Origin of the sequence: Bifidobacterium primatium (assembly GCF_002802875.1) — a bacterium.
GTDB classification, from domain to species: Bacteria; Actinomycetota; Actinomycetes; order Actinomycetales; family Bifidobacteriaceae; genus Galliscardovia; species Galliscardovia primatium.
Window position 1 is genome coordinate 1010571 of sequence record NZ_PEBI01000001.1, and the last position, 45422, is coordinate 1055992.

The window sequence follows — 45422 nt, forward strand, 5'->3', positions numbered from 1 at the left end:
TCTGGTCCATGTAGTCCATGTACAGTTCCTCGCGGTCCGGCCAGAATATGGCGTTCTCCAGTGCGGCCGCCAGCTCCATGCTGTGCTTCTCCGACATCGTGATCGTCAGACTGAACTGGTGCATGATCTGCGCCATGTGCACGCTCCACGGCACCCTGAACAGCGGAAAGTCATGGGCGTTGCAGTACCGGATGACCTCGGGGCTGATCTGCCGGATGAACGGGCCGACGTTGACCACCAGGCCGCTGGCGCCGTTCTCGTCGCATTTGCGGACCACGGAGATCAGATCCTCTTGGCTTTCCAGGCCGATGCCGGTGGTGAACGCTATCTCCTGGCCCTCGAGGAATCCCGCAATCTCCTCGTTCTCCACCATGTGCACCCAGCGGACCGGGCGTTCCAGCCCGTTCTGGCCGGCGAGCAGCGTGACCTCGTGGTCCTTCGCCTGCTCGAACAGTTCCTTGAGTCGTACGGTCATGGCCGTCATGCTACGACGGTCACGATACGACGATGTTATCGGGCATCATGCGCATTCGCCGTTGCGCGGCAAGGAGTCGGAGGCTTAGGACACTTCGGGACGAGGCGTTGCGGCGCCGCTCCGTCAGACGATGACCGACAGACCGGAGACGATGAGCAGGCCGTACGTCATCTTCAGGAACGTGGCCTGGCACATGCGATGCTGCAGCCAGTTGCCCAATGCAATCGCGCCGGCCAACGCCGGCAATCCGATGCCGGTCAGCAGCATCGTATGCGCGGTCACCGCGCCGATGGCCACCTGCTCGACGCCGATGAGCACGCCGAGCGCCACCCATACGCATGAGACGGTCGCCCGGAACTCGTCCTTGTCATGCAGCACGGCGGCGGCATAGAACACCAGCAGCGCCCCGCCCGCCAGAAACATGCCGTGGACCATGCCCGCGGCCAGCAGAATCACCACCTGCATCGTACGGGACGGGTTGTGCTTCGCCGGGCACAGCAGGTTCTTCAACGCTATGGCGATGATGAACACGCCATAGCCCTGCAGCATCGGAATCTGCGGCAGCATGCGGTACAGCACGATGCCTCCGGCCATGCCGACCACCATGAACCCCAGCATCTTCCACAGATGATGCCATTGGATGTGCCGACGGTCGTGCGCGCCGATCCACAGGCAGGAGATCACCATGATGGCGTTCAGCACCACCTTCGCCTCCTCGGCGCCGATGAGACGAATCGAGAACGGCATGGCCAGCAGCGTCCCCGCGAATCCGGTGATCGCCTGGATGACGTTGGACAGGAACAGCACCACAAGAAAGACGGCATCCCTGAGAAATACACCCATCTTTTACTCCCGACTTATCGTTTTCGATATGCATGAGGTCGCGGCGCCGCGTCGTTCTGTCGGAATCGATGGTGTGTATCACGCCGTTCGGAGACAGAATACCCGAGTCATGTAACGGGCATGATGCGGGTGACGGGCGGGAACCGCCCGATGGGTGAATTGCCGACGGCGTAAATCCCGAAGCAGGCGTAGAGTACTTGCGTCGGTCAATCAGATGATCGGCGCACAGTCCGCGGACGACGATACAAACAACGATTCAACAGCGCGAAACGCACGATATGAAACGTACGATGTGAACCGTTACACACGAGCAAAGGTACCGCCGGCGGGCCATCAGGAGGACGAGCGACGAACGGAAACAGGTGAAGCATGGCGGAGGAACAACATCCCGAAGAACACGAGGAACGGCGCAACGACGTCGCCGTCGCAGATACGGTCGGTTCGAAGAAGACCGACGAACGGAAGGCCAGACAAGGCGGTTCCGCAGGCCGTGTCCTGACCCGCGAGGAATCGTTCCGAAACGGCCATCTCACCCGCGTGGCGTTGATCTCGCTGTCGATTCTCACGCTCATCACGTTCGTCGGCAACTTCACGCAGCTGCAGCTGAGCTCCGCGCTGCCGGCCATCGTCGACGAATTCCACATCAGCGTGACGACCGGACAATGGCTCACCTCCGTGTTCCAGCTCGTCATGGGCGTTATGGTGCCGCTGACCGCGTTCCTCACGCGACGTTTCTCCACGAGGCAGATCGTCATCACGTCGATGGCCGTGTTCACGCTCGGCTCGGCGATCTCATGGCTCGGACCGACCTTCGTGCTGGTGCTGCTCGGCCGTATCCTCGAAGCCGTCGGCACGGGCGTGATGTGGCCGGTACTGCAGATCACCGTGTTCTCCATCTACCCGCTCTCCCGCCGCGGCATGGCCATGGGCACGGTCGGCCTCGCCATGAGCGTCGCGCCCGCCATCGGACCGACGCTCGGCGGCTGGCAGGTCGACGCCGGCGGCTGGCGTTCGATATTCCTCACGCTCACCATCATCGGCGTCGTCTGCCTGGTGGCGTCGGTACTCGGCCTGCACAACTTCGGCGAGCACGATCCGACCGTCAAGGCCGACTTCTTCTCCGTGATTCTTTCGATCTTCGGATTCGGCGGCCTCATGTTCGGCTTCACCAACATCGAATCCTTCCCCATCACGCATCCGATGACATGGCTGCCGATGACCATCGGCGTGTTCGGCATCATCTGGTTCGTGACCCGTCAGCTGCGCCGAGACAAGCCGCTGCTCAACCTGCGTGTGCTGAAGAACCGCGGCTTCATGGTCGGCACGATCACCGCGTCGGTCGCGTTCTTCGCGTTCAGCTCCATCCTCGTGATCATGCCGCTGTACATCCAGAACGACCGCGGCTATTCGGCGCTCATGAGCGGCGTCATCATGCTGCCCGGCGCCATCGGCATGGCCATCACGCAGTTCTTCGGCGGCCGCGCGCTCGACACGTTCGGCGCCCGCCCGGTCGTGCTTTCCGGCAGCATCATCCTGACGCTGGGTACGCTGGCGATGAGCCTCATCTCCGCCGACTCGTGGATCTGGTGGGTGTCGATCTGCCAGTTCATCCGTCAGATCGGCATGGGATTCGTGCTCATGCCGGTCACCACATGGTCTCTCAACTGCCTCGAGCCGGAGGACGTTTCGGCCGGATCGTCGGTGACGAACACGGCCCGGCAGATCGCCGGCGCCATGGGCGCGCCCGTGCTGGTCATCCTCATGGAGGTCATCGCCGACGCGCGGCAGGCGGCGCTCGGCGGCGGACAGGCCGCCGCGGTCGCCGCAAGCATCTTCGGCATCCAATGGGTGCTGCGCATCAGCGGCGCATTGTGCTTCATCATGGTCCTGTTCTCCGTCTTCGGCGTGCGAGGACAGGGCGCCGGCTCCGCCCACGCGCTCGGACGCGGCGCGATGAAGAAAATCCGTGGTCTGAACCACCGCTGATGGTCGGAGCAGGCCGGTTTCAGCCGGTTCTTTGGTAAATCCGGTTGTAAAGGGACTGATTTCGGGGTCTTCATGACCGGAATCACCAAGTCAGGAAGTTGGTGATCGGTTCGACCAGGTTTCGTGACCGGAATGACCAAGTCAGGAAGTTGGTGATCGGTTCGACCAGGTTTCGTGACCGGAATGACCAAGGTACAAGGACTGTACAAGGCCTATAAAAAGAGAAACCCCGGCGGGTTGGAACGCCGGGGTAGAGAGAGGAAGAGAGAAGAAGGGTTCAGTTATCAGATTCGAAGAGAGGAATCTCATCAGCGTTTCCGTTGACAGTTCCTATATAACAGCACGACTCTTGGCATAACGCTGTGAAATCCTTGGATTTCTCTGTATGAATCGTGGCGATTGTGTAACATCGTCCGATTCGGGAATCGTCGCCATGATGTCTCCGAAGCGCCGCATTCGCGGAAAATCATGGCCAACAATACGTTCATCGGCGGCGGAACGATATACCGTTATAACGTTTGCTATGACGCAGACGACCGTCCACGTTGCAGACCTCCGGCCGTGCTGCCGAACCTCGCAGTTGAGGGGCGCGGGGCGGAATGGTGACGCGTCGGCGGACACGACCGCAATCGACGAACGAACGACAGCGAAGAAGGCGAATGTATGGAGAAGATTATCGACCCGGTGGTGTTTCTGTGCATCATTCTGCTGGGATACGCGTTCAAACGCATCGGATGGTGCAAGACCGACGACTACCGCATCATGCAGAAGATCGTCTTCAACCTGCTGCTGCCCGCAGCCGTGGTCAACTCGTTCATCAGCAACGAGCATGACATGAGCCTGCTGTGGGTGGCGCTGTTCGGCTTCCTCGCCGCGTTGGTCCCCATCCTCGTCATCTACGCGTGCACCGGCAGGACGCCGCTCGGCAACCGCGCGTACTACATGCTCAACGGTTCGGGATTCAACATCGGCTGCTTCGCACTGCCGGTCGTGCAGGCGCTTATGGGACCGTCCGCCGCCGTGGCGCTGGTCATGTTCGATATCGGCAACTCGGTGATGATGTCCGCCGGCATGAACGCCGTGACCACGCAGCTGCTGCGCATCGACGACACACACCCGCTCTCCCCCGAGGAACAGGCGAAGCCGCTCGGGCCGAAGCCTCCGCGCAAGATCCTCGACAAGGACGCCAGGCGGCTCCAGCGGCGCGCCAACCTTCGCCGTATCGCCCGCAACTTCTACAGTTCCGCCGCGTTCATGACGTACATGCTCATGCTCGTGCTGATGGTCACGCATCTTTCGATCCCGCCGGTCGTCGGCCATATCCTGCAGCCGCTGTCGAACGCCAACGCGTTCTGCGCCATGTTCATGGTCGGCATGCTCATGGACCTGCCGAACGGCATGAAGGAGATCAAGCCGCTGGCCACCGTGATCGCCTGGCGTTGGGCGTTCGCGTTCATCCTCTCCGCCGCCGCGTGGTTCCTGCTGCCGGTCGACCCGTGGGTGCGCAAGGCCGTGATCTTCGTGTGCTTCGCACCGGTTGGCGTGTTCTCCACGCTGTTCACCGACCGCGTGCTCGGCAACGCCAAACTCGCCGGCCTGTGCCTGGCGTCGACGGGCGTGCTCGGCCTGATCGCCATGACCGTCGCCAATATCGTCATCCCCGCATGACGATGCGCCGAGGGGCATCACGCATGTCGTTCGGAGGGCGCGTCCTCCCGGAGGCGTGTCGTGCGATAGTCGTGCGATAACCCCGCCAAGATTCGTCCTGGTTCGGCGTGTCGTCGGTCTAAGGAATTTCAGAAAGTTGCATCCCCTGTGCATCCTTAGACCTGTTGAAATTTGATGAAATGAGATGAAAATACGCAGAAAATGCGATAATGAAAAACGCCTGAAACCGTTGAGATTTCAAGCGTTTTGAGTAGTGGAGCATACCGGGTTCGAACCGGTGACCCTCTGCTTGCAAAGCAGATGCGCTACCAGCTGCGCCAATGCCCCGCTTCAGACTATTTTAGCCTTGCATAGAGAGAAAAAAAGCGGCTCGAAAAGCCGCTGTGTTCTTCTCTGTGTGGGCCCGGGAGGACTTGAACCTCCGACCTCATCCTTATCAGGGATGCGCTCTAACCACCTGAGCTACGGGCCCAACTCGTTGCGTTTTCTCAAACGCACAAGTGTTTATACTAGCGAGGGGTTCGTAATCTGTCTAATCGGCGTGTCGCGATTGGCCTCGGCTATGAATACCGCTATGAACGCCGCTATGAACGTCACGGTTATCGGCCCGTCGCGGAATGATTATGGGCATGAACGAACCAGCGCGCACTCCCCCATCAGACGGTCGCCGAAGGAGCGGCGTCTCGCAGCGCCGCGCGTCATCCCGCCGTCGTGCGCAGACCCTGTCGGTGGAGGTGCTGGACATCGAGGGGCTGGAAGTCACCGTGACGCGCAAGACCGTCAAGAACATGTATCTGCGCATCAAACCGCCGGACGGTCGTATCGAAATCACCGCGCCGCAGAAACTCAGCCGTGCGGCCATCGCCCGGTTCGTGCGCTCCCGTCGCGATTGGATAGAATCGCAGCGTCGCAGCGTCGTCAACGCCGAAGAGCGGTCGCCTCTCAAGCAGCCGTGGAGCGAGGAGCGCAAGCGCGAGGCCAAGCGCATTCTCAACGAGCGTATCTCCCGGATGCTGCTGTATTGGGTGCCCATCGTCGGCAAGATTCCGACGGATATCTCGCTGCGTCGCATGAGCACGCGATGGGGGTCATGCACGCCGGCCACCGGACGCATACGCATCAATCTCGAATTGGCGTTCCTGCCGGAGGCATATCTTGAGTACGTGCTCGTCCATGAGCTGACGCATCTGTGGGAGCGGGGCCACGGTGTGGGGTTCCAACGTCGCATGACGCAGTATCTGCCCGAATGGAAGCGTCTGCGTCGCGAACTGAACCAGTTGGTATAGGAAAAACGGCTCCCCTATCAAGAGGAGCCGTAGGGCAATATCAATATTTCCCGGCGCCTACGCGATGTGGCTGCGGAGGAACCACTGGAAGAGCTCCAGCGCCTGCACGTGGTCCTGGATGATGTTGGAGCTGACGACGTCGAGCTCGTCCAGCTCGGCTATGGCCTTGCGGTCGTCGGTGATGAACACGTCGTAGTAGTCGATCAGCGCCTTGATGTAGTCCTCGGTGGAGGCGCGGCCCTTGAGGTCGAGTCCCTTCCACGAGCGGTTGCGCACGATGGCGTCCGGCGTGCCGTCGGGTGCGCCGCCCAGCGTTGCGATGCGTTCGGCGGTCTCGTCGGCCTGGGCGAGCACGACCTCGACCTGCGGGTCGAGCATTTCGTGTACGGCGATGAAGTTCGGTCCCTGCACATTCCAATGCGCATGCTTGAGTACGAGTGCCGCCTCCTGCTCCTGGCTGAGACGATTCTGCAGAATGGCGATGGTCTTCTCGGCCTGCTCGTCGCTGAGCCCCGGAACGGTGAATTTCAGAGTCATGGTATTCACACTTTCTTGTTGGTATGGCTGATTATCAGTTGATCGTCAACCGGTCGTCATGCAGACGATGACTCCATTTTCCCTTTCGCACTCGACAGTGCGGCATCTGATACTGCATTCGGGTTTTGACGCGTTGCCGGCAAGTCCCCTACTCTAAGACTTGGAAGACGCAAGGAGCAGATATGTCCGACATGTACACGTTAAGTGAGCTGTCTCAAAAGACCGGGATCTCGCAGGCGGCTTTGAGCAAGAGGATTCTCCGGGGGAAGCTGGCCGCCCAGAAGGACGACAAGGGCCATTGGGTCGTGGCTGCGGAAGAGGCCGAAAAACTGCGTCACGGCAGGCGAGGCAGGGCGGCATCCTCGACGGTTTCCCCGGCGTCGGGGGAATCCTATAGTCGTTCCGCTTCGCGGGAGACGGAGGACCGGACCATGGAGCCCTCTTCCACGGGCGCCGTGAGTGCCGTTGCTTCCGTGGGTGCTGTGAACGCCGCGACCTCCGAGAATCTGCATGCCAGGACGACGGTGACGACCGCCGAGATCAATGACCTCAGGAACCGTCTTGCCCGCAAACGCGCCGAGATCGAACGGCTGGAAGCCACCCTTGCCGGCTTGAGGGAGTCCGCATCATTGCTGGAGCAGCTGCTGGCGGCCAAGACCGAGCTGATGAACAGGCGTCGGCGCATATAGGCGTTTGCATGGACGTCCACGCAGACAACGTTGTCTTGATATTGTCCTAGGTATTTGTCGGACATTAGGACATGAATATAGTCCTACCCTAATTATGTCTTCTTTTCTTTGTCTTACTTGGACTTTGCGGCGTACTGTCCATGCATAGATCCCGCCGGTTTTTGTTTCGGGGCAGGGGCGGGATTCAATAAGCCGCTGGCGCCAAGGCTTTGTAGCGCCGCATTGCGGCTTTGCCATGTTCGCCGGCCGCCTCGTGCTTATCCGCGATAAGTCAGGACATAAGACATCGCACCTCGTTGTACTGGGACATTGATGTTTATATAGGACAAGACATTAGTAATTGTCTTGTCCTACAGTGTCTTAATCTGATTGTCCTATTGTCCTGATTGTCGTAATGTCGTAGATTGTCGTACTTCGGATGGTCGTGGATAAACGATGATGGCCCGCCGCCGCATCATCATGGGATGTGCGGCGGCGGGCCATCATCGATTCGTGGTCGAACGGGCTGTAATCAGCCGATTATTCGTGCTCGACGGCCTCGCCGTCATTCACATTGCGGCTATTGCGGCCGGACGAGTCCGTATGCGCGTCGCCGGCCGTGCTGCCGTCGGTATCGCGCTCGCCGCTTTCGGCCGGCGGATTCGCGCCGCTGCGACGCACCTCTATCGTCTGGATGCGACGGCCGTCCACCTCGGTGATGACCATATCGTATCCGTCGTCGGAATGCAGCACGGCTCCGACCTTGCCCATCTCGCCGGTCTTGGCGAGGAAATATCCGGCGACGGTTTCGTATGGGCCGTCCTCGAGCTCGATGCCGGTGAGCTCGTCGAAGTCCTCGATGGTCATGCCGCCGTCGATGCGCGCCACGCCGCCCACGAACGCGGATCCGGGCTTCGCGCCGCCGGGTTCGGTGGGCAGATCGTATTCGTCGCGGATGTCGCCGACGAGTTCCTCGGTCATGTCCTCCAGCGTCACGATGCCGTCGGTGCCGCCGTATTCGTCGATGACGATGGCCAGATGGATGCCGCGCTTGCGCAGCAGCGACAGGCTGGGCAGCAGCTTCGACGTGCCGGGCAGCGAGATGCCCTCGCGGGTCACGTCGGCGACCGTCTTGGCCTGCTTGTTGCGGATGTCGAGCAGGTCGCGCACATGCACGAATCCGAGCACGTCGTCGAAGTCCTTGCCGATGACCGGATATCGCGAATACGGCTTGTCCCGCACGAAGTCGGCGGCCTCCTCGATGGCCATGTCGCCGTCGATGAACACGACGTCGGCACGCGGCCTCATGACCTCCGCGACGATGGTTTCGGAGGCGTCGAACACGTCGTCGAGAATCACGCGTTCGTCCTTGCTCAGATTCGTGTTCGACGAGACGAGCACACGCAGCTCGTCGTCGCTGACCTCGGATTCCGTCTCGTTCGGGTCGAAGCCGAGCAGACGCACGATGCCGTTCGTGTTCTTGCCGATCAGCCAGATGATGGGGCGGCAGATGGTGGCGAACACGTCGATCGCCGGCACGACGGCGCGGGCGATCGCCTCGGTCTTCTGCATGGCGATGCGCTTGGGCACCATCTCCGAGATGACGATGGAGCAATAGGAGATGACGAGCGTCAGTCCGATGGTGATGAGCGGATTGGCCACGAACGTGGGCACGCCCCAGCCCTCGACCAGCGGAATCAGGAACGGAGCGATCGACGAGGCGCCGAACGATGCGGACAGGAAGCCGGAAAGCGTGACGCCGATCTGCACGGTGGAGAGGAACGTGTTCGGGTCGCGGGCGATCTTCGCCACGCGTGCGCCGCGGGCATCCTCCTGTTCCATCTGCTCGATCTGCGAGCCGCGCAGGCTCACCAATGCCAGTTCGGTGCCGGAGAACATGGCGCCGATGATCAGAAAGACGAAAATCAGCAGGATATTCAAACCAAGTGACATGGCTCCACCCTATCCGAGCCCCTTTACGACTGACTGCTGTCTGCCGCAAGGCGGTCCCGTCCCTCTCGGGAGCCGCAACACCAGGCCGTCTAGAACGACAGCACCTCCACCTTGCCGTCGGAGATCTTGTACCTCGCGCCGACGATGGCGACCTCGCCGGAACGCACGGCGCCGCGAATCACCGGCGAATCGGTGACGAGCGCCTCGATGGTCTGCGCCACATGGATGCGTTCCACGTCCTCGGCCGTCGCCTCGTCGTCGGCGGCGAACGCGATTCTGGCGGAGGCGCCGACCTCGCGCATGAGAATGGAACGGAAGCCTTCGTCCTCGGTGTTCTCGTCGCCGGCGAGCACCTTCATTGCGGCGGCCACGGCGCCGCAGTTCTCGTGGCCCATGACGACGATCAGACAGACGTGCAGATGCTGGATGGCGTATTCCAACGATTCGAGCACGGCGTCGTCGACGACCTCGCCGGCCGTGCGGATGTCGAACAGGTCGCCAAGCCCCTGGTCGAAGACGATTTCCGGCGGCACACGCGAATCCGAGCAGGAAAGCACGGCCGCATCGGGATGCTGGCCGCCGACGAGCGATTCGCGCGTGGTGCGGTCCTGATGCGGTCGCTGCGCCTCGCCCTCCGCAAACCGACGATTGCCTTCGATAAGACGACTCCATGTCGCCGCGATTCGAGTCTGTGCGTCCATGTCGTTCCCCTTCCGTCTATTGATATGCAAAAGACCGACGTTAAAGAACGTCGGTCTTAAGCCCTCATAGGTTGGCGCGAATGGAGCGCCTGCTAATGGGAGTCATTCCCTAGAAAGTCGTTGCGCACCGCCTTGAATGTAGGGAACGTTAGCGGTACCCCTGATTAGCGATTCCGATTTTAGTCGATATGATGGCATATGTCGAAAAGGCTTCTTAGCGGTGGCCGGATTGACCGCCTGACAACCGTCAGGTGTCGTTGCCGTGTCGTGAGCGCGGCGCGGCCTTCATGGGTAAAGGACATTATCATGTCTCGAATGGATGAGGAGCCGCGTGACGGCTCTATGATTCAACTCCTGACGGTGCTGGTCATCGTCATGTCTGCCAAGATTGATTCGATTGCGGCCGATGCCATCTGCGTGGGACTCGCGACCTACGCGATGTGGGAGCATCATCTGAGCTGCCGCAACTAGTGGCACACTCAGTCCGTCCGGCTCGTTCGGGCCGGACGGGTCTTCTTTCGCATGTTTGAGATTCGCGGTTGAAAGGGTTCTGGCGGATTCAAGTTTCGTATCCTCGATTGAGAACAATCTCAATTGAGGATATCTTGGTTATTGTTCTCCTGATTTGTTGTTGGTGCGTCTTTGCGAGCGCTTCCCCATCATGCCGTTTCCCTTACTTTTCAACGCTTCTTATGTAATGTGCCTTCTGAGAACAACCCGCGACACGCGCAAGTTGATGATTTTTAGATGTTGTATATATGATGTCGGTATCAAGTTTGAGAACGATATCAAACTTGATACGGACGGGAGATGCAATAGCGCATCCTGCCGCTGCTTATGTGCTGCACTGCGACGTGTATCGCATAATATTCCCCAATAGCAAGGTTTTCCATAAGCTCTCTCACTTCTGTGGAGTACGGACTGCTGAACGGCTCGGTGTTCCACCGCAGTGAAACGGAGGTCGTTGCACGTATAATTGATATCGTTCTCAGTTAATAGGAGGGTGTGATTATGGGTCGAGCGGTTACCATCGATGATGTTGCGAAGCTGGCCGGCGTCTCGCGAGCCACTGCGGCCCGCGTCATGGGCGGTTACGGAAGCGCATCCAAGAAATCCCGCGCAAGCGTGGAGGAGGCCGCCCGCATTCTCAATTACATTCCCAACATGGCGGCGAAGGGGTTGCGGGGCAAGGGCATGAAGACTCTGGCCATCATCCTCCCCAGCATTCGTAACAACTTTTGCAATCGTCTGATTCACGCGGTGGAAAGCGAAGCCAGTGCATTCGGCTATGACGTCATCATCTGCAATACGCATGAGAACGTCGAGGCCGAACTGCGGCATATGCGCTCCATGAGCTCCCGTCAGGTCGAAGGTGTGATCGTGATGTCGTCGGCGCGCAACGTATCGCAGATCGATACGCAATATCTCGATTTGTATCGGGGCGATATGCCGATGGTGTTCGTCGATCGCACGATCGTCGGACTGGACAGCGACGTCATCTGCAGCGACAACGTGGAGGCCTCAAGCAAGGCCGTGCGCAAACTGCTGGAACTGGGGCACCAATCCATCGGCGTGATGACCGTGAACCGTTCCGTCTCGGTGATGGAACGCGTCGACGGATATCGGCGGGTGCTTGAACAGTATGACGCCCGATGCGACGAGAATCTGATTCGATTCATCCAGCCTCCCGTGGACGATGATTCGGCACAGGGGCTCGCCCGTCTGGCCTGTGAGTCGGCTTCCGAATTGCTGGATCGTGGCTGTACGGCGCTGTATGTCATGTACAACGACCTGTGCGCTGGTGTCCTTCAGGAGCTGCATGAACGTGGACTCGTTCTGGGAGACGATATTTCACTGATCTCTTGGGATGATGACATGCTCAACGTTTTGATGGGCATCACCACCGTCGATCAGCAGGTCGAGCTTATGGGCAAGGAGGCGGTGCGCAGGCTGCTGTCCGGAGGTGGAAACCAATCTGATCGCGAGGAGCGCGAGGCGACGGTGTCCGTGTTTCCGGCGCGTTTGGTTGACCGGTCTTCGTGCGGCCGTTGCAAGGTCGACTGACGGTGCAGGGCGCAACGATATCAGTGACGATATGGAAATAAGGAGGCGATGTCGCCGAACATACAATAACAACATTGCGACGGCCGGGTGCCGGCCAAACGACTGGCATTTCGACAGTCAACAAAACCAACGAAAACGCCTCCCGCGGCAAGCGAAGTTTGCGGCTTCACGGCTTGCCTCGGAAAGCGAATGCAACAAAATCAACTTCTCTGACAAAGCGATTTCACACAAGGAGCATACCAAATGGATCTGATCATGGGCATGAACAGCGGATCGTCGTTCGATGGCATCGATGTGATCCTCGCCGAGATCGAGCGTGACGAAGACGGCTTCCCCAAGCCCCCGAAGTTCCTCAAGGGCGGTTCGTATGACTGGCCCGAGGACGTGGTCCCGCTGGTGCGCGGCGCATTCGACAACAAGGTCGACATGGTCGGCCTCAACCGTCTGAACTACATCTGCGGCGCCGTGTTCGCCGAAAAGGGCAAGCAGTTCATGGAGGAGAACGACATCAATCCTCTGGACGTCAAGGTGCTCGGCCTCGATACGCAGACCATCTACCAGGAGCAGCCCGAGCATGACCGCATTGCCGCCATGAGCGACGTGGAGAAGACCGATTGGGTGCATCGTTGGCTGAACGGTCCCTACCCTGCCGGAACTCAGATGGGCGACACCTCGGTGATCGCCAACCTGCTCAACATCGATACGGTGACGCACTTCCGTCCCGCCGATCACGTCTGGGGTGGTGCGGCTGCCCCGCTGATGCCGTACCTGGACTGGATTCTCTTCCGCAATTCCGACAAACCCACCATGACGCTGAATATCGGCGGCATCGCCAACCTGCATGTGGCCATGAAGGACAAGTCCAAGATGTTCGGCTTCGATACCGGCCCCGGCAACACCATTTCCAACTCCCTGTGCCGCAAGCTGATCGGCAAGGAATACGACAAGGACGCCGAGCTTGCCATGGCGGGCAACGTCGATGCCGAAATGCTGGACTTCTTCATGCACCATCCGTTCTTCGACCGTCCGGTGCCGCGCTCCGGCTGGATCGCCGATTACGACGACGCCTACATCGATGAGGTGCTCGAACGCTTCGGTCATCTGTCGGTCAACGACATCCTGGCCACGGCCTGCGCCTTCACCGGCGCCGCGGTGGCGAAGAGCATGACCGATAATGTGCCGGCCGACATCATCGCCCAGACCGATACGCTGTACGCCTCCGGCGGTGGTGTGCGCAACCCGAGGATCATGAAGGAGATTCAGGAGCGCATCCCCTCCAACATCCGCTTGACCACGTCCGCCGAACTTGGCATTCCACCGGAGTACAAGGAAGCAGTGAAGTTCGCGACGATCGCCTACTCCACCATCAACTGCATGCCGGGCAATATTCCTGCCGCCGGTCATGCATCGCAGTACTCGATTCTCGGCAAGATCGCCCTTGCCCCGCGTCACATCGCGGGCGGCGCCTCGCTGTGATCAAAGCGGCGTCGTCGATGCCGATTGATTAATTCATATGATTCATCATTCCATATGAATCATTTTCAGATTATCGTCATGGTTCCCGTATCTTCATCTTCCCTATCGATGCATCGGGGCCATGACGATTCTTTATCGTCATAATTGCCGCGCGAACGTATGCATCGTTGCAGCGTTCGCGCACCGTCTACATCGTTCGTACGCCGGAACGCGAAGCATCGTCGGCGTGCATCGTCATTGGAGATTGCCATGCTTTCTATAGGAAAAGCGTCCTGGACCGAGCAGCCGGACGGATACCTGGACCGAACCCCCATTCTGCAGTTCGTGCTCACCTCGTTGATGTTCGCGATCTGGGGTGCAGCATCAAGCCTGAACGACATCCTCATCACACAGTTCAAGGCGGTATTCGATCTCAGCGACCTGGCCACCGCGTTCGTGCAAAGCGCCTTCTACGGCGGATACTTCATCATGGCCGTTCCCGTGTCGCTCTTCCTGAAGAAGACGAGCTACAAGGTCGGCATCATGGCCGGTCTTGCCGTGTTCGGCGTCGGATGCTTCCTGTTCTTCCCCGCTTCCAACATCGTCACCTATGAGCTGTTTCTGTTCGCCATCTTCATCGAGGCGATTGGTCTGAGCTGCATCGAAACGTCCTCCGACACGTATGCGACGGTCATGGGGCCGAAGCGACTGGGCACGCTCCGACTGAACGTGGCGCAGATGTTCAATGCCATGGGTCTGATCATCGGCATCCTGATGGGCAAGTATCTCGTGTTCCAGGATTCGAACCTCAAGGAGGAGATGGCCGGCATGTCCCCCGAACAGGCTCGTGCCTATGGTGCCGAACAACTCGGACGTACATTGGAGCCTTACAAGTGGTTCCTGGTGATGCTTGCGGTGCTGCTGGTGCTGTTCGCACTGACCAAGTTCCCCCGCTGCCGTGTGCACAACGACGAAGGCAAGGTGCAGTCCGCTCCGCTACGGGAGACCCTGTCCCATCTGGTGCGCAACCGGCGATATATGACGGGCATCGGAGCACAGTTCCTGTTCGTGGGAGCGCAGATCGGCATCTGGTCGTTCACCATCCGGCTTGCTTTGGAGCTGAATCCGGGACTGAGCGACCGCGACTCCTCGAACTTCATGATCATCAGCTATGCCGCGTTCTTCGTTGGGCGTCTGGTGGCCAGTTCCTTGCTGACACGGTTCCGTGAAACCCGTGTTCTGGCCGCGTACATGCTGCTGGGAGCCGGCTTCATCTGCGCGGGTCTCTTCACCCAGGGCACGCTGGCGGTGTGGCTCATCGTCTGTGCGAGCTTCTTCCTCGGTCCCGGCTGGCCTACGACCTACGCGCATATTCTGGGAACGGTGAAGGACCGTCGCTATACCGAAACGGCCGGAGCAATCATCGTGATGGCTCTTATCGGCGGCGCCGTGATGCCGGCCGTGCAGGGTGCCATCTCCGACGCCTTCGGCATGCATACGTCCTTTCTGCTGCCGGCCGTCGAACTGGCGATTGTGGGAGTGTACTTCCTCCTTGAAATGAAGCATGACAGGCTCACCCCACAACAGCAGCGCGAGTTGGAAAGGGAAATGGAACGCGGGGCAGGCGGCGAGACCGGATACGTTACCGCCGAATGATTTGCATTGCCGCAGATCCGGATCAGCCCCCGTAATCCACAGCAGAAACGGGAAGACCCCGTGGACCATGTATATGGCATGGTCCACGGGGTCTTCGATATGAGGTCGGCCGGAGAAACAGAGTCCGGCCGACCGGCCGAACGGAATCAGCCCGTGTTCTGCAGGCCGGCGGCGACACCGGACACGGTGCAGAGGATGAGATAGATGAAGTCGGCGGTCTGGGACTCGCTCAACTCGTTCTTCTCGTCACGACGGCGGACCGAGCGCAGCGCACGCACCTGCGTGACCGACAGGGCGTTCACGTACGGCGAGCGGATGCGGATGGCCTGGCCGAGCACGTGACGGTGCTGCAGCGGCCACTCGTCGCCCACGATCTTCAGGACCCACTTGCGGGTGAGCTCCATCTCGTGCAGCACCTTGTCGCGCAGATCGTCGCGGTCGCCGAGAGCCAGGTACAGCTTGGCGATGCGCTCATCGGTCTTGGCGAGCGACATCTCGATGTTGTCGATGAAGGTGCTGAACAGCGGCCACTCCTCGTACGCTGCACGCAGCGTCTTGAGGTCGCCGAACTGCTCGCAGGCGGAACCGAGGCCGTACCAGGCGGCGAGGTTGATTCGCGCCTGGGCCCAGGAGAACACCCACGGGATCGTACGCAGGTCGTCGAGCGACTTCGCGCCGAGGCCGCGCTTGGCCGGACGGGAGCCGATCGGCAGCAGGCCGACCTCGGTGAGCGGCGTGACGATGGAGAACCACGGGGCGAAGTCCGGCGTGTTCAGCAGGTCGAGGAATCGGGCGTGCGACGCGTCATCCAGCTGCTGGGTCATGTCGGCGTACTTCGCGGTCATCTCCGTGTTCGTCTTCTCGACGCTCGGGGCGGACTGCAGCAGCGTCGCCGAGGCAACGGACTCGATGTGGCGCACGGCCAGGATCGGGTTGCCGTAGCGGGCGAAGATGACCTCGCCCTGCTCGGTGAGCTTGAAGCGGCAGTTCACGGAGCCACGCGGCTGGGCCAGCACGGCGCGGTTGGCGGGGCCACCGCCACGGCCGACGGCGCCGCCACGGCCGTGGAACAGCGTCAGGTCGATGTCGTTGGCCTCTGCCCATGCGACCACGCGGGCCTCGGCCTCATGCAGGGCCAGCGTAGCGGTGGTCGGACCGGCGTCCTTCGACGAATCGGAGTAGCCGAGCATGACCTCCATCTTGCGGTTCGTGGCCTTCAGACGGGCCTGAACCTCCGGGATGCGCAGCATGCCGTCAAGCACGCCGACGCAGTTCTGCAGATCCTCGAGCTGCTCGAACAGCGGGATCACGTCGATGGTCGGCACGTCCTCCGGATGGGCGAACGCCAGACGGTTCAGCTCGTACACGTCCTTGATGTTCTGCGCGGACTTGGTGAACGAGATGATGTAGCGGCGGGCGGCCTTCAGACCGTTGCGGCGCTGGATGGAGCCGAGCGCACGGAAGGTGTCGAGCACCTCGCGGGTCATCGGCTGCAGTTCGCCGCGCTCGCCGTGCAGGCCATGCTCGCGGATGTCGTCCAGGGCACGGGAGTGCACGACGGAGTGCTGACGGAACTCCATCTCGACCATGTGGAAGCCGAACGTCTCGGCCTGCCAGATCAGCGTCTGCATCGGGCCATAGGCGGCACGCGGGGCGCCGGCGTCGGCCAGGGACTTCTGCACGGTCTTCAGGTCGGCGATGTAGTCCTCGCAGGAGTGGTACATCAGATCGTGGTCGCGGTCGATGGTCGCGCGCAGACGGTCGGCGATCACCAGCATGACCGCACGATGCGGCTCCTTGGTGGAGATCAGCTCGGCCTTCGCGGTCAGACGCTCGCTCATCTCGCGCTGGTGGCTCCACAGGTCCAGCAGGCCGGCGCACGGCTTGGTGTCCTTGGATTCCAGCGTCAGGTTGCGGCCGACCTCGCGGGTGGCCTCCTCGAGCTTCGCGATCACATGATCGGAGAACTTGCGGGCCACCTGACGGCTCACCTTGGCGGTGACGTTCGGGTTGCCGTCGCGGTCGGAGCCGATCCAGCTGCCCGGGTGGAAGAACGCGGGGCACACCGGCGGGACCTTGCCCGCGTTGTCGCCCAGCACCCAGTCGTCGAAGCGGCGGTACACCTTGGGGACGGTGTCGAAAAGCGTGTTGTCGAAGATGTCGAGGATCGTGTCGGCCTCTTCGACCGGCGTCGGCTTCTTCAGGGCGATCGGCGAGGTGCGGAACATCGCGTCGATCTCGTTGAGCATCTTGCGCTCGTTCTCCGCCAGATCGGAGCCGCCCAGCGCGGGGCGCTCCTCCAAAAGCTCTGCAATGCGGCGGATCTTGCCCTCGACGGCCTTGCGGCGCGCCTCGGTCGGATGCGCGGTGAACACCGGATGGAACTCCAGCTTGTCCAGCAGCTTCTGAGCCTGGGCCGGACCGACTTCGGAGATGATGCGCTTGTAGGCGCCGGTCATCTCGTTGATGGGATCGGTCGCGGCGTTCAGCGGGACTTCCTTCTCGCGCGAACGCAGCACGGCCACGCGGTAGTTCTCCTCGCTCAGATTCGCCAGGTGGAAATAGGTGGCGAACGCGCGTGCCAGCAGCGTCGCATCATCCACGGAGACCGAATCGATAAGCTTCACGGCCTTATCGAAACCGGCCTGTTCCGGATCGGGATCCTCATATCCCAGTCCCTTGCCGCCGAACTCCTCGCTGGTCGCCTCGTTGGCGTAATCCAGCAGCGTGTCGAACTTTTCGAGCAGATTCTCGTCATACTCTTTCAACACGGTTCGCAGCAGACGAAGGAACAGATCCATATTGCCGCGAAGATCGGCGGGCAAGCCCTGCTCCTCCGGGCCCTTCGTGCCGGTACCGGTGCTGATGATGCCCGAGTCCGCGGCTTTGATTGTCTCGTCTGTTGATGTCATCCAGACCTCCTTAGCCTCGTCACTGGTTGTTCGTCTATCGGCTTTCTGCGGCTCCTCCGCAGTTATTGATGCCGACCGTTCCAAACCCAAAGCCAGTGAACAGACGCCCCTTCATTGTAGGGCGCATAACACGGGTTTTATTTCCAACAGTTTTCATGACCATGGGATTTCGGCCCGAAAACGCAGATTGACGACGAAAATTTCCCCGATAAATTATGGACAATCAACGATTGTCACGAATTCGTTCCCAACGACAGAGTAAATATAGTGCTGTGATTTTCGGGAAGAAGCATGAAGAGACCGCGACCGCGCATGGCTCCGCCATGCCGGCCGGCGTGGAAAAGGTCACGAAGTACCATACGCATTCCATCCCCCTCGACATGGAGGACATCGAACGCGACCTCGACAAGCCGGTCGTCGAAGCCGGCATCGCCGCCAAGACCAGCGTCATCGTGCGCGTGGGAATGCTCGACTTGGGAGCCGGTACGGGAAGCTTCCGCGTGCGTCAGATGATGCATCGCATCGCCTACCCGCTAGGAGTGCACGTGCGGGCCGACGTGAACCTTACCGATATCGAAGCCTCCTGTACCGACGGCAAGAATCGTATCACCGAGGTCATAGACCTGCCCACCACCGGCGTGAACACGGAACGCATCTGGCTGCTCGAACACTTCGCCGACTGGTTCAGCGTCAACCTCGGCCACTCCGCCGTCTACCACAATCGCGGCGTCGAGGTCTCCGACAGACTCGTCGAACATCTTGACGCCAAGGACATGTCGCAGCTTTCCGCCAAGGCGGCCAAGGAACTGCGGCTGAAGGAGAAGCACGCCAAGGCGGCGGGCGAATCCGCCGCTGCGAACGGTATCGCCCCGATTCCGGACGGCTCCCCCATGCAGGCCACCAACGCCACCACCAAGGAGGAGCGTCTGCGCGAACTCGACCGTCAGCGCGACATCGACGCCGACGACCCCATCGTGCGCGAGATGGCCGCCACCAAGGCCGACGCCGACGCCAATGCGGCCGGCGCCGGCGCATCCTCTGGCACCGGCACACAGACGAGGAAAACCGCCAGAAACCGCAACCATCAGCCGCCCAAAGGCCGATACGCCGAACATTTCGACCACGTCGGCAAACTCGCGCCCAACGCCTCCGACCCCAACTTCAAGCCCATCACCGTACGCGAGGCCCATAAGCGGCTCGACCTCATCGAACACCGCAAGCCGCTCTACACCCCGCTCTTCGCCGGCTTCGCATCCGCGCTCGCCTGCGCATCCTTCGTCTTCCTCCTCGGCGGCGGACTCTACGACATGGCCGGCGCATTCGTCGGCGCCGGCATCGGCCACTGGCTGCGACGCAAGCTCTTCGCCAAGCATCTCAACCAGTTCTTCGTCACCTTCGTCGCCGTCTTCGTCGCCGCGCTCGCCTGCACCGGCACGCTGCGACTCATCGGACTCTACAACCCCATCGCCCTTGCCCACGACACCGCCTACATCGGCGCCATGCTCTTCGTCATCCCCGGCTTTCCGCTGATCACCGGCGGGCTCGACATCGCCAAGATAGACTTCCCCTCCGGCATCCAACGACTCACCTACGCCCTGTCCATCATTCTCATGGCGACCCTCGCGGGCTGGGCCGTCGCACGCATCGTCATGCTGAACCCCCAGGGCTTCGAGCCCCAGGGACTCAACGTCTGGATCACCGGCATCCTGCGATTCGTCTTCGCGTTCATCGGAGTCTGGGGCTTCTCCGTCATGTTCAACTCCCCCCAGCGCATGTGCCTCGTCGCCGCCTCGATCGGCGCCATCACCGACACCCTGCGTCTCGAATTCACCGACCTGCTGCACATGCCCCCCGAAGCCGCCACCTTCATCGGCGCCTTCCTCGCCGGGCTCCTTGCCGCAGCATGGCGCACCGCCGTCCGCCGTGGAATCCTGCCCCCGCACCTCGGCTATCCGAGAATCTGCCTCACCGTTCCCTCCATCGTCATCATGGTTCCCGGAATGTACATGTACCGCGCCATGTTCTATCTCGGTCAGTTCAACACCCAAAGCGCCCTGGACTGGGCCTTCCGCGCCTTCATGGTCATCATCTGCCTGCCCATCGGACTCGCGATGGCGCGAGTAGTAACGGACCGCTCCTGGCGCTACGACATCTAGAAAAATCCCATGATGGAGTGTCCTCTGTGTTGCGGAAGACTCGACGTATTTTTATACGCCTTCGTCTTCCGCGCCTTGAAGCCACACGCATCATGGGATTTTTCTGAAAATCGCCGGATAACGGAGTGTCCTCTGCGTTGTGAAACATTCGACGTACCTTTGTACGCCTTCATGTTTCACGCCTTGATGACACACACGTTATCCGGCGATTTTCTCTATGAGGCGTTAACTTCGTTGCTGCGAACTTCGACGTACCTTCGTATGCCTTCGTCTTCCGCGCCTTGAGGCCACACGCATCATGGGATTTTCTGAAAATCGGGGAATGACGGAGCGTTCCCTGCGTTGTGAAACATTCGACGTACCTTCGTACGCCTTCGTCTTCGGTGGGGTGGCAGTATTTTGGCTCCCCTCATGATTGAGGGGAGCTGGCCGCCGTAGGCGGTCTGAGGGGAGTTGATCCCCACGCATTTTGCGTGAATCATTTACCATGGAACGTCATATTCGGCAATAATCACATTCCATGTCAGATTCCTCTGTCACGGAGTCGTATTCTTCGAAATATATTGATTCCGTGATGTATTTCCGACGTATCACGGCAGGAGAATCCTTGAAAAATCAATGATTTTCCTGCATCAATATTATTGTTCCGTGTCACGGAATCATCGATATCGCGAATGGTGCATTCGGTGACATGATATTGCGCCACCGAATGCGCGAATGCCATGAAAAATGCGTTCGCTGCCATGGAGTCATAGTAGCGAGTCATGGCAGCGAACATCATTAAATGCGATTATTACGTTCCTTGACAGCATCACATGGCATGGAACGTCAAATGTGACGACCACAGCACTCCATGCCACAAAGCGGGAACCGGCCGGACAATCGCAGTTGTGTCATTCGGCGACACCAATCACTTCCTGACGCAGGCTCACTTCCCCAGCGCGATCTCGTCGATGCGCTGCAGCTCATCTTCGGAGAACTCGGTGTTCTTCAGCGCGCCGATGTTGTCGAGGATCTGCTGCGGCTTGGAAGCGCCCACGAGCACGCTCGTCACGGCCGGATGATGCAGCAGCCACGCCACCGACATCTCCGCCAGCGTCTGACCGCGGTCGGACGCCAACTCGTTCAACGCGCGAATCTGGCCGAGCTTCGCGTCGGTCAGCACGTCCGCGTGCAGGAACCGGCCGTCGGCCTTCATGCGGCTGTCCGCCGGAACCCCGTTGAGATAGCGGTTCGTCAGCAGTCCCTGCGCCAGCGGGCTGAACGTGATCACGCCCTTGCCGAGCTTCAGCGCCGAATCAAGCAGGCCATTGTCCGCGGGCTTGCGATCGAAGATGTTCAGACGGTTCTGATTGATGACGAACGGCACGTGCATCTCCTGCAGAATCGCCGCCGCGCGTTCCATCGTCGGGCCGTCGTAATTCGAAAGGCCCACATACAGCGCCTTGCCGCTGCTCACCGCCTGCGCCAACGCGCCCATCGTCTCCTCAAGCGGCGTCTCCGGGTCGGGACGATGATGGTAGAAGATGTCCACGTAATCCAATCCCAGTCGTTCGAGGCTCTGGTCGAGGCTCGCCAGCAGATACTTGCGGCTTCCCCAGTCGCCGTATGGCCCCTGCCACATCTCATAGCCGGCCTTCGTGCTGATGATGAGCTCGTCGCGATGGGCGCGGAAATACTGGTGCAGCAGCTTGCCGCAGTTGCGTTCCGCCGCGCCCGGTTCCGGGCCGTAGTTGTTCGCCAGGTCGAAATGCGTGATGCCGTTGTCGAACGCCGTGAACACCAGCTGCTTCATATGCTCGTACGGCGTGATGTCGCCGAAGTTGTGCCAGAACCCCAACGACAGCGCCGGCAGCTTCAGTCCGGAATTGCCGCAGCGGTTGTAGGTCATGTCGTCGTAGCGCGTGGGTGACGGCGTGTAGACGGTGGTCGGTTCAAACATCGGTACTCCTTCATTGGTGGATGTCCTGCGTTCCGACCCTATACTCACACTTCAAGTAAGCTTGAATGCAAATCGCGATGTTCACTGAGAAAAGAGTCCGAGGAAATCATGACGACCGATGTAATGACCGACGAGCCGATGACCGACCGAGCGACGGCGCCCGCCGAAGATCCCGACACGACGACCGAACCCACCTACTCCATTCGCGAGGTCGCACGCATGTTCCACATGCAGACGTCCGCGCTGCGATATTACGAGGATGCCGGCCTGCTCACCAACGTCGGCCGCGATGCCAAGGGCCAGCGAGTCTACCGTCAATGCCACATCAACCGTATGCGCACGATCTGCTGCTTCAAGCACGCGGGCATGAGCATCGACGAGCTGCGCCGGTTCTTCGCCTACGAGGACGACGAGCCCGGCCATATCGACGAGATCATGACGCTGCTGGGCGAACGCCGCGACGCGCTCGCGGAACAGCGCAAGGCCCTTGACGAGGCCTACGCCCACATCCTGCGCAAACTGCATTACTACGGCGACATTCAGACGGCCGTGCGCAACCACCGGCCCCTCCCCGACTGGCGAGACTACCGCTGCGAGGAGTTCGACGCCTGACGGCGTCGGCGGTGCCTGACGATCATGATGGGCCGGCCTTTTCGCGTGCGAATAGGCCCACAAACCCAATTGACTGCTGTGGCGTATTCGTCTGATGTACTTTCTACGCGGTGGTTATAACGCACGCATACGTAAAACCCGACGCGTGGCCACCATCAGTGTCGGTTATTGCGCATCCGTACGTTATAACCGACACGTAGCGTTCCGTGGCGTCGGTTATAACGCACGGATACGCAAAACCCGCCACGTAGGATTCCCCCGTGGCGGGTTTTACTCACGCGTGCGGTATCAAGGCGCGGAAGGCGTTCCGTTACCGGTATGAGTTTTTGCGTAATGCGTGTGGCTTCAAGGCACAGGAGACGAAGGCGTATTGACATACGTCGAGCCTCCTGCAACGCGGAAGACACTCCATTACGCAAGAACTCAGTACTTCATGCCCATGGCGGAGCGCACCTCATCCAGCGTCTCCTCGGCGATGGCGTTGGCGCGCTTGTTGCCGTCGTGGAGGATGTCGCGCACGGTGTCCATGTCCTTGGTGAGTTCGGCGCGGCGCTCGCGATGCGGGGCGAGGAACTCGTTGACGGATTCGGTGACGTACTTCTTGAGCGCGCCGGCACCGGAATCGCCGATCTCCTCGGCGATCTCCTTGGGATCGCGGCCGGTGACGAGACCGGCGGTGGTGAGCAGGGCGGAGACCTGCGGACGGTTGACCGGGTCGAACGTGATGCGGCGCTCGGAGTCGGTGGGGCTCTTCTTGATGAGCTTGGCGGTCTCCTCGGCGGTGGCGCCGAGCATGATGGAGTTGCCGTAGGACTTGCTCATCTTGCGGCCGTCGAGACCGGGGATCTCGGGGGCGTCAGAGAGGATGGCGGAAGGCTCGGGGAACACGGGGTTCTTCTTGGCGAAGCGCTCGTTGAAGCGGCGTGCGATGGTGCGCGTGATCTCCACGTGCGGCAGGTTGTCCTTGCCGATCGGCACGACGTTGGCCTTGCAGAAGAGGATGTCGCATGCCTGGTGCACCGGGTAGGTGAGCAGCAGGCCGGTCAGGGCGTGGCCGGAGGCCTCCATCTCGGACTTCACGGTCGGGTTGCGGTGCAGCTCGGCCTCGGTGACGAGCGAGAGGAACGGCAGCATGAGCTGGTTCTCGGCCGGCACGGCGGAGTGGGTGAAGATCATGGTCTTCGTCGGGTCGATGCCGGCGGCCATGTAGTCGAGGACGAGGTTGAGCACGTTGTCCTCGATGTGCTCGGTGGTGTCGCGGTCGGTGATGACCTGGTAGTCGGCGATGATGATGTTGGTGTTCACGCCACGGTTCTGCATGGCCACGCGCTCCTTGATGGAGCCGAAGTAATGGCCGAGGTGGAGTCGTCCGGTCGGGCGGTCGCCGGTGAGCATGGTGAACTTGCCGGGGTTCTCCTCAAGCTTGGCCAGCGTGGCGTCCGAACGCTTTTTCGCCGCGAGGAAACTCGCGCTCATTTCGTTGCCTGCTGCCGTCAACTGCTGATCTTCCGCCATTGCACACCAACCCGTATTTATTGAAGGTATTGAAAAATAACGCTCTAATCGTAAAAGTCTGAGCCGACATCGCGTAATAAGTGGTACTCTCTTATGTGATGAATTAGGAAACATGTTGCCTAGGGCACAATGAGACTGGCGAAGGGGGTCAGATGGGCCGCGGACGTCAGAAGGCTAAGCAGACGCGAATTGCCCGGAAGCTCAAGTACCTCACCACTGATACCGATTATGATGAGCTGGCGAAGGAGCTCTCCAGCCAGGATGAGGTCACTCCATCCGCTGCGGATCCGTTCGCTTCCATCGAAACTCAGATTCACTCTCACGATCACGATGATGCCGTGAGCTCCGTGAATGAAGAGGACTTGGACGAGTACGCGCAGTGGGCCGCCGAGGCCGCGAAGAAGGCCGAGGAGAAGCCGGTGGTCAAGGCCCCGGTTCGTCGTAAGCCGATTCCCATGCCGATGCCTTCCGCTTTGAAGAAGAACGTGAAGCCGGCCGCGCCGCAGTCGGAGGATGCTCCGCAGGATGGGGCGGCGAAGAAGTCGACGTCGAAGCCGGCCGTCAGGAAGCCGGCCGCGCGCAAGACCGCCGCGAGGAAACCGTCGGCCAAGGCCGACTGATTCGCGGCGATACGTGGCGCGACGGCGATATACGTCGACTACGTCGATACGAATCGAAAATCAATACGAGTCGATATGACATACGCCGATCGGGCGATGCGGATGAACGCATCGCCCGATTTTTTCACACTAACGGCAGCAGATCGGAAAGATCGTCGCGCTCCCCCACCGCGCTGATATGACCGGCGTCCCTCTCCTCGTCCCACGTCGTGATGCCGCAGACGAGCCGCAGCCACACATCCGGTTCCAATTCGATGACGTCGGGCGGCGTGAGGTTGTGCGGGTCCGAGGCCGGCCCCTCGAGGATCTTTATCGCTCCCCACGGCGCCACACGGACTTCGACGCCCTCCCCCGGCGCCCGCCGTTCCATGAGATACAACGCGTATCGCGTGGCCATCGCCCATGTGCGGCGCGGCAGCGCATCGACGTCGTCGCCGGCCGTGGCGGCGTCCCGCCACCGGGCCAGCGCGCTTTCGCCTTCCGGCAGGTCTTTGCTCAATATGGATGCCATACGCACATTCTCCCATGACTTGTGCATACGTGATTCATGTATACATGACTGACTTATGCATACGCGACCCGCGCATACGTAGCTCGTGCGCGCGCCCGGCGTCCGCCCCGCCGGCGATACCCTGTCGGCAGCACCTGCCCGCGATGATTTGCGCCAGCGTTTGCTCCATTGAAAAAACTACGATTTGCACGTTCTATGTGTATAATCAGATATTGTTGGTCTCAAACAGGTGTATTCGTAATCCAGAATTCATCTGGGAGCTAGGCAGAGTCGCCTTTTGCAGACGCATAATGTCTAGCGGGAGATATTCTCACGAGAAAGAGTGCTTATGACCGAGCAAACCGCACCGAAGTCCCCGGTGACCACCGAACAGTTCACCAATGAAATCAAGGAACAGCTGAAGTACGCGCAGGGCATCACCGTCGAGCAGGCCACGGACGCCGACATCTACGTCGCCGCATCCCTCGCCGTGCGTCGTCACCTCGTGGATTCCTGGGCGACCACGCAGAAGGACATGGTCAACGGCGGCACCAAGGCCGTCGGCTACCTTTCCGCCGAATTCCTCATGGGCAAGCAGCTGCGTAACGCCCTGCTGAACCTCGGCATGCTCGCCGAGTTCGACGACGCGGTCAAGGCCCTTGGCCACGATCCGCAGCTCGTCGTCGATTCCGAATACGAGCCGGGCCTCGGCAACGGCGGTCTCGGCCGTCTCGCCGCCTGCTTCATCGACTCCCTCGCCTCGCTGGGCGTGCCGGCCTTCGGCTACGGCATCCAGTACAAGTACGGCATCTTCAAGCAGGAGTTCGACGCCGAGGGCAAGCAGGTCGAGCGCCCCGACTACTGGCTCGCCAACGAGGAGCCGTGGGGCCACATCGACTACAACCGCTCCCAGAAGGTCAACTTCGGCGGCCAGGTCGTCGAAGAGGATGGCAAGAAGGTCTGGAAGCCGGCCTGGTCCGTGCGCGCCGTGCCCGTCGACTACATGGTCCCCGGCTACAAGTCCGGCCGTGTGAACACGCTTCGCCTGTGGAGCGCCAAGTCCTACGACGAGTTCGACCTGCTCACCTTCAACAAGAGCGAGTACCTCGACGCCGTCAAGCCGCAGGTCGAGGCCGAGAACATCTCCAAGATCCTCTACCCGGAGGACTCCACCCCGCAGGGCAAGCGCCTGCGTCTCGAGCAGCAGTACTTCTTCGTGGCCGCGTCCATCCACGACGCCATCCGCGTGTTCTACCCCGGCCAGGACAAGCCGGACCTGACCACGTTCCCGAACAAGATCACGTTCCAGCTCAACGACACCCACCCCGTCATCGGCATCCCCGAGCTCATGCGCGTCCTCATCGACGAATACGGCTATGACTGGGATACCGCCTGGGACATCACCACCAAGACCTTCAACTACACCTGCCACACGCTGCTTCCGGAAGCGCTGGAGGTCTGGCCGGCCCGCCTCATCGGCGAGCTGCTGCCGCGTCATCTCGAGATCATCAACGAGATCAACGACCACTTCCTCGAGGAGCTCAAGGGCCTCACCCGCGACAAGGAGCGCATCAACCGCATGCGCATCGTCACCGAGGGCGATGACCCGCAGGTCCGCATGGCCTACCTGGCCACCGCCGGCGGCTCCCACGTCAACGGCGTCGCCGAGCTGCACTCCCAGCTGCTCAAGGACGTCACCCTGCGCGACTTCTCCGACCTCTTCCCGAAGAAGTTCACCAACGTCACCAACGGCGTCACCCCGCGTCGCTTCATCCGTCTCGCCAACCCGCGTCTGTCGAACCTCATCACCGAGGGACTCGGCACCGACAAGTGGCTGAGCGACCTCGACCTGCTCCAGGGCCTCGTCCCGCTGGCCGACGACCCCGAGTTCGTCAAGAAGTTCGCCGAAGTCAAGCACGCCAACAAGGTCGCCTTCGCCAACTTCGCCAAGGACCGCTACGGCTTCGAGGCCAACCCCGACACCATGTTCAACACCATGGTCAAGCGCCTGCACGAGTACAAGCGCCAGTCGCTGAAGATCCTCGCCCTCATCGCCCGCTACGCCGCCATCAAGAACGGCACCATCAACGTGGACGACGTCCTGCCGCGCACCGTCTTCTTCGGCGCCAAGGCCGCGCCGGGCTACTACATGGCCAAGCTCACCATCCAGCTCATCAACAACGTCGCCCGCGTCGTCAACAACGACCCCGACGTCAAGGGCAAGCTGGCCGTGCACTTCCCCGCCAACTACAACGTGCGTCTCGCCCAGCACCTCATCCCGGCCACCGAGCTCGACGAGCAGATCTCGCAGGCCGGCAAGGAGGCGTCCGGCACCGGCAACATGAAGTTCGCCCTCAACGGCGCCCTCACCGTCGGTACCCTCGACGGCGCCAACGTCGAGATTCGCGAGAAGGTCGGCGCCGACAACTTCTTCCTCTTCGGCATGACCGTCGACGAGGTCGAGGACCTCTACGAGAAGGGCTACGACCCGGCCAAGTACTACGAGGCCGACCCGCGTCTGAAGATGGCAATCGACATGATCTCCAACGGAGCCTTCTCCGACGGCGACCGCAACACCTACGCGCCGCTCGTCGCCGACTGGCTCACCAAGGACTACTTCATGACCCTCGCCGACTTCACCTCCTACGCCGACATCCAGTACGAGATCGAGGACCTCTACCGCGATCAGGACGCCTGGAACCGCAAGGCCATCCTCAACGTGGCCAACACCGGCTACTTCAGCTCCGACCGCTCGATCGAGGATTATTTGGAACGCATCTGGCACACCGGTCCCCTGGCCTGACGGCCAGCAGACCAGTGCACCAAATGCGTGCAGTCTGCATACTGAGCGCTCGATGAATCGCGCTCAGCGTCGCCTACCGGCAGTCCACTGGACTGCCGGCTTGACGGCTCCGCACATCTGGCACACCGGTCCGCTCGCCTGAGGATGGAGTGTCCTCGTCGTTGTGGAGAACTCGACGTACCTTTGTACGCCTTCGTTCTTCACGCCTAGAGGACACACGCATCATCGTTCCGGCAAGCTCGCTTCCGCTTGCTGACTGACGGAGCGTATGGGGGTTGTCTTCGCAAATCCAAGCGAAGACAACCCTTTTTCATATCCGCCGGCGTTCACGAATCGCCGGATACACGTATACATCAATATTCGCGAATTCCCGAAGGTCGTACGAATCGCATCAAAAAACCGCCGTGACGGGCGTAAGCCCATCAACGGCGGTGTATCGAATTATCGGATTACCGGAATCACGAACGAAATCGACGAATGATCGCGGCGACGATCAGTCGACGGCAGGCTCGGCCTCGGCGTCACCTTCGGCGTCGTCCTCGTCCGCGGCCTCCTTCTTGGCGATGCCAAGATCGACCGGCGACGAGCTGTTCTCCCACGGCTCCTCCCACGGATCGTATTCGGGATTCTGCTGCTTGTACACGTACAGCGCCGCAAGACCGGCCAGCAGCGCACCGAACAGAAGCGCGAAGAACTTCCACCCGTTCGACGACCTGTTCTCCATGATGGCTCCTTTCAAAGGTTTACGATCTGCCCATTCAGACCATTGGTCTCCATTCTAAGCCGACGTTGTGGCGAAGCTGTGTTTTCCCTCGCCGCCGTGTTCGCAGGTCGATGAGACACCGTGTCCATCGGCCTACCGAATTCCGACGTCAAGCCCGCCGTCTCGAACCCGCCGCTTCGACTCGGCTTCATCACGCCGCCGTCTCGGGACGGGGCCTTCCCGCGATACGGAACGTGCAATACAGTGGTGACCATGAGTCAACGATTTCGTCTGTTCCCCAACTCCCCCACGGCGCGGGAGCTGTTCAACAAGGACGCCATCCGTCGTGAGTGGCGCAACGGAGGCCCGGTCATCACCCAGGCCATCATCCTGATCTGCGTGCTCGTATGGGCCGTGGAGATCATCGCCCGGTTCCTTTCCCCCGTGCTGCTGAACGCCGTGCTGAGCCTCGGCATGCTTACGCCGGCCGTGGTGCCGCATTATCCGTGGACGCTCATCACATCGATGTTCATGCACGAGCCGGGCATCTTCCACCTGCTGTTCAACATGCTTATGCTGTGGTCGATCGGCCCGGTGCTGGAGCGCATGCTCGGCCACTGGCGCTTCCTGGGCATGTATCTGCTGTCTGGCATCGGCGGCGATCTTGCGTTGCTGCTGTGGGCGCGCCTCTACCCCGGCGGCTCCGGCTGGGTGGTGTCGGTATATGGCGCTTCGGGAGCCTTGTTCGGCCTGTTCGCGGCCATTCTGATCGTCTATCGGCGCATCGGCGCCGACATCACGTCCATAATCGTGTGGGTGGCCATCAACTTCGCTTTGCCGCTCCTGTATCCCGGCATCGCGTGGCAGGCGCACGTCGGCGGTTTCCTCATCGGCGGCCTGTATACGTGGCTGCTCACCTCCAGCCTGCCGTTGACGCGTGGCAAGAGCCTCACCGTGCGTTCGCTGGTCTATGGCCTGCCGTTGTTGGCGGTCATCGTGGCCGTGGGCGTCTGGTGCCTCATCCCCGTGATGGGATGATCCGCGATATTCGTGCTTTCATATGAAAAAACGTCGTCCCGCACGACGGCCTTGCAGGCCTGCCGTGCGGGACGACGTCGTATTGGGAATCCGTCTGATGACAGACGTTCCTCAATCGTCTGTCAGTGCGTCTGTCAGTGCCATCCCATCGTCATCAGGAAGCCGACGAGCATGATGGCGAAGCCGATGGCCAGATTCCACGCGTCGATGCCCGGAATCGGGTACTTGCCGGTCATGTAGTAGACGACGACCCAGATGAGGCCGATGATCAGCAGGGCGCAGAACACCGGAACGAACCACGACGGATTCGACTTTGTGCCCTTGATGGATTCCTCCACGCGCTTCGTGCTTTCCTGCTGGCGGGCGAACATCTTGCGCATCTGCGGGGTCATGGCCGACTCGTCGGCGGACTTGCTCAGCACGGCCTCGACCTTGTCCATCGACAGGCCGTAGACGTCTTCCTCGTTTTCCTCTTCGTCGTCCTTATCGTCGTCGCCCTTACCGGACTCGTCATCGGCGCCGGACTCGTCATCGGCGCCGGACTCGGCGCCTTCGGCCGCTTCTTCGGTGCCGGCGGCGTCGCTGGCGGTCTCGTTGGTGTCGGCGGACTCGGCGACTGCGGTCTCTTCGGACTGCTCGACGGCGTCGGCGTCGGTCTTGGTTTCGTCGAGCTTCTGCTCGTCCTTTTCAGCCATAAGAGGATACTCCTTTAACGTAAGCTACTAGTCATAGTAATGACTAGAGTGGAAACAGTCGAAAAGACGAGTTCAATAGTAAGGCAAACATGGGAAAGCACGGTGGCAGGCACGTCGCCCGCAAGTCCATTGCGGGCTCGCTCGTCGTCGCCGTCATTCTGGCGCTGGCCGGCTATCTGCTGACCGTGAATGTGCGTGTGAACCGTTCCGTGACGGTCAATTCCGATACCTCGCAGCTGCTGAACGAACGATCGAAGCATGTGAACCAGCTGCAGTCAGAAATCGATGGCCTCAGTACGCAGATCGACGCGTTGAAGGCATTGACCACCAGTTCCTCCGTTCCGAAGGGCGAGGACGCCGGTTCGGGAACGAAACTGCCCGCCGTCCATGGGCCGGGGCTTACGGTCACGCTCGACGATTCCCCGCTGTGGCAGAGCAAGGTCGGCGATACGGGGTCGTCCGCCGACATCAACGACTATGTCGTGCATCAGCAGGACATCGAGGGCGTGGTGAACGCGCTGTGGGCCGGCGGCGCCGAGACGATGATGATCGAGGACCAGCGCGTGTTGTATAGCTCCGCTGTTCGCTGTGTGGGCAATGTCCTGCTGCTGCAAGGCAAGCGCTATGCCCCGCCGTTCAGGATATCCGCCATCGGTCCGCAGGAGGACATGGTGCGCGCATTGGATGATTCGCCGACGGTTCAGGTGTATAAGGAATATGTCGCGTCCATCGGACTGGGGTGGAAGATGGAACGCGTCGACGACCTACGGTTCCCTGCGACGACGTCATCGTTGCAGGCGCTGAAATACGCGAAGGTAAAGAAGGAACAGTGATATGGCAAGAGCTACGAATGTCGCGTCTCGTCGCGACTCCGGCGTCCGGGGCGGTTCGAATTCCGTGGCATCGTCCGTGCTCGGCATCATCGGGGAGATCCTGCTCACCCTGGCTGCGGTGTTGGCGTTGTATATCGCATGGCAGCTGTGGTGGACGGGCGTCGAGGCCGAACAGGCGCAGGCCGATCAGCGTCAGGACGTCTCGTGGGTGAATCCCAAGCAGGGCGGTTCGGGCTATAGCATCGCCAAGGCGCAGTCCGGCGAGCCTCCGGTCGAGCCGAAGTCGGCGAACACCGGCGACCTCGTGGCGCAGCTGTATGTGCCCCGCTTCGGTTCCGCATGGCACCGCAACGTGGTCGAGGGCACGGACGCCTATCAGCTCTCCCGTCACGGCCTCGGCCATTATCCCGAAACGCAGATGCCGGGCGAGCTCGGCAACGTGGCCATCGCGGGCCACCGTTCCGGCTACGGCGAGCCGCTCGCCCACGTCGATACCCTGCAGAAGGGCGACAAGATCATCATCCGCACCAAGAACTACTGGTACGTCTACACGTATACCGACTACAAGATCGTCACCCCCGAACACACCGAGGTGATCGCCGCCGTGCCGAACGAGCCCGGCAAGACGCCCACCGACCGGTACGTGACGCTCACCACGTGCGAGCCGCGCTACACCACGGCGACGCATCGTTGGATCTCCTATGGCAAGTTCGACTACTGGGCCAAGGTGTCCGACGGCGTGCCGAAGGAGCTGAGCACGGGCGACGCATCCGGCGCGGTGGAGTTCTCGCAGGGGGAGTCGTCCCCGCTGGCCAAGCTCTCCGCATCGATGACGCAGCTGATCATCGGATTGGCCATCGCCTACATCGTGGTGTATCTGGCCGCGCTGATCGCCTGGCGGTATCCGGCGCTCAAGGCGCTGCGCACCGGCCACCGCCGTGCGCCGGGCGCCAGCATCTACGGTTGGATGTACCGTCATCAGCCCGGCCCCCTGGCCATCCGCTGGGTGCTGATGATCATCGTGTTCCTCACGGTCGTCGCATGCCTGTTCGAATGGGGCTTCCCGTGGGCGGCGTCCAATATTCCGTATCTGCAGGTGACGTCCAACTTCGTTGCCGTAGAGTAGCCATAGAGTAGTAGTCACAGAGCAATGGCCGGGGTGCGCGAGCATTGCACGAGATGCACGCGCACCCCGGCATTCAGGAGCAGATTATGAACAATGCAGCCGCGGATTCCGCCCTTCCCGAGGACTCGGCGAGGATTCTGGTCATCGACAACTATGATTCGTTCGTCTACACCATCGTCGGATACGTGGAGACGCTGGGCGCCACGGTGACGGTGGTGCGCAACGACGCTCTCGATCCCGCGAAGCCGGGCCTGCTCGACGACTACGACGGCGTGCTGATCTCCCCCGGCCCCGGCGCCCCGGCGGAGTCCGGCGTAAGCGAGGACGTGATTCGCCTGTGCGCCAAGGAGCATAAGCCGATGTTCGGCGTGTGCCTGGGACTGCAGGCGCTCGCCGAGGTCTTCGGCTGCACGGTGAGCCATGCTCCCACGATCATGCATGGCAAGACCAGCCTCATCGAGCACAACAACGACGAGATCTTCGAGGGCGTGCCGAATCCGATGACCGCCACCCGCTACCATTCGCTGGCCGTGGAGCCCGACAGCGTGCCCGACACGTTGGAGGTGACGGCGCAGACCGTGGAGGACCATATCGTGCAGGGCATCCGCGTGAAGGGGCTGCCGATGTACGCCGTGCAGTTCCATCCGGAATCGGTGATGACCGAGGGCGGATACCGTCTGCTGGCCAACTGGCTGGCCGTCTGCGGCCAGAAGTCCGCGGTCGCCCGTTCCGCCGGTCTCAAGCCCAAGGTCGCGGCGTAGCGGCATAGACGTCGATGCCAATACGCCGTCGTTGACGGCAATACGATGGCGGCTGATGATCGTTGATATCAGCCGCCAATCATATTTGCCGTTCGTATTCGTCGTTCATCGTTCGTCATAGACAAGGCGGCGGTCGCTCCCCGTTGGGAAGCGACCGCCGCCTTGTCTATGGTGCCTATCGTCGATCCGTCATTGACTGGTTTCACCGCTTGCGGTGTCCGTCGGTGTCGGGCTCGGCGATTCGGTGCTGTTCTCGGTCGATGATGTCGACGGCGCCTTGGTGGTCAGGGTGATCGTGGCGCCCTTGTCGACCTGCGTGCCGCCCGCCGGATTGATGCCCGTCACCACGGCGTTGTCGGACTTGTCGCCGCTGACCGACACCTTGAATCCGGCCGCCGTAAGCTGCTGCGTCGCGGAGGACAGCGTGGTGGAGCCGCTGGTGTCGATGGACGGCACGGTCACCTTCTCCTTGCCCTGCGAGACGTACATCGTCACGGACGAGCCCTGATCGACCTTGGTGCCGGATCCCGGGTCGACGCGCAGCACCATGCCTGCCGCCACCGTATCGGAGTAGGCCGTACGGATGGTGGGCGTCAGACCGGCCGCCTGCAGCTTGGCCGTGGCCTGGTCCTCGGAAAGGCCGGTAAGACCATCGGGGACGGTCGTCATGCCGGAGGAGATGTAGATGACGATGGAGGCGCCCTTGTTCTGCGTGGTGCCGGAGGCGGGGTCGGTGCGGGTGACCATGTCCTTCTCCACATCGGCGCTTTCCTCGACGGAGGCGGAGCCGTTCACCTTGAAGCCCAGCTTCTCCAGCTCGGCCTTGGCCTCCTCCTGCGTCTCGCCCTTCACATCGGGCACGGTCACCTTCTTCGGGCCGGATGAGAACCACACGGTCACCGTGGAGCCTTCCTCGGCCTGCGCGCCGCCCTTCGGGCTCTGCTTGGTGAAGGTGCCCTTCTCCTTGTCGGAGTCGTTGTCCTGCTTCTCCACATAGGTGAAGCCGGCCGATTCGATCTTCTCCTTCGCCAGCGTGCTCGACATCTGTTCGGTGATGGTCGGCACGGTCGCCATCTTGGGCTTGCTGCCCTGCACGGCGAACCAGACGCCCAGACCGATGGCGACGACCGCCAGCACGGCGATGATCGCGGCGATGGTCTTCTTTTTCTTCTTCGCCTTGGCGGTGGCCGCCCGCTGCGCGCTGCGCGACAGCTGGTTCTCATCGCCGGCCGCGGTGTCGAGCGGGTTGAACGCCACGGTCTCCGCGGCGCCGTTCGCCGGCGTCATCGGCATGGTGGCGGTCTCGCTCTCCTTGCGGGCCTTCATGTTGGTCAGGTCGGTGAGCGGGTTGAACGCGGCCGCCACGGGCGTGCCGCCGTTCATCAGCGCGAGGATGTCGTTGCGGAATTCGGTGGCCGTGGTGTACCGGTTCTGACGGTCCTTGGCCATGGCCTTTGCGCAGACGGAATCCCACAGCTTCGGCAGTCCCGGCACGATGGCGCTCGGCGGCGTCGCCACCTCGGAGACGTGCTGGTAGGCGATGGCCACGGCGGAGTCGCCGGTGAATGGCGGCCGTCCGGTGAGCATCTCGTAGAGCACGCAGCCTGCGGAATACAGGTCGGAGCGCATGTCCACGTTCTCGCCGCGGGCCTGCTCGGGGGAAAGATACTGCGCGGTGCCCACCACGCCCTGCGACTGGGTCATCGTGGCGGAGGAGTCGTCCAGCGCGCGTGCGATGCCGAAGTCCATCACCTTGACCATGCCCTGGTCGCTGATCATGATGTTGCCGGGCTTGATGTCGCGGTGGATGATGCCCATGCGGTGCGAGTACTCGAGCGCGCTCAGCACGCCGAGCATCACCTGTTCGGCGTCACGCTGGCTCAGCGAACCGTTCTCCTTGAGGATGTCGCGCAGCGTGCGTCCCTGCACGAACTCCATGACCAGATAGGGAACGTTCACCGATCGGCCGGCGTCGTCCTTGATCGCCTCCTCGCCGGAATCGTAGATGGAGACGATGTTCGGATTGTTGAGCATGGCGACGGAGTGCGCCTCACGACGGAACCTCGCAAGGAAGATCGCGTCGCCGGCCAGGTCGGCGCGCATGATCTTGATGGCCACGGTACGTCCCAGTCGGGTGTCCGTGCCGACATGGACCTCCGCCATGCCGCCGTGTCCGATGAGGTTGCCGACGGTGTACCGTCCACCGGCCAATGATGCTGGTATGTACATACTCATCGTGACCCTTCCTTCCCTGCTTGTTGGTTGTCGACGTTGTCATTCATTGATGGCGCCTGCGGCGGTGCCGGTGCCGGCGGCTGAGGCGTCTGCTTGGCCACCCAGTCCGCGGCCGAGAACAGTTGCATGGGCCGGTGCGGCGCGCTGCTTACGCGCCGTCCTATCGGTCCGGAACGTGTGTCCACCAGATTCTCCGGCGTCTCCTGGTCGAGAAGCCGCCGTTCGATCTTGGCCAGCGTGCGAGACACCACAAGGGCGTTCGCCGGACGGTCCTGCGGCTCCTTGGCCAGCATGGTCATCACGAATTCACGCAGCTGCCAGTCGATGGACGCCGGCAGCGGCGGCACCGGATCGTTCACATGCGCTGCCGCGATGTCGACGGGCGTGGCGCCGGTGAACGGACGATGGCCGCACAGGCCCTCGTAGGCCACCACGCCAAGCGAGTAGATGTCGGACTGCGGCGTGGCCTGCTCGCCCTGCGCCTGCTCCGGCGAGATGTACTGCGCCGTGCCGACCACCATGCCGTCCTGCGTCATCTGCGCCTGATTCGTCGAGTAGGAGACACCGAAGTCGGTGATCTTCACCTCGCCGGAATCGGAGACCATGATGTTCGCCGGCTTCACGTCGCGATGGATGACGCCGTGCGAATGCGCCACATAGAGGCCGCGCGCCGTCTGGATGAGTATCGGCAGCAGCTCCGTGGCCTCGAGCGCGCCGCGCTGCTTGTAGATCTCGGCGAGCGACTGGCTGGGCACGTACTCCATGATGAGGAAGCCGATGCCGTCGTGCTCGTAGTATTCGAACAATGCGGCGATGTTCGGGTGCGCGAGATTCGCGGAGTTATGGGCCTCCGCGCGCAGTCGCTTGAGCTTGGCCTCCTCGTTGGCCATGTCGGTGCGCAGGGCCTTGATGGCCACCGGGCGCTCAAGCTCGATGTCATAGCCCTTCCAGACCTCGCCCATACCGCCCTGAGCCAGTCGCTGATCCAGGCGGTAGCGTCTGTGGATCAGTTGTCCCTCAATCAGTCTCATTGCTTCAGAGCCTCCTGCATGATTTGCTGCATGATCGGTCCGGCGGCTTCGGAACCAAATGCGTTGACGTTGTGCACCACCACGGCCACGGCGATCTTGGGGTCGTCGGCGGGGGCGAATCCGGTGATCCACGAATCGTTGGTGCTGTTGTTGCCGATCTGCGCGGTGCCGGTCTTCGCGGCCACCTTGACGCCGTCCAGCTGCAGCTGCGGGTCCTCCTTGGTGATCACCGCCTGCATCATCGTGTTGAGCTTGTTGGCGGTGTCTTCGGAGAAGGCTTGGGAGAACGTGGAGGGAGAGCTTTCCGAGACCACGCTCAGGTCGCTGCCACGCACGCGGTCGACCAGCGTGGGCTGCATCATCTTGCCGCCGTTGGCCACGGCGGAGGCGATCATGGCGTTGAGCATCGGCGTCTCCAGGGTGTCTCCCTGGCCGATCGACGCCAGCGCGAGCTTGTCGGGCGAGGCGTTGTCCGGGAACTTCGAGGCCGTAGCCTTGCTCACCAGTCCGGAGGAGCTGGTGCCGTCCACGGTGATGGAGCTGCCGAAGCCCATCTTCTTGGCCTGGGCGGCCACCTTCTCCTGACCGAGCTTCACACCGAGCTGGGCGAACGCGGTGTTCGAGGAGTATGCGAACGCGTCCTCGAGCGAGATCTTCCCGTTCGAGCCGGCGGCGGCGCTGCTGGTGTTGGTCAGCTGCGTGACCGTGCCGGGGAGTGTGTACGAGCTTCCCGCGGCGACGGACGTGTTCGTGTCGTAGTCGCCGCTTTCCAGTGCGGCCGCGGCCACGACGATCTTGAACGTGGACCCGGGCGGGTACAGCTCGTTGGTCGTGCGGTTGAGCATGGGGTTGTTCTTGTCTGCGATGAGCTTCTGGTATGCCGAGCTCACGTCGGAGGTCTTGTGGCTGGCCAGCGCGTTCGGGTCGTAGCTCGGCGTGCTCACCATGGCGAGGATGCGGCCGGTCTTCGGCTCCATGGCCACCACGGCGCCCTGCTGGTCGCCGAGCAGCTGGTAGGCGAGCTTCTGCAGCTTCGGGCTGATGGACGTCTCGATGTTCGCGCCCTTGTTCTCCTCGCCGGTGAACAGCGACTTGAACTTGCTCAGCCACAGCGAGCTGTTCTCGCCGGTGAGCAGGGTGTTGCGCGAGGCCTCGATGCCGCGGTCGGCGCGCGTCGTCACCGAGAAGTAGCCGGTAACCGGTGCATACACGGCACCGTTGGAGTACGAACGCTGGTAGGAGAAGGCGTCATCGGTCTTCTCGGATTTCGCGAGCACGGTGCCGTCGCTGGCGAGGATGGAGCCTCGCGGCGCACCGTACTCGTGGTAGAGCGCGCGGACGTTGCGGGGATCGGCGTTCAGCGAGTTCGCCTGGATGGTCATCAGGCGCGTGGTGGAAAGGCCGAGCACCGCGAACAGCACGATGACGGCCGTGAACAGCTGACGGAGCGAGGTGTTCATCGGACGCTCCTTTCGTCGGACTGAGCGGGCCATGTCCGCGTCGGCGGGGTCGGCACGCTTGGCGTCGGAGGAACGACGGGCTGCGATGTCGCGGCCTGCGCCGACGCCACGCTTCGCGGCGCGTCGGCGGCCGGTGTCGGCGGCGTATCAAGATTCGGTACGTGTCGGGCGCGCGAAAGCGTATTGCCGTCGTGCGTCTCGAATCCGAGACGGTCGTCCTCCTCGGTGCGTCGAGCGTGCACGGCGTGGGCGCCGTGCCGCCCGCCGACCACATGCTCGTGCGGCGTGATGACCTCGGTCATCTCCGATGCGGCGGGCGAGGCCGCTGCCGCAGCCGTCGCTGCCGCCGCCTCCTCGGCCTGCGCCGTGCGTTCGGCTGCGGCCTGCTTCTCCTTTTCGCGGATGGCCATCAGCGCCTCGTATTGGAACGTGTTGGTGTCGATGTCCTCTTCCGGCTTGTTCGCCGCGTTGGAGATCACCAGCAGCAGCGAGGCGAGGACGCAGTTCGCGATCAGGCTGGAGCCGCCGGCCGCGATGTACGGCAGGGTCAGACCGGTCAGCGGAATGACCAGCGTGATGCCGCCGACGACGGTGAACACCTGGAACGCCATGGTGAACACCAGTCCGGAGGAGAGCAGCTTGCCGAAGCCGTCCTTGATCTTCATGGCCGTGACCATTCCCGCGCCGATGATGATGAGGTACATCGTCAGAATGGCGAACAGGCCGATGATGCCGAGCTCCTCGCCCAGCGACGAGTAGATGAAGTCGGAGTACGACAGCGGCGTCACCGTCGGGTGACCCTGTCCGAGACCGGTGCCGGTCATGCCGCCGGTCGCCAGTCCGAACACGCCCTGCACCAGCTGCATGGAGCCGCCGACCGCGCGGTTGTAGATATCCGCGTCGAACGGGTGCAGCCATGCGCTCACGCGGTATCCGACATGCGAGAAGATCGTGGACGCGGCCACGGCGCCGACCACGAAGAACACGCCGCCGATGAGGATCCAGCTTTTCTGGCCGGTGGCCACGTACAGCATCGAAACGAACATCGCGAAGAACATCAGCGACGTGCCGAGATCGTGCTGCAGCACGAGCACGCCCATGCAGACGGCCCACACCACCAGGATCGGGCCGAGGTCCTTCAGTCGGGGCAGACGGATGCCCAGCACCTTTCGTCCGCCCACGGCCAGCTGGTCGCGATGGTCGAACAGGTACGCGGCGAAGAAGAACGCGAGGAACAGCTTGGCGAATTCGCCGGGCTGGAAGGAGTGGCTGCCGAAATGCAGCCAGATTCGTGCGCCCTGAATCTCCTGGCCGAGGCCTGGGATCATGGGGGAGAGCAGCAGGGCCAGACCCACCACCATGCTGATGTACGAGAACCGGCGCAGGATGCGATAGTCCTTGAGGAACACGACCAGCAGGATGCACAGCACCAGCGCCACGGCCAGCCATGTCAGCTGGTTGAGCGCGATGGACGTGGCCTTGCCGCCGAATACGCCGTTCTGGTTATCGATGCGTGCGATCATCATGATGCCGGTGCCGCTGAGCACCATCACGCAGGGAAGGATCACCTGCGAGGCATACGGCTGGAATCTCGACAATACGATCCAGAACACCGCGAACAGCGCGCCGACCACCGAAAGCCGCGTGATATACGGCGACGGGAAGGTGTTCTGCACGCGCATGAACATCTGGAAGAAGCCAAGCATCACGATGAACGCTGCGAAAATCAGCAGCGATACCTGGCGAAGTCGACGAATGATCATTGCTGCTTCTCCGAGCTGGGCGTAGGCGACGGCGACTGCGTGGACGCGCCCTTCTGCTGTTCCTCCCCGCCGTATTGCTGTGTATCCGACTGTTTCTTCTGGTTGATGTCCGCTATCTGCTGTCGGATCATATCGACATGGCTCTGTGCCTCGTCATAGGAATCCACGGCGATGCTGCCGTTGTTGATCTGCTCGCGCCAGGCCGCCGGCAGCTGGTCTATCTCGATGTCGGTGCGCATCGCCTCGTGCGACAGCGACAGTCCGAACAGATCGGTGGGAACGCCCTGATAGATGGTGACGACGCCGTTGGACTCGCCGAGATAGTATTTCGACTGCGACCAGTGCCATGCGCCGAAGCCTGCGCCTGCCAATGCGAGCAGCACGATGACGATGGTCGTCGCCACGGTGGCGCGCATGCGCGTATGACGCTTGCGCACCTGCTGCTGCACCTGACGCTGATGGGCCTTGATGGCCTTGGCCACTTCGGGATCATGCGGATCGGTGCTGGCGCTGCCGTCCCTTTTCTGCACGACGGGAATCTCGCCGGTGTTGGGCATGGCGGAATCGGCGTCGCGATGCGACGACGGCTGGGCCACGCGCGGCACGGCGACGTCTTCCGGTTCCGAATGCTTGTTCTGCGTAAGGGCCGCCGCACGCTGCGCCGGGCTTCCTTCGTCGGCCTTCAGCGCCGGGGCCGTGGCCACAGGTTCGTCGATGAGATCGGCGAGGCTTTCCAGACTGCTGCTTACCGCGCCGCCGACCAACGGCACCGGGGCATGGGCCTGCGTGGCGTCGGAGTCGAGAGGCACGGTGGCGTCGGCGATCACCGCCGTCACGTTGTCGGTGCTGCCGGCCTTCAGCGCCATGGCCACGAGGCGCTGCGCGCATTCCTCGGGGTCGAGGACGTTGTTGAGCACCTCCTCGATCGTGGAATCCTCCAATACGCCGCATACGCCGTCGGAGCACAGCATCCAGCGGTCGCCGGGCTTGGCCACGCGGATGGAGATGTCCGGCCTCGGGTCGATGTCGAAGTCGCCGAGCACGCGCATGACCACGTTGCGCTGGGGATGGTTCTTCGCCTCCGGCTCGGTTATGCGGCCGGTGTCGATGAGATGCTGAACGTAGCTGTGGTCCTTGGTCGCGCGAATCAGATGGCGGTCGCGCAGCAGATAGGCGCGCGAATCGCCGATATGCGCAAGAATCCAATGGTTCTGCACGAGGCTCAATGCGGTGACGGTCGTGCCCATGCCGGAAAGCCGGCGCTCGTGCTTGGCCTTGCCCACGATGGCGTCATGCGCGGCCAGCACGGAGGTCTCCATCATGGCGGCGATGGTCTCGACGTCGTTGGCGGCGTCCTCGTGCTCGATATGCACCAGGGACCGGATCGCGATGGTGGAGGCGGTGTCGCCTCCCGCATGGCCTCCCATGCCGTCGCAGATCGCCGCGAAACGGCGGCCGGCGAACGAGGAGTCCTGATTGTTGCTGCGCACGTATCCCACGTCGGACACGGTGGTCGAGTACAGGGTCAGATCTTCCGAAAGGCTCGGAGAAGCAGAGGCATTGGTTGCTGTCATGGGCGTCACCTCAGTTCGAAGGTCGTCGCACCGATACGTACCGGCACGCGTGCGGGAAGCACTGCCGCTCCGGTGAGACGCTGGTTATTGACGACGGTTCCATTGGTGCTGCCCAGATCCTCGATGGCCCACTTGCGGCTCGTCGGATCCTGGAACACCCGCGCATGATGGGATGAGACGAATTCGTCGTCGAGCACGACGGAGTTGCTGGCGGCCCTGCCCAGCGTCACCTGCCCGGCGTTCAGCGGAATCGTCGTGCCCGCCAGCGGTCCGTCGATGATCACCAGGATGGACGGCTGCTCGACGGTCGGCCTGCTCGCCACAGGGGCGGGCGCGGGCCGCGGCGCGGGCGCCGTGGCGGCCTTCCGCGCCTTCTGCTCCCGCTGGCGGTGCTTCTTGGAGGTCTTGGGGCTGAACGATGACACATCACGATGCAGCGAACGTACGGCGAACCACACGAATACCCATAGCAGTACCAGGAATCCGTATTTCAGAACAGTGAATGTCAGTTCAGTCATATTGGCTCGCGTTCGTGCGGTGAAGTGAATGGTTTATTCCTGCGGTGCAGAGGAAGCCCAGAATAAGATACGCGTACGACCGATGGTGATGGTGTTGCCGTCCAGCAGGGTGGCCGCCGGCACCTGATGTCCCTCCACATACGTGCCGTTCGTGGAACCCAGGTCGCGGGCGATCACGCCGCTGTCGGTGATGTCGATTTCGAGGTGGCTGCGCGAGATGCCCGGGTCGTCGATGACGATGTCGCAGTTCGAGCCGCGTCCGATGACGGTCTTCGGGGCGGTCAGCAGGTACTGGCGGCCGTTGATCTCCAGAACCGGGCAGTCCTTGGCCTCGCTCGGCGCGGTGACGGGCGCGGCATTGCCCTGCACGGACTCCGACGTGAGCTTGAACTCGCCGCGAGGCAGGTCGAGGTCCTCCTCGAAGATCACGACGACGGGGCCGACGAACGCGTAATGCTGGCTTTCGGCATACTTGGTCAGGTTGTCCGCCAGTTCGTTGGCGAGGGTCTCGGAGCCCCACTGCTCGATGCGGTCGAAGTCAGGAGTGGAAAGCTTGAATCGATACTCATTCGGAGCGACGGTGCGATCGCGGCCCACGGGCATGGCCTCGGAGTCGATCTGTCGCTCCAGGGCGCTGGAAAGGTCAACCGGCTGAAGGTCGTTTTTTGCACCGAACTTGCTGAACACGCCGTTGACGGCACCTTCGACGCTTTTCTCAAATCGGTCGAGAACGCTCATGAACATCCCTTTCTCGCAATGTCTCTATGGTACGCAGCATCCCCCATTGAGGCTCAATGCGATGGGGATTCATTGCAAAGTCTTCATTCCGTCTTTCCTATTTTTTATCCATCGTAATGCCGTTTTTGCCCTATCGGTGGTTGAATTCACCAATAAAACACCACGTCGGTGGCACAGGGGTGGGACCCATGGACGGTTTTACCGTTCGGGCCGCACCAGACGCCGCAGTTCCTCGTGCTTGAGTGCGATCGTGGCGTTCGACGAGATGATGCCGGCCCCGAGCAGCTCCTCCCAGCTCACCCATGCGCTTTCCACATGCTCGTCCTTGTCGAAGTGACGTTCCCCCATATGCCAGCGCCTGAGGTGCACCACCATGATGTTGGCCAGCTCGTCGGTCATGCCCTCCGAGGAATAGCACCGCGCCACATCGTCGATGACGATGTCGTCGTCCGTGCATCCATCGGAGCCCGTGGCCGTAGTGTCCTCGGCCGTTCCGTCCGCCGCAAGGCCCGGGCGGACGCCCGTTTCCTCGCGCAGCTCGCGCAACGCCGCCGCATGCGGTTCCTCCCCCGCGTCGATGAGTCCGGCCGGCACCCCGAACGTATATCGGTCCGGCCCGACGCGATATTCGCGCTCCAGCAGATACCGGTCGTTGGCGCAGTCGTGCACCAGCATGACCACGCACGGCGCGTGCCTCATGATCTGCCGCTGGATGCGCACGGCCTCGCCGTTCTTGCGTGTCAGGCGGATGACGCGGTCCTCCACATGGAAGATTGCGCCCGTGTATACGGTCTCGCTGCTTTCGGTCACCGGCGCCGTATCCATGTCGATGTCGTCGCTGGCGCTCAGCCGCATGGTCACGCTGTCGTTCGCGCTGCTCATATTCGTCTCCTCGGGCATCGTCTGATTGCGTAATGTAATTGTCGCGTAATGTAATTGATCCGCGTGATCGCGGCGGTCGCTCGTCATATCCGGCGCATGGCGACGTTTGCGGACGGTCGAGCGCGGTGAGTACGGCGGGCGGCCTATATATATCGCTGCGAGCGAGCCATATATATAGGGATATATATGTATGTGGGTTTGCTCACCCCTCGGCGATGGTCTCTTCGACCAGCTTTGGCAACGCAACGGCGATGTCGTCGTGAATCAGACGTGTGGCGATGCGATCGTACTGTGTACGCCCCATGTTCATGATGGTCAGCGGCACGCCGGCCTGCACGGCCGCCGGTGCCAGCGACGCCGCAGGGAACACCTCCAGCGTCGAGCCGATGACCCAGAACTCGTCGGCCTCGCATGCCAGACGCAATGATTTCTCCATGGCTCCGTCGGGCAGCGCCTCGCCGAAATACACCACGTCGGTCTTGATGATGCCGTTGCAGGGCATGTTCCCCTTATAGGGCAGCCTGCGGTGGCAGCGCGGATCCGGTTCCTCGTCGAGACGGTCCATGATGTCGGCGGTATCGTACTTCGCATGGCACTTCATACAGTGTGACGTGCCGATGGTGCCGTGAAGATTGACGATGACGTCCGGTGAATTGCCGGCCTTCTCATGCAGGGCGTCGAAGTTCTGCGTGGCCAGCAGCGTCAGCATGCCGGCCTGTTCCAGCCTGACCAGCGCCTTGTGCGCCGTGCCCGGCTGCGCGCCCCAGACCGGCGACTCCTTCTGCCAGCGCCACGAGTATTCGCGGTCCTCCTTGCTGGAGATGAAGGCGTCGATGTCGTAGACGTTCATTTGCTCCGGATGCTTGGTCCATACGCCGTCGGGGCCGCGGAAGTCGGGGATGCCGGCGGAGGTGGAGATGCCCGCGCCGGTCAGTACTGCGATCTTTTTGCTCATATATGCAGTATTACACCGTCAATATGTACGTCATATATGTGGGTTTATATATATGGGCGCCATATGGATTATGGATGTGGAGATGGGACGGTGGGCATGCGGATGTATTCGTCCGTATACATGCATGTACATGCGATCCATATATGTGGTCACGGTCACGTGGGATTCTGCGGGTCTCTGTTGTCCGATGACCGCAGGCCAATTCGTTCGTATAAGGATTCGTGGTCTGAACCATATATGAGGACCGTGATATCGCCTGCGCGCCGGCCTGCTTCGTGTTCGTCGGGGTCCGGCGTCGGCGGTTTGCCCTGGACGGGATGTATCCGAGGGGCGCGGCGGTGAATTTCGGATGTCGTGGTCATGGCTGTTTGGGATGTTCATTGTGCCGTGATGCCGATGAAGGCTATTGTGGGTGGTGGCGGTGGTGTCGTGCTGTGTCGCGGGGTTGCGGTTGTGGCGGTGGCGACACGCCGGGGGAGCGTTGTGTTTTCAACGTTCCTTGGGGTTGTTTTGTCTTTTGGGTTGCGTTGTTGCCCGGGGTCGTGTATGTTTATCTCTTGCTGCCCGACAGCGACGGGTTCTCCTGGTGAGTGCTGGTTGGTCGTGTGTGGTGGTGGTTTGAGAACTCAAGAGCGTGTTTTGTACTACTGAATTTTTGTTTTTGATTGCCAGTTGACGGCTCGGCCGGTTGGTTTTTCCGGTTGGTTGGGTTGTCGTTTGAAGGATTGTGCGTTTCCGGTTGGTCTTCGGGCCGGCTGGTTGTGCCGT

The 45422-nt window shown here is 61.6% G+C and carries 35 protein-coding genes, 2 tRNA genes and 2 pseudogenes (1 of these 39 only partly in view); 16 read left to right on the forward strand and 23 right to left on the reverse strand.

Going from position 1 to position 45422, the window contains the following annotated elements; translation table 11 throughout:
* A protein-coding gene (locus tag CS006_RS03700) for a PucR family transcriptional regulator (protein WP_165777215.1) crosses the window boundary here: on the reverse strand, positions 1-475 show its start. The gene continues 716 nt to the left of window position 1, outside the view; the window shows 475 of its 1191 coding nt (coding positions 1-475); the start codon lies at positions 473-475; the stop codon falls past the left edge of the window.
* Positions 476-598: 123 nt separating this feature from the next.
* Positions 599-1318, reverse strand: a complete 720-nt coding sequence (locus tag CS006_RS03705) for a sulfite exporter TauE/SafE family protein (protein ID WP_100510380.1) — start codon at positions 1316-1318, stop codon at positions 599-601.
* Between the two features lie 369 nt (positions 1319-1687).
* Between CS006_RS03705 and CS006_RS03710 the strand changes: the two genes are divergently transcribed.
* Positions 1688-3304 (forward strand): MDR family MFS transporter, encoded by a 1617-nt coding sequence (locus CS006_RS03710; RefSeq protein WP_100510381.1) that lies wholly within the window; start codon positions 1688-1690, stop codon positions 3302-3304.
* A 663-nt stretch (positions 3305-3967) separates the two neighbouring features.
* On the forward strand, positions 3968-4972 hold the full coding sequence (locus CS006_RS03715) for an AEC family transporter (protein WP_100510382.1): 1005 nt from the start codon (positions 3968-3970) through the stop codon (positions 4970-4972).
* 254 nt (positions 4973-5226) lie between these two features.
* Here the strand turns inward: CS006_RS03715 and CS006_RS03720 are convergent.
* Positions 5227-5299: transfer RNA gene (locus CS006_RS03720), tRNA-Ala, on the reverse strand.
* A 71-nt stretch (positions 5300-5370) separates the two neighbouring features.
* Positions 5371-5444: transfer RNA gene (locus tag CS006_RS03725), tRNA-Ile, on the reverse strand.
* A 157-nt stretch (positions 5445-5601) separates the two neighbouring features.
* On the opposite strand from CS006_RS03725, the gene CS006_RS03730 reads away from it, so the two are divergent.
* Positions 5602-6258 (forward strand): M48 family metallopeptidase, encoded by a 657-nt coding sequence (locus tag CS006_RS03730; protein ID WP_341476065.1) that lies wholly within the window; start codon positions 5602-5604, stop codon positions 6256-6258.
* A gap of 57 nt (positions 6259-6315) precedes the next feature.
* Here CS006_RS03730 and CS006_RS03735 read toward each other — a convergent pair whose 3' ends face one another.
* Positions 6316-6795 (reverse strand): Dps family protein, encoded by a 480-nt coding sequence (locus CS006_RS03735; RefSeq protein WP_100510383.1) that lies wholly within the window; start codon positions 6793-6795, stop codon positions 6316-6318.
* 182 nt (positions 6796-6977) lie between these two features.
* Here CS006_RS03735 and CS006_RS03740 point away from each other — a divergent pair, with 182 nt between their 5' ends.
* The gene (locus CS006_RS03740; protein ID WP_100510384.1) at positions 6978-7484 is read left to right on the forward strand and encodes a hypothetical protein; all 507 of its coding nucleotides are present in this window, start codon (positions 6978-6980) and stop codon (positions 7482-7484) included.
* Positions 7485-8003: 519 nt separating this feature from the next.
* On the opposite strand, the gene CS006_RS03745 is transcribed toward CS006_RS03740, so the two are convergent.
* Both CS006_RS03745 and CS006_RS03750 read right to left on the reverse strand, forming a co-directional pair.
* Positions 8004-9416, reverse strand: a complete 1413-nt coding sequence (locus tag CS006_RS03745) for a hemolysin family protein (protein ID WP_100510385.1) — start codon at positions 9414-9416, stop codon at positions 8004-8006.
* An 89-nt stretch (positions 9417-9505) separates the two neighbouring features.
* Complete coding sequence (locus CS006_RS03750) at positions 9506-10117, reverse strand: carbonic anhydrase (protein ID WP_100510386.1); 612 nt, start codon at positions 10115-10117, stop codon at positions 9506-9508.
* A 306-nt stretch (positions 10118-10423) separates the two neighbouring features.
* Here CS006_RS03750 and CS006_RS10730 point away from each other — a divergent pair, with 306 nt between their 5' ends.
* The 4 genes from CS006_RS10730 to fucP all read left to right on the forward strand — a co-directional run bounded on the left by CS006_RS10730 (position 10424) and on the right by fucP (position 15292).
* Complete coding sequence (locus CS006_RS10730; protein WP_165777216.1) at positions 10424-10588, forward strand: hypothetical protein; 165 nt, start codon at positions 10424-10426, stop codon at positions 10586-10588.
* 540 nt (positions 10589-11128) lie between these two features.
* A complete protein-coding gene (locus tag CS006_RS03755) occupies positions 11129-12181 on the forward strand; it encodes a LacI family DNA-binding transcriptional regulator (protein WP_100510387.1) in 1053 nt (350 codons plus the stop codon).
* A gap of 243 nt (positions 12182-12424) precedes the next feature.
* Positions 12425-13657 (forward strand): anhydro-N-acetylmuramic acid kinase, encoded by a 1233-nt coding sequence (locus tag CS006_RS03760; protein WP_100510388.1) that lies wholly within the window; start codon positions 12425-12427, stop codon positions 13655-13657.
* A 249-nt stretch (positions 13658-13906) separates the two neighbouring features.
* On the forward strand, positions 13907-15292 hold the full coding sequence (gene fucP / locus CS006_RS03765) for an L-fucose:H+ symporter permease (protein ID WP_100510389.1): 1386 nt from the start codon (positions 13907-13909) through the stop codon (positions 15290-15292).
* Positions 15293-15438: 146 nt separating this feature from the next.
* Here the strand turns inward: fucP and CS006_RS03770 are convergent, their stop codons facing one another.
* Positions 15439-18204, reverse strand: a complete 2766-nt coding sequence (locus tag CS006_RS03770) for a phosphoenolpyruvate carboxylase (RefSeq protein WP_100510390.1) — start codon at positions 18202-18204, stop codon at positions 15439-15441.
* A 323-nt stretch (positions 18205-18527) separates the two neighbouring features.
* On the opposite strand from CS006_RS03770, the gene CS006_RS03775 reads away from it, so the two are divergent.
* Positions 18528-20360, forward strand: coding sequence for a threonine/serine exporter family protein (locus CS006_RS03775; RefSeq protein WP_165777232.1), 1833 nt, complete (start codon positions 18528-18530; stop codon positions 20358-20360).
* A gap of 928 nt (positions 20361-21288) precedes the next feature.
* Here the strand turns inward: CS006_RS03775 and CS006_RS03780 are convergent.
* A complete protein-coding gene (locus CS006_RS03780; RefSeq protein ID WP_100510391.1) occupies positions 21289-22302 on the reverse strand; it encodes an aldo/keto reductase in 1014 nt (337 codons plus the stop codon).
* Between the two features lie 138 nt (positions 22303-22440).
* Here CS006_RS03780 and CS006_RS03785 point away from each other — a divergent pair, with 138 nt between their 5' ends.
* On the forward strand, positions 22441-22914 hold the full coding sequence (locus tag CS006_RS03785; RefSeq protein WP_100510499.1) for a MerR family transcriptional regulator: 474 nt from the start codon (positions 22441-22443) through the stop codon (positions 22912-22914).
* 423 nt (positions 22915-23337) lie between these two features.
* Here the strand turns inward: CS006_RS03785 and trpS are convergent, their stop codons facing one another.
* Complete coding sequence (trpS, locus tag CS006_RS03790; protein ID WP_100510392.1) at positions 23338-24429, reverse strand: tryptophan--tRNA ligase; 1092 nt, start codon at positions 24427-24429, stop codon at positions 23338-23340.
* 152 nt (positions 24430-24581) lie between these two features.
* Here trpS and CS006_RS03795 point away from each other — a divergent pair.
* Positions 24582-24920, forward strand: a pseudogene (locus tag CS006_RS03795) (DUF3073 domain-containing protein); the annotation flags it as partial.
* A 253-nt stretch (positions 24921-25173) separates the two neighbouring features.
* On the opposite strand, the gene CS006_RS03800 reads toward CS006_RS03795, so the two are convergent.
* Positions 25174-25560, reverse strand: coding sequence for a sterol carrier family protein (locus CS006_RS03800; RefSeq protein WP_100510500.1), 387 nt, complete (start codon positions 25558-25560; stop codon positions 25174-25176).
* Between the two features lie 328 nt (positions 25561-25888).
* Between CS006_RS03800 and CS006_RS03805 the strand changes: the two genes are divergently transcribed.
* On the forward strand, positions 25889-28342 hold the full coding sequence (locus CS006_RS03805) for a glycogen/starch/alpha-glucan phosphorylase (RefSeq protein ID WP_100510394.1): 2454 nt from the start codon (positions 25889-25891) through the stop codon (positions 28340-28342).
* A gap of 493 nt (positions 28343-28835) precedes the next feature.
* On the opposite strand, the gene CS006_RS03810 is transcribed toward CS006_RS03805, so the two are convergent.
* Positions 28836-29066: a hypothetical protein gene (locus CS006_RS03810; RefSeq protein WP_100510395.1), complete on the reverse strand. Its 231-nt coding sequence runs from the start codon at positions 29064-29066 to the stop codon at positions 28836-28838.
* 252 nt (positions 29067-29318) lie between these two features.
* On the opposite strand from CS006_RS03810, the gene CS006_RS03815 reads away from it, so the two are divergent.
* On the forward strand, positions 29319-30083 hold the full coding sequence (locus CS006_RS03815; RefSeq protein ID WP_100510501.1) for a rhomboid family intramembrane serine protease: 765 nt from the start codon (positions 29319-29321) through the stop codon (positions 30081-30083).
* Between the two features lie 134 nt (positions 30084-30217).
* Here the strand turns inward: CS006_RS03815 and crgA are convergent, their stop codons facing one another.
* A complete protein-coding gene (gene crgA / locus CS006_RS03820; RefSeq protein WP_100510396.1) occupies positions 30218-30778 on the reverse strand; it encodes a cell division protein CrgA in 561 nt (186 codons plus the stop codon).
* Between the two features lie 89 nt (positions 30779-30867).
* On the opposite strand from crgA, the gene CS006_RS03825 reads away from it, so the two are divergent.
* The 3 genes from CS006_RS03825 (at position 30868) to CS006_RS03835 (ending at position 33498) form a co-directional block, all read left to right on the forward strand.
* Complete coding sequence (locus CS006_RS03825) at positions 30868-31611, forward strand: DUF881 domain-containing protein (protein ID WP_100510397.1); 744 nt, start codon at positions 30868-30870, stop codon at positions 31609-31611.
* A gap of 1 nt (position 31612) precedes the next feature.
* Complete coding sequence (locus tag CS006_RS03830) at positions 31613-32737, forward strand: class E sortase (protein WP_100510398.1); 1125 nt, start codon at positions 31613-31615, stop codon at positions 32735-32737.
* An 86-nt stretch (positions 32738-32823) separates the two neighbouring features.
* Positions 32824-33498 carry an anthranilate synthase component II gene (locus tag CS006_RS03835; RefSeq protein ID WP_100510399.1) on the forward strand — a complete coding sequence of 225 codons (675 nt, stop codon included), beginning with the start codon at positions 32824-32826 and terminating at the stop codon, positions 33496-33498.
* A 189-nt stretch (positions 33499-33687) separates the two neighbouring features.
* Here CS006_RS03835 and pknB read toward each other — a convergent pair whose 3' ends face one another.
* The 10 genes and pseudogenes from pknB to CS006_RS10845 all read right to left on the reverse strand — a co-directional run.
* Entirely contained in the window at positions 33688-35733 is a 2046-nt protein-coding gene (gene pknB / locus CS006_RS03840) for a Stk1 family PASTA domain-containing Ser/Thr kinase (protein WP_100510400.1), read from the reverse strand.
* Positions 35730-36764 (reverse strand): serine/threonine-protein kinase, encoded by a 1035-nt coding sequence (locus CS006_RS03845; protein ID WP_100510401.1) that lies wholly within the window; start codon positions 36762-36764, stop codon positions 35730-35732. Before CS006_RS03845 ends, pknB begins: the two co-directional genes overlap by 4 nt.
* A complete protein-coding gene (locus CS006_RS03850; protein WP_100510402.1) occupies positions 36761-38224 on the reverse strand; it encodes a peptidoglycan D,D-transpeptidase FtsI family protein in 1464 nt (487 codons plus the stop codon). Before CS006_RS03850 ends, CS006_RS03845 begins: the two co-directional genes overlap by 4 nt.
* Positions 38221-39987 carry an FtsW/RodA/SpoVE family cell cycle protein gene (locus CS006_RS03855; protein WP_100510403.1) on the reverse strand — a complete coding sequence of 589 codons (1767 nt, stop codon included), beginning with the start codon at positions 39985-39987 and terminating at the stop codon, positions 38221-38223. Before CS006_RS03855 ends, CS006_RS03850 begins: the two co-directional genes overlap by 4 nt.
* The gene (locus CS006_RS03860) at positions 39984-41561 is read right to left on the reverse strand and encodes a PP2C family protein-serine/threonine phosphatase (protein WP_100510404.1); all 1578 of its coding nucleotides are present in this window, start codon (positions 41559-41561) and stop codon (positions 39984-39986) included. Before CS006_RS03860 ends, CS006_RS03855 begins: the two co-directional genes overlap by 4 nt.
* Before the next feature lie 5 nt (positions 41562-41566).
* Positions 41567-42079, reverse strand: a complete 513-nt coding sequence (locus CS006_RS03865; RefSeq protein WP_100510405.1) for an FHA domain-containing protein FhaB/FipA — start codon at positions 42077-42079, stop codon at positions 41567-41569.
* A gap of 33 nt (positions 42080-42112) precedes the next feature.
* A complete protein-coding gene (locus CS006_RS03870) occupies positions 42113-42817 on the reverse strand; it encodes an FhaA domain-containing protein (RefSeq protein WP_100510502.1) in 705 nt (234 codons plus the stop codon).
* 198 nt (positions 42818-43015) lie between these two features.
* Positions 43016-43699 carry an NUDIX hydrolase gene (locus CS006_RS03875; protein ID WP_100510406.1) on the reverse strand — a complete coding sequence of 228 codons (684 nt, stop codon included), beginning with the start codon at positions 43697-43699 and terminating at the stop codon, positions 43016-43018.
* Positions 43700-43901: 202 nt separating this feature from the next.
* Positions 43902-44654, reverse strand: coding sequence for a Sir2 family NAD-dependent protein deacetylase (locus tag CS006_RS03880; RefSeq protein ID WP_100510407.1), 753 nt, complete (start codon positions 44652-44654; stop codon positions 43902-43904).
* Between the two features lie 550 nt (positions 44655-45204).
* Positions 45205-45422 (reverse strand): annotated as a pseudogene (locus CS006_RS10845) (hypothetical protein); the annotation flags it as partial.

Excerpts from the sequence above, each read along its gene's own strand:
- CS006_RS03705 (WP_100510380.1), bottom strand. The coding sequence starts at position 1,318 with ATGGGTGTATTTCTCAGGGATGCCGTCTTTCTTGTGGTGCTGTTCCTG.
- CS006_RS03710 (WP_100510381.1), top strand. The coding sequence starts at position 1,688 with ATGGCGGAGGAACAACATCCCGAAGAACACGAGGAACGGCGCAACGAC.
- CS006_RS03715 (WP_100510382.1), top strand. The coding sequence starts at position 3,968 with ATGGAGAAGATTATCGACCCGGTGGTGTTTCTGTGCATCATTCTGCTG.
- CS006_RS03730 (WP_341476065.1), top strand. The coding sequence starts at position 5,602 with ATGAACGAACCAGCGCGCACTCCCCCATCAGACGGTCGCCGAAGGAGC.
- CS006_RS03735 (WP_100510383.1), bottom strand. The coding sequence starts at position 6,795 with ATGACTCTGAAATTCACCGTTCCGGGGCTCAGCGACGAGCAGGCCGAG.
- CS006_RS03740 (WP_100510384.1), top strand. The coding sequence starts at position 6,978 with ATGTCCGACATGTACACGTTAAGTGAGCTGTCTCAAAAGACCGGGATC.
- CS006_RS03745 (WP_100510385.1), bottom strand. The coding sequence starts at position 9,416 with ATGTCACTTGGTTTGAATATCCTGCTGATTTTCGTCTTTCTGATCATC.
- CS006_RS03750 (WP_100510386.1), bottom strand. The coding sequence starts at position 10,117 with ATGGACGCACAGACTCGAATCGCGGCGACATGGAGTCGTCTTATCGAA.
- CS006_RS10730 (WP_165777216.1), top strand. The coding sequence starts at position 10,424 with ATGTCTCGAATGGATGAGGAGCCGCGTGACGGCTCTATGATTCAACTC.
- CS006_RS03755 (WP_100510387.1), top strand. The coding sequence starts at position 11,129 with ATGGGTCGAGCGGTTACCATCGATGATGTTGCGAAGCTGGCCGGCGTC.
- CS006_RS03760 (WP_100510388.1), top strand. The coding sequence starts at position 12,425 with ATGGATCTGATCATGGGCATGAACAGCGGATCGTCGTTCGATGGCATC.
- fucP (WP_100510389.1), top strand. The coding sequence starts at position 13,907 with ATGCTTTCTATAGGAAAAGCGTCCTGGACCGAGCAGCCGGACGGATAC.
- CS006_RS03770 (WP_100510390.1), bottom strand. The coding sequence starts at position 18,204 with ATGACATCAACAGACGAGACAATCAAAGCCGCGGACTCGGGCATCATC.
- CS006_RS03775 (WP_165777232.1), top strand. The coding sequence starts at position 18,528 with ATGCCGGCCGGCGTGGAAAAGGTCACGAAGTACCATACGCATTCCATC.
- CS006_RS03780 (WP_100510391.1), bottom strand. The coding sequence starts at position 22,302 with ATGTTTGAACCGACCACCGTCTACACGCCGTCACCCACGCGCTACGAC.
- CS006_RS03785 (WP_100510499.1), top strand. The coding sequence starts at position 22,441 with ATGACCGACCGAGCGACGGCGCCCGCCGAAGATCCCGACACGACGACC.
- trpS (WP_100510392.1), bottom strand. The coding sequence starts at position 24,429 with ATGGCGGAAGATCAGCAGTTGACGGCAGCAGGCAACGAAATGAGCGCG.
- CS006_RS03800 (WP_100510500.1), bottom strand. The coding sequence starts at position 25,560 with ATGGCATCCATATTGAGCAAAGACCTGCCGGAAGGCGAAAGCGCGCTG.
- CS006_RS03805 (WP_100510394.1), top strand. The coding sequence starts at position 25,889 with ATGACCGAGCAAACCGCACCGAAGTCCCCGGTGACCACCGAACAGTTC.
- CS006_RS03810 (WP_100510395.1), bottom strand. The coding sequence starts at position 29,066 with ATGGAGAACAGGTCGTCGAACGGGTGGAAGTTCTTCGCGCTTCTGTTC.
- CS006_RS03815 (WP_100510501.1), top strand. The coding sequence starts at position 29,319 with ATGAGTCAACGATTTCGTCTGTTCCCCAACTCCCCCACGGCGCGGGAG.
- crgA (WP_100510396.1), bottom strand. The coding sequence starts at position 30,778 with ATGGCTGAAAAGGACGAGCAGAAGCTCGACGAAACCAAGACCGACGCC.
- CS006_RS03825 (WP_100510397.1), top strand. The coding sequence starts at position 30,868 with ATGGGAAAGCACGGTGGCAGGCACGTCGCCCGCAAGTCCATTGCGGGC.
- CS006_RS03830 (WP_100510398.1), top strand. The coding sequence starts at position 31,613 with ATGGCAAGAGCTACGAATGTCGCGTCTCGTCGCGACTCCGGCGTCCGG.
- CS006_RS03835 (WP_100510399.1), top strand. The coding sequence starts at position 32,824 with ATGAACAATGCAGCCGCGGATTCCGCCCTTCCCGAGGACTCGGCGAGG.
- pknB (WP_100510400.1), bottom strand. The coding sequence starts at position 35,733 with ATGAGTATGTACATACCAGCATCATTGGCCGGTGGACGGTACACCGTC.
- CS006_RS03845 (WP_100510401.1), bottom strand. The coding sequence starts at position 36,764 with ATGAGACTGATTGAGGGACAACTGATCCACAGACGCTACCGCCTGGAT.
- CS006_RS03850 (WP_100510402.1), bottom strand. The coding sequence starts at position 38,224 with ATGAACACCTCGCTCCGTCAGCTGTTCACGGCCGTCATCGTGCTGTTC.
- CS006_RS03855 (WP_100510403.1), bottom strand. The coding sequence starts at position 39,987 with ATGATCATTCGTCGACTTCGCCAGGTATCGCTGCTGATTTTCGCAGCG.
- CS006_RS03860 (WP_100510404.1), bottom strand. The coding sequence starts at position 41,561 with ATGACAGCAACCAATGCCTCTGCTTCTCCGAGCCTTTCGGAAGATCTG.
- CS006_RS03865 (WP_100510405.1), bottom strand. The coding sequence starts at position 42,079 with ATGACTGAACTGACATTCACTGTTCTGAAATACGGATTCCTGGTACTG.
- CS006_RS03870 (WP_100510502.1), bottom strand. The coding sequence starts at position 42,817 with ATGAGCGTTCTCGACCGATTTGAGAAAAGCGTCGAAGGTGCCGTCAAC.
- CS006_RS03875 (WP_100510406.1), bottom strand. The coding sequence starts at position 43,699 with ATGAGCAGCGCGAACGACAGCGTGACCATGCGGCTGAGCGCCAGCGAC.
- CS006_RS03880 (WP_100510407.1), bottom strand. The coding sequence starts at position 44,654 with ATGAGCAAAAAGATCGCAGTACTGACCGGCGCGGGCATCTCCACCTCC.